Source organism: Faucicola sp. SE7633, from assembly GCF_059264685.1.
Map to the genome: position 1 here is coordinate 57672 of NZ_JCADBW010000006.1, position 57671 is coordinate 115342.

Annotated in this window: 48 protein-coding genes and 2 tRNA genes (2 of these 50 cut by a window edge); 35 read left to right on the top strand and 15 right to left on the bottom strand. The window is 50.1% G+C overall.

Annotation, left to right across the window (positions count from 1 at the left end):
• From queF to AC5L4R_RS03800, 4 genes are all read right to left on the bottom strand, one after another.
• On the bottom strand, positions 1–292 hold the beginning of the coding sequence (queF, locus tag AC5L4R_RS03785) for an NADPH-dependent 7-cyano-7-deazaguanine reductase QueF (RefSeq protein ID WP_494472744.1). Its footprint begins 611 nt before the window's first position; the window shows 292 of its 903 coding nt (coding positions 1–292); its start codon is at positions 290–292; its stop codon lies off the left edge, out of view.
• The gene (locus tag AC5L4R_RS03790) at positions 289–1062 is read right to left on the bottom strand and encodes an ABC transporter permease (protein WP_494472745.1); all 774 of its coding nucleotides are present in this window, start codon (positions 1060–1062) and stop codon (positions 289–291) included. The genes queF and AC5L4R_RS03790 overlap by 4 nt, the downstream gene beginning before the upstream one ends.
• 88 nt (positions 1063–1150) lie before the next feature.
• Positions 1151–2134, bottom strand: coding sequence for an ABC transporter ATP-binding protein (locus AC5L4R_RS03795; protein ID WP_494472746.1), 984 nt, complete (start codon positions 2132–2134; stop codon positions 1151–1153).
• 211 nt (positions 2135–2345) lie between these two features.
• Positions 2346–2909, bottom strand: coding sequence for a c-type cytochrome (locus AC5L4R_RS03800; RefSeq protein WP_494472747.1), 564 nt, complete (start codon positions 2907–2909; stop codon positions 2346–2348).
• Between the two features lie 305 nt (positions 2910–3214).
• On the opposite strand from AC5L4R_RS03800, the gene AC5L4R_RS03805 reads away from it, so the two are divergent.
• Positions 3215–3291 (top strand) — tRNA-Arg (locus AC5L4R_RS03805).
• A gap of 471 nt (positions 3292–3762) precedes the next feature.
• Here the strand turns inward: AC5L4R_RS03805 and nhaC are convergent.
• Entirely contained in the window at positions 3763–5265 is a 1503-nt protein-coding gene (nhaC, locus tag AC5L4R_RS03810; RefSeq protein ID WP_494472748.1) for a Na+/H+ antiporter NhaC, read from the bottom strand.
• Positions 5266–5607: 342 nt separating this feature from the next.
• Between nhaC and AC5L4R_RS03815 the strand changes: the two genes are divergently transcribed.
• From AC5L4R_RS03815 to gloA, 20 genes are all read left to right on the top strand, one after another.
• Positions 5608–6273: a phosphoribosylanthranilate isomerase gene (locus AC5L4R_RS03815; protein ID WP_494472749.1), complete on the top strand. Its 666-nt coding sequence runs from the start codon at positions 5608–5610 to the stop codon at positions 6271–6273.
• A gap of 21 nt (positions 6274–6294) precedes the next feature.
• Positions 6295–7047: an SDR family NAD(P)-dependent oxidoreductase gene (locus tag AC5L4R_RS03820; RefSeq protein ID WP_494472750.1), complete on the top strand. Its 753-nt coding sequence runs from the start codon at positions 6295–6297 to the stop codon at positions 7045–7047.
• A 317-nt stretch (positions 7048–7364) separates the two neighbouring features.
• Positions 7365–8591 carry a tryptophan synthase subunit beta gene (trpB, locus tag AC5L4R_RS03825; RefSeq protein ID WP_494472751.1) on the top strand — a complete coding sequence of 409 codons (1227 nt, stop codon included), beginning with the start codon at positions 7365–7367 and terminating at the stop codon, positions 8589–8591.
• Between the two features lie 230 nt (positions 8592–8821).
• Positions 8822–9649, top strand: coding sequence for a tryptophan synthase subunit alpha (gene trpA / locus AC5L4R_RS03830; protein WP_494472752.1), 828 nt, complete (start codon positions 8822–8824; stop codon positions 9647–9649).
• A 47-nt stretch (positions 9650–9696) separates the two neighbouring features.
• Positions 9697–10626, top strand: coding sequence for an acetyl-CoA carboxylase, carboxyltransferase subunit beta (accD, locus tag AC5L4R_RS03835; protein ID WP_494472753.1), 930 nt, complete (start codon positions 9697–9699; stop codon positions 10624–10626).
• Positions 10627–10670: 44 nt separating this feature from the next.
• Complete coding sequence (locus tag AC5L4R_RS03840; protein ID WP_494472754.1) at positions 10671–10820, top strand: hypothetical protein; 150 nt, start codon at positions 10671–10673, stop codon at positions 10818–10820.
• Between the two features lie 123 nt (positions 10821–10943).
• Positions 10944–12245, top strand: a complete 1302-nt coding sequence (locus AC5L4R_RS03845; protein WP_494472755.1) for a bifunctional folylpolyglutamate synthase/dihydrofolate synthase — start codon at positions 10944–10946, stop codon at positions 12243–12245.
• Between the two features lie 98 nt (positions 12246–12343).
• Positions 12344–13624 (top strand): SPOR and LysM peptidoglycan-binding domain-containing protein, encoded by a 1281-nt coding sequence (locus AC5L4R_RS03850; protein ID WP_494472756.1) that lies wholly within the window; start codon positions 12344–12346, stop codon positions 13622–13624.
• 142 nt (positions 13625–13766) lie between these two features.
• Positions 13767–14309, top strand: a complete 543-nt coding sequence (locus AC5L4R_RS03855) for a DUF2726 domain-containing protein (RefSeq protein WP_494472757.1) — start codon at positions 13767–13769, stop codon at positions 14307–14309.
• Positions 14310–14383: 74 nt separating this feature from the next.
• Positions 14384–14459: transfer RNA gene (locus AC5L4R_RS03860), tRNA-Trp, on the top strand.
• A gap of 315 nt (positions 14460–14774) precedes the next feature.
• Complete coding sequence (secE, locus tag AC5L4R_RS03865; RefSeq protein WP_494472758.1) at positions 14775–15248, top strand: preprotein translocase subunit SecE; 474 nt, start codon at positions 14775–14777, stop codon at positions 15246–15248.
• A 120-nt stretch (positions 15249–15368) separates the two neighbouring features.
• Positions 15369–15899, top strand: a complete 531-nt coding sequence (gene nusG, locus AC5L4R_RS03870) for a transcription termination/antitermination protein NusG (protein WP_494472759.1) — start codon at positions 15369–15371, stop codon at positions 15897–15899.
• A 210-nt stretch (positions 15900–16109) separates the two neighbouring features.
• Entirely contained in the window at positions 16110–16541 is a 432-nt protein-coding gene (gene rplK, locus AC5L4R_RS03875; RefSeq protein WP_067058503.1) for a 50S ribosomal protein L11, read from the top strand.
• Positions 16541–17239: a 50S ribosomal protein L1 gene (gene rplA, locus AC5L4R_RS03880; protein ID WP_494472760.1), complete on the top strand. Its 699-nt coding sequence runs from the start codon at positions 16541–16543 to the stop codon at positions 17237–17239. Before rplK ends, rplA begins: the two co-directional genes overlap by 1 nt.
• Positions 17240–17508: 269 nt before the next feature.
• Positions 17509–18018, top strand: a complete 510-nt coding sequence (gene rplJ, locus AC5L4R_RS03885) for a 50S ribosomal protein L10 (protein ID WP_494472761.1) — start codon at positions 17509–17511, stop codon at positions 18016–18018.
• Between the two features lie 63 nt (positions 18019–18081).
• The gene (rplL, locus tag AC5L4R_RS03890; protein WP_494472762.1) at positions 18082–18459 is read left to right on the top strand and encodes a 50S ribosomal protein L7/L12; all 378 of its coding nucleotides are present in this window, start codon (positions 18082–18084) and stop codon (positions 18457–18459) included.
• A gap of 493 nt (positions 18460–18952) precedes the next feature.
• On the top strand, positions 18953–23071 hold the full coding sequence (gene rpoB, locus AC5L4R_RS03895) for a DNA-directed RNA polymerase subunit beta (RefSeq protein ID WP_494472763.1): 4119 nt from the start codon (positions 18953–18955) through the stop codon (positions 23069–23071).
• A gap of 81 nt (positions 23072–23152) precedes the next feature.
• A complete protein-coding gene (gene rpoC / locus AC5L4R_RS03900) occupies positions 23153–27382 on the top strand; it encodes a DNA-directed RNA polymerase subunit beta' (protein WP_494472764.1) in 4230 nt (1409 codons plus the stop codon).
• 156 nt (positions 27383–27538) lie between these two features.
• The gene (locus AC5L4R_RS03905; protein WP_494472765.1) at positions 27539–28168 is read left to right on the top strand and encodes a carbonic anhydrase; all 630 of its coding nucleotides are present in this window, start codon (positions 27539–27541) and stop codon (positions 28166–28168) included.
• Between the two features lie 35 nt (positions 28169–28203).
• Positions 28204–28713: a lactoylglutathione lyase gene (gene gloA / locus AC5L4R_RS03910; RefSeq protein ID WP_494472766.1), complete on the top strand. Its 510-nt coding sequence runs from the start codon at positions 28204–28206 to the stop codon at positions 28711–28713.
• 67 nt (positions 28714–28780) lie between these two features.
• On the opposite strand, the gene hemF is transcribed toward gloA, so the two are convergent.
• From hemF to hemB, 5 genes are all read right to left on the bottom strand, one after another.
• Entirely contained in the window at positions 28781–29758 is a 978-nt protein-coding gene (hemF, locus tag AC5L4R_RS03915; RefSeq protein WP_494472767.1) for an oxygen-dependent coproporphyrinogen oxidase, read from the bottom strand.
• A 195-nt stretch (positions 29759–29953) separates the two neighbouring features.
• Positions 29954–30589 carry a porin family protein gene (locus AC5L4R_RS03920; protein ID WP_494472768.1) on the bottom strand — a complete coding sequence of 212 codons (636 nt, stop codon included), beginning with the start codon at positions 30587–30589 and terminating at the stop codon, positions 29954–29956.
• Between the two features lie 333 nt (positions 30590–30922).
• Positions 30923–32968: a UvrD-helicase domain-containing protein gene (locus tag AC5L4R_RS03925; protein ID WP_494472769.1), complete on the bottom strand. Its 2046-nt coding sequence runs from the start codon at positions 32966–32968 to the stop codon at positions 30923–30925.
• A 208-nt stretch (positions 32969–33176) separates the two neighbouring features.
• On the bottom strand, positions 33177–33380 hold the full coding sequence (locus AC5L4R_RS03930) for a hypothetical protein (protein ID WP_494472770.1): 204 nt from the start codon (positions 33378–33380) through the stop codon (positions 33177–33179).
• Between the two features lie 137 nt (positions 33381–33517).
• A complete protein-coding gene (gene hemB / locus AC5L4R_RS03935; RefSeq protein ID WP_494472771.1) occupies positions 33518–34528 on the bottom strand; it encodes a porphobilinogen synthase in 1011 nt (336 codons plus the stop codon).
• 201 nt (positions 34529–34729) lie between these two features.
• Between hemB and AC5L4R_RS03940 the strand changes: the two genes are divergently transcribed.
• Positions 34730–35260, top strand: a complete 531-nt coding sequence (locus tag AC5L4R_RS03940; protein WP_494472772.1) for a thioesterase family protein — start codon at positions 34730–34732, stop codon at positions 35258–35260.
• A 67-nt stretch (positions 35261–35327) separates the two neighbouring features.
• Here AC5L4R_RS03940 and AC5L4R_RS03945 read toward each other — a convergent pair whose 3' ends face one another.
• The 5 genes from AC5L4R_RS03945 to AC5L4R_RS03965 all read right to left on the bottom strand — a co-directional run bounded on the left by AC5L4R_RS03945 (position 35328) and on the right by AC5L4R_RS03965 (position 44273).
• On the bottom strand, positions 35328–36959 hold the full coding sequence (locus AC5L4R_RS03945; protein WP_494472773.1) for an efflux transporter outer membrane subunit: 1632 nt from the start codon (positions 36957–36959) through the stop codon (positions 35328–35330).
• Between the two features lie 98 nt (positions 36960–37057).
• Positions 37058–40321 (bottom strand): efflux RND transporter permease subunit, encoded by a 3264-nt coding sequence (locus AC5L4R_RS03950; protein WP_494472774.1) that lies wholly within the window; start codon positions 40319–40321, stop codon positions 37058–37060.
• Positions 40322–40362: 41 nt separating this feature from the next.
• The gene (locus AC5L4R_RS03955; protein ID WP_494472775.1) at positions 40363–41796 is read right to left on the bottom strand and encodes an efflux RND transporter periplasmic adaptor subunit; all 1434 of its coding nucleotides are present in this window, start codon (positions 41794–41796) and stop codon (positions 40363–40365) included.
• Positions 41797–42138: 342 nt separating this feature from the next.
• Positions 42139–43146 (bottom strand): alpha/beta fold hydrolase, encoded by a 1008-nt coding sequence (locus tag AC5L4R_RS03960; RefSeq protein WP_494472776.1) that lies wholly within the window; start codon positions 43144–43146, stop codon positions 42139–42141.
• Between the two features lie 206 nt (positions 43147–43352).
• Positions 43353–44273, bottom strand: a complete 921-nt coding sequence (locus tag AC5L4R_RS03965; protein ID WP_494472796.1) for a polyprenyl synthetase family protein — start codon at positions 44271–44273, stop codon at positions 43353–43355.
• Between the two features lie 639 nt (positions 44274–44912).
• Here AC5L4R_RS03965 and rplU point away from each other — a divergent pair.
• The 13 genes from rplU to nuoK all read left to right on the top strand — a co-directional run.
• Complete coding sequence (gene rplU, locus AC5L4R_RS03970) at positions 44913–45224, top strand: 50S ribosomal protein L21 (RefSeq protein WP_494472777.1); 312 nt, start codon at positions 44913–44915, stop codon at positions 45222–45224.
• A gap of 44 nt (positions 45225–45268) precedes the next feature.
• Positions 45269–45529, top strand: a complete 261-nt coding sequence (gene rpmA, locus AC5L4R_RS03975) for a 50S ribosomal protein L27 (protein ID WP_494472778.1) — start codon at positions 45269–45271, stop codon at positions 45527–45529.
• A 339-nt stretch (positions 45530–45868) separates the two neighbouring features.
• The gene (lolA, locus tag AC5L4R_RS03980; RefSeq protein ID WP_494472797.1) at positions 45869–46579 is read left to right on the top strand and encodes an outer membrane lipoprotein periplasmic chaperone LolA; all 711 of its coding nucleotides are present in this window, start codon (positions 45869–45871) and stop codon (positions 46577–46579) included.
• A gap of 447 nt (positions 46580–47026) precedes the next feature.
• Positions 47027–47566, top strand: a complete 540-nt coding sequence (ndhC, locus tag AC5L4R_RS03985) for an NADH-quinone oxidoreductase subunit A (protein ID WP_494472798.1) — start codon at positions 47027–47029, stop codon at positions 47564–47566.
• 141 nt (positions 47567–47707) lie between these two features.
• Entirely contained in the window at positions 47708–48358 is a 651-nt protein-coding gene (locus AC5L4R_RS03990) for a NuoB/complex I 20 kDa subunit family protein (RefSeq protein WP_494472779.1), read from the top strand.
• 122 nt (positions 48359–48480) lie between these two features.
• Entirely contained in the window at positions 48481–50250 is a 1770-nt protein-coding gene (gene nuoC, locus AC5L4R_RS03995) for an NADH-quinone oxidoreductase subunit C/D (RefSeq protein ID WP_494472780.1), read from the top strand.
• 60 nt (positions 50251–50310) lie between these two features.
• Complete coding sequence (gene nuoE, locus AC5L4R_RS04000; protein WP_494472781.1) at positions 50311–50820, top strand: NADH-quinone oxidoreductase subunit NuoE; 510 nt, start codon at positions 50311–50313, stop codon at positions 50818–50820.
• A gap of 50 nt (positions 50821–50870) precedes the next feature.
• Positions 50871–52268 carry an NADH-quinone oxidoreductase subunit NuoF gene (gene nuoF / locus AC5L4R_RS04005; RefSeq protein WP_494472799.1) on the top strand — a complete coding sequence of 466 codons (1398 nt, stop codon included), beginning with the start codon at positions 50871–50873 and terminating at the stop codon, positions 52266–52268.
• A gap of 9 nt (positions 52269–52277) precedes the next feature.
• Positions 52278–55301, top strand: a complete 3024-nt coding sequence (nuoG, locus tag AC5L4R_RS04010; protein WP_494472782.1) for an NADH-quinone oxidoreductase subunit NuoG — start codon at positions 52278–52280, stop codon at positions 55299–55301.
• A complete protein-coding gene (gene nuoH / locus AC5L4R_RS04015; protein ID WP_494472783.1) occupies positions 55301–56365 on the top strand; it encodes an NADH-quinone oxidoreductase subunit NuoH in 1065 nt (354 codons plus the stop codon). The genes nuoG and nuoH overlap by 1 nt, the downstream gene beginning before the upstream one ends.
• A gap of 18 nt (positions 56366–56383) precedes the next feature.
• Positions 56384–56935 carry an NADH-quinone oxidoreductase subunit NuoI gene (gene nuoI / locus AC5L4R_RS04020; protein ID WP_494472784.1) on the top strand — a complete coding sequence of 184 codons (552 nt, stop codon included), beginning with the start codon at positions 56384–56386 and terminating at the stop codon, positions 56933–56935.
• Positions 56935–57630 (top strand): NADH-quinone oxidoreductase subunit J, encoded by a 696-nt coding sequence (locus tag AC5L4R_RS04025; RefSeq protein ID WP_494472800.1) that lies wholly within the window; start codon positions 56935–56937, stop codon positions 57628–57630. Before nuoI ends, AC5L4R_RS04025 begins: the two co-directional genes overlap by 1 nt.
• Positions 57630–57671, top strand: partial view of an NADH-quinone oxidoreductase subunit NuoK gene (gene nuoK, locus AC5L4R_RS04030; protein WP_494472785.1) — the beginning only. 267 nt of this gene lie beyond the right edge of the window; only the first 42 of its 309 coding nucleotides appear in the window; the start codon lies at positions 57630–57632; its stop codon lies off the right edge, out of view. The genes AC5L4R_RS04025 and nuoK overlap by 1 nt, the downstream gene beginning before the upstream one ends.

Below are 57671 nucleotides of genomic sequence, written 5' to 3' on the forward strand. Positions count from 1 at the left end.
GCTTAAGCGACTTTGACTCGACCAAATACGGTGAATCGGCAGGCACGGTCAAACGCGCCATCGCCACTTGCGACACGCCTTGCGGATTGAGCCACGACACCTCATACGCTTGCCACCAATCCACGCCGACGCTTAGCTGCTCAACAGGCAATGTCAAGCCCGACCGACCCAACGCGCGCGGAATTGCGTACAACACCTCAGGCGCGTACGTCGTTGGGTACACCGTCGTTTGCCCCAACGCGCTATTAAGCGGTGAATGTTGTGGAGAATGGTTTTTATCAAAATCTGTCATAGCCGCACCCGTGAACCGTCTTTTAACAAATAATACGCCACGCCATACAACAGCGCGGTGAAGCCTGCAATCGCCACCAACGCACCCCACACATCGACATCCGAATGTCCCAAAATACCATAACGAAACGCATTGACCATATACACAATCGGATTCAGCAGCGACACCTTCTGCCAAAACGGCGGCAAATCCTGCATCGAATAAAACACACCGCCCAAATACGTCAGCGGCGTCAAAACAAAACTTGGCACAATCGAGATATCATCAAACGAACGCGCAAACACCGCGTTAATCATACCACCCAGCGAAAACAGCGCCGATGTCATCACCACCGTAAACACCGTAATAAACGCATGCACCAATGATAACTTGGTAAAAAACAGCGCAAGTAGTGTGACAATCAGCCCAATCGCCAACCCCCGAAACAACCCACCGACGATAAACCCTAGCAAAATCGCGTGTTTAGAAATTGGGCTAACCAACATCTCCTCAATGCTACCATGAAACTTGGTGCTAAAAAAACTCGACACCACATTAGAATAGCTGTTGGTGATCACCGCCATCATAATCAGGCCAGGCACAATAAACTGCATATACGACACGCCGCCCATCTCACCCACGCGTGCGCCAATCATTTTACCAAAAATAATAAAATACAGGCTCATGGTGATAGCAGGCGGTAGCAACGTCTGCGGCCAAATACGAAAAATCCGCCGCACTTCTTTGATGGCTAAGGTGCTAAACGCTACCCATTGTTTTTGAAAATCCATGCTAAACTCTAATGCAAAATTAAATTGATCATTCGTGATCAACGAATAAAAAACAACACTGGCTAAAACTGATAAACCCCACTCCGTTTTATGAATTGGTCAATTTTTCTGTCAAATTATGCTCAACCAAATTCAAAAACAACTCTTCTAAGCGGTTAGATTTGTTGCGCATACTGGCAACCTCAATGCCCAACGCCGACAGCTGCTGAAAGACCGCATTTAAGCTTTGGCCTTTTTTGAGCGTCACCGCAAGGCTGGTCGGGGCGGCTAGCTGCACATGGGCCACATCCATCAACGCAGGCACGCTGACCAATGGTGCGGACAAATCCAGCACAAACGTTTCCACATCAAGACTTGCCAATAGGCTACGCATATCGGTATTGACCACAATCTCACCATGATCAAGAATCGCGATATCGCGGCACAACTGCTCCGCTTCCTCCAAATAGTGGGTGGTCAAAATAATCGTCGTGCCTTCCTCTTCATTGATAGCCCGCATAAAATCCCACATCGAGCGGCGCAGCTCAATATCCACCCCTGCCGTCGGTTCATCCAAAATCAGCAGCTTGGGGCGGTGCATCAGCGCGCGCGCAATCATCAGCCGTCGTTTCATCCCACCCGACAGCATCCGCGCTTTATTGGCGCGTTTGTCCCAAAGCCCTAACGCCTTGAGCAGCTGCTCGGCACGCGGACGCGCTTGGCTGGCAGGGATACCAAAATACCCTGCCTGCGTCACCAAAATATCCTCAACACGCTCAAACTGGACAAAATTAAACTCCTGTGGCACTACGCCCAGATACTGCTTGGCAAGCTGCGGCTGACGCAGCAAATCCACCCCAAAAATCTTGATATCGCCTGTGGTTGGGGCAAATAGTGAGCTAATCATGCCGATGGTCGTCGATTTACCTGCGCCATTTGCGCCCAACAGCGCAAAAAAACCGCCCTGTGGCACGACCAAATCAATGCCTTTGAGCGCGGTGAACCCGTTGGGATAAGTCTTTGACAAACCCGTGAGCGCTAAAGCAGGCACAGCAGTCGGCACAGCGTTGGATATGGCAGATGGGATAGACATACAGCAATCGCTCCGATATGAAAATGTTAAAATAAACCCAGCAAAAAACAGCCGCCTAAAACAAAGCCTATTGATGGCGACAAAACCGACAAATTTAAAGCCGTGTTTGGGCGTATCTGGCGCTATATTGTGGCTTATAGCCACTTAGCACAAAAAAAGCCCAGCTAAACTGGACTTTTTGCGGCATAACTCGTATAAACAAATGCCGTGATTACTTGGAGTTTTCTACCATGTAGTCCACCGCATTGGTGACTTCAACGTCAAGCAAATCAGCGTTACCACCTTTGGCAGGCATGGCATTAAAGCCATGTAGCGCATGGTCATGTAGCGTATTGATGCCTTTAGCAATACGCGGTGCCCAGTCGGCTTTATCACCAAATTTTGGCGCGCCTAGCAGACCTGCCGCGTGACAGGTATGGCACACACCTTCAAAAATCGTCTTACCATCGCGTGGATTGTCTGCATCGGCAGCACCCAAAGCGGCAGTGATGCTGATGTCACATTCTTGCCCTTCAAAACACACTTTGCCTTGTGGGGCAATACGCGCAATGAGGTTTGGATAAAGTGCAATCAACTTTTGGACTTGGGGTGGGTCTTGTGGGATTTTAGGCTTATCGTCTTTATCAGCATCAGCGGCTGCCGTTGAGGCAGTGGCGCTTGCGGTATCGGCTGACGCGGCGGTGCTAGCCATATCAGCCGCTTGGCTGACAGTCATGCTGGCAAGCCCCAATAAACTTGCAGCAGATAATACGATGGCTTGATGGATTCGGTTCATACGACCATTCTCTTAATGTCACTAAGCTTGATGTCGCTAAACGCTTAACAGGCAGCTACAGCTGCAAGCATTTATGTCAGGTTGGTACATCTTGGTAAATAAACGTTACGCGGTCTTATTTTCCACACTATTATAAGGGAAAATCAAACAAAAAAGCTATCATTGAATCTGACGAAATGTGATTTATTGCACAATTTGCGCCTAAATTTGTGTGGTTGATTTTATCGGATAAGTTTTGTAAACTATGCCGTCTTATCTTAAGGCTTCTTCTATGCGTCTAAAAAACCTTTAGCCGCATTGTCTATGCGTTCGTAGCTCAGTTGGATAGAGTATTGGTTTCCGAAGCCAAGGGTCGTGGGTTCGATTCCCGCCGAGCGCACCATTTATCATTCGTTGCCGTAAACCTGCGACTTCAGGCGGTGGATATAAGGCAATTGTTAAATGCGATAAGTTTTGCTAGACTCATCTCACTATATTCAATGTCTTACATTCCACAGTTAAGTTAAGACTAAATTGCGAGTACGCAGTAACTTAACTGGTAAGACGTTTCCAAACACACACTTAAGCTAATTCGTGTCTATGACAATCCTAACGGTAGGATTAGCTTAAAATAAGAACCTAAGATGTACGGTGTGTCGTACGGGCGGTTGCCATTGTCTTAGGTTTGCGGTGGGGCTTCACCGTCTTGCAGAAGGAATCCCCGAACGATAGGGAGGGGAGGAAGTCAATGCTTATGATTGCTTTGCAAATCAACTAACACCAAGCCATCCCAAAATGGCTTGGTGTTAAACAGACAGCAGATGTGGTAAAACAGCCGCTTACCAAACACGTCGCATGCTATGCCTTAGGCGTACTAATCAATAATATGCACATTATCCACCTGCATGATTTTTTCGCCTTGCTCCTGCCACGCTTGCAGCTCCTCTGGCGTTGCCTTGGGTGAAAAAATACCCAAAAACGCATACGTAATACCCAAAATCGGCGCAATCCAGCAGCCAAACGCCAAGGGGATATACAGCAGATTTTCCATGTGTGTACCGTCAATAATCCCCAAACCCAGCGCAGTGATACAAAACGCGCCGCCTGCATTCCACGGAATTAAGGGGCTCATCAGCGTACCACCTTCCTCTAAGGCGCGTCCAAGGTTGAGCGTTGAGTAACCCAAACCACGATACAACGGTGAGTACATCCGACCTGGTAGGGCGATTGCAATGTAGGGATCGCCTGCAATGGCATTGGTCAAAAATGACGTACCAATTGCTGAAGTTTGTACCATGCCAAAGCTTTTGACCTTGCTAACAATGGCATAAACCACCGCCTCAAGACAGCCCGTTTTTTCTAACGCACCGCCAAACCCCAGCGCCAGCAGCATCAAAGAGATAGTCCACATCATGGATTGAATGCCGCCTTTATTAAGTAGCTTATCAATATCCTCAACACCCGTTGAGATACTAAAGCCATTTTGCGCGTATTCAAACAACCCACCGATACTGATGTGCGGCTGGGTCAATAACCCAACAATCCCCCCAATCAGCACACCAGCAAACAAAGACGGAATGGGCGGCTTTTTGGTAACGGCCAATCCAAGAACCACCAGCGGCGGCAACAGCAGCCATGGCGACAAATTAAAATTAGCCTGCAGCATCTGTGAAATTTGCTCAATTTGGGTCATAGAGACCGATTGGTCGCTGGCAAGCCGAAAGCCCATCACGGTATAAATCACCATCGCAATCACCATCGCAGGGATGGTCGTGGGCATCATATTTTTGATATGGTCAAACACGTTTGTCCCCGTGACCGCAGGCGCAAGATTGGTCGTATCAGATAAAGGCGAGACCTTATCACCAAAAAACGCCCCCGAAATCACCGCACCTGCCGTCCAATACATCGGCACATTAAACCCTGCACCAATACCCATCAAGGCAAGCCCAACCGTCCCCACAGCGCCCCAGCTAGTACCCAGTGACACCGACACCACCGCACACACCAGCATCGCGGTGAGCAAAAAATACTCAGGCTTAATCAAATTTAAACCATAATAAATCAACGACGGCACAGTACCCGACGCGATCCAAACGCCAATCAACATCCCAACAATAATCAACACCGAAAGCGACGGCATCGACACATGAATCACATGAAAAATGCCCTTGCGCGTGCGCAGCCACGGCACGCCTGTGAAATAACCCATAACCGCCGTAATCGCAATGCCAAACACCAACGGCACGTGTGGGGCAAAATGATTAAAGACAAATAACTGGGTCATTAAAATGGTTAAAGTTAGCAAAATAGGGGTCAATGCTAACCAAAGTGGTGGTAGTTGCGTCGGCGCACTCGCCGAATTTGAATCAGACATAACTCCCCATTGTTTAGAAAAAATGAATTATAATAATAACAAATCGAGCACAAAAAATCAAATAACAGCACGGATAAGCACAGAAATTTTCACAAACGTAAAGCCCATGTTGATTGTTAAAGCCAATCTAAAGTGGGCATATCAGTGGTAGATCAACGGCAAAATGTCTGATAGTATCGGCTTTACGGGCACAAATTCGTAACCCAAAACCAACGCGCAGCAGCAAGATTTGGGCAATATAAAAAAATTGTTGCACCCACCAATTTTGTGCTAGGTTTTTTGCCAAATTGTGCTAGGATAAACGTTTGCTGATTTTTTTAACAAGCGGATTATCTGCCCGTCATGCACCCAACCAACCGCCCTATCGCCGTGAAATTTTGTGGCTTGACCCAAGCCGATGACATCCAAGCTGCCGTTGCCCTAGGGGTGGATGCTGTTGGGTTGGTGTTTTATCCGCCAAGCCCGCGTGCAGTCACAGTAGAGCAGGGCGCGTCGCTTGCCCGTCTTGTGCCGCCGTTTGTCAGTGTGGTAGCGTTGGTTGTCAATCTGCCTGAGCAAGAGCTGGTGTATTTGGCGCATCACGTTGGGTTTGATATCGTGCAGTTTCATGGCGATGAGTCACCGCTGGCGTGCCAGCTGATGGCAAGCCGTGTGGGCAAGCGTTGGATTAAGGCATGGCGTGTGCGTGAGGATGATACGCCCGAGCGCATTGCCGCGCATATCGCTGAGTATCACGCGTATGGCGCGAGCGCGATTTTGCTAGATACCTACCATGCGCATCAATTTGGTGGGACAGGACAAATTTTCGACTGGACAAAATTGCCGCAAACGGTTGATATACCCATTATTTTGGCAGGGGGATTGACAGCGGATAACGTGGCAGCAGCGATTGGCCAAACGGGCGTATACGGTGTGGATGTGAGTGGTGGTATTGAACGCGCCAAAGGACAAAAAGACGCTGTCAAAATGCAAGCATTCATACAGGCGGTAAGGACAAAAGATTTTTAAACATCAACGCAAAGGGTTAAAATGAATATCTTAATCACAGGCGCGACAGCAGGTTTTGGTAAAGCGATTGCCGAATTACTGATTGCAAACGGGCATACGGTGATTGGCACAGGCAGACGGCACGCCAAATTGGATGAATTCGCCCAACAATTTGGTAGCCAGTTTATCCCACTTGCCTTTGATATCGCCGATTTGGCCGCGACCAAAGCCGCGTTAGCCAGCTTGCCAGCGGATTTACGGACGAATATTGACGTGCTGATCAACAACGCAGGGCTTGCCTTAGGGCTTGCACCTGCCGATGCCGCCGATTTTAATGACTGGCAACAGATGATCAACACCAACGTACTGGGCTTGACCCACCTGACCCATGAAATTTTGCCGTATATGACGGCTAAAAATTCGGGCTATGTCATCAATATCGGCTCAATCGCGGGCAATTACCCGTATTTTGGCTCAAACGTGTATGGCGCAACCAAAGCGTTTGTCAAACAATTTAGCCTAAACTTGCGTGCAGATTTGGTGGGTAAAAACGTGCGCGTGACCAACCTTGAGCCGGGGCTATGTGGTGGGACAGAATTTAGCCATGTGCGTTTTAAAGGTGATGATGCGCGCGCCGCGGCCGTGTATGAGGGTGTGGACTATGTCACGCCATCAGATATCGCCAACATCGTGGCTTGGCTGATTGAGCAGCCTGCCCATATCAATATCAATGCGCTAGAAGTCATGCCCACCGCGCAGACATTTGCAGGCTTACAGGTGGTCAAGGGTATGTAGGTATCACGCCATGCAGCCATGCCACAGGCGATTTGGTTAAAAAAGACGTGTCCGAATGGCACGAAAAACCAGTAGTACAGCACAGCACACTATCGCCGATGACGGATGTTTTGGTTAAATAAAAAGTGATTTGCCCATTATTTAAACGGCATTTGACATTATGGATATCACACCATGACGCAATCACAAAATGACCTGCGCGTCTAAGCGCTGGCGCTGATAAGCATCCACATCCGCCTTTTTTGACCCATGAGCCCGTAATTCAAGCCAGCCAATTTGTGCCTTGTCGTTCATATCAAACCACTGTAGGAAAACCCATGAACATACAAAACCCAACCGAAGTCAAAGACTTTGCCCAATTCCCCGATGCCAGCGGCCATTTTGGCATTCATGGCGGACGCTTTGTGTCTGAAACCTTAATGGCGGCTTTAGAATCGCTTGAGCGTATTTATCACACCGCCAAGGCCGACCCAAACTTTTGGCAGGCGTTTCAAGACGATTTGGTCAATTACGTCGGCAGACCCACGCCGCTGTATCACGCCAAACGCCTAAGCGATGAGATTGGCGGCGCGCAGATTTACTTAAAGCGTGAAGATTTGAACCACACGGGCGCGCACAAGGTCAATAACACCATCGGGCAGGCCTTGCTTGCCAAAATGGTCGGCAAAAAACGTATTATTGCCGAAACGGGCGCAGGTCAGCACGGTGTCGCCACGGCAACGATTGCGGCGCGATTGGGGCTAGAGTGTGTGGTGTACATGGGCGCGGACGATGTCGAACGCCAAGCGATGAACGTGTACCGTATGCGTCTATTGGGTGCGACAGTCGTGCCTGTCACATCGGGTTCACGCACGCTCAAAGATGCGATGAATGAAGCCATGCGCGACTGGGTGACCAACGTTGATACGACGTATTATGTCATCGGTACGGTGGCAGGCCCGCACCCATACCCATTGCTGGTGCGTGATTTTCAAGCGATTATCGGCAAAGAAGCCAAACGCCAACATTTACAAAAAACAGGCAAACTGCCCGACGCGCTGGTCGCGTGTGTGGGTGGCGGTAGCAATGCGATTGGGCTGTTTTATGATTTTCTCAACGATGAATCGGTGAAAATCTATGGCGTGGAGGCTACCGGCCATGGCTTGCAGACGGGTATGCACTCAGCACCATTGGCGGCAGGGCGCGTGGGCGTGTTGCACGGTAACCGCACGTATTTGATGGCGGATGATGACGGGCAAATTTTGGCGACGCATTCGATATCAGCAGGGCTAGACTATCCCGGTGTCGGGCCTGAGCATAGCTTTTTAAAAGATGTCAATCGCGTGCAGTATGTGGGTTGCACCGATGAACAGGCGTTGCATGGCTTTCGAGAATGTACGCGCAAAGAGGGTATTATCCCTGCGCTTGAAAGCTCACACGCGGTTGCTTACGCCTTAGAGCTTGCCAAAACCATGCAGCCGCACCAGTCGATCATCGTAAATTTGTCAGGGCGAGGGGATAAGGATTTGCACACCGTCATGCAGCATGAAGGCATCCAGATTTAAGCCGCTAATTTTTGGCAGCTTTCTTCCCTAAAAGGGGGCGGCCTTAGTTAGTGTGTGTTAGGCTTGTCTTAGCGTTGAGTGCTTGCGTACGCGCAAGTTGGTCTTAACGCAACGGTTTTGTCAGGCTTTAACGGACACAAAATAGCTGTAGAAACATTTAAATAAATCTAACAGATTACTTAAAATATACCCTAAAATTACAGGTTCACGGTAGATAAAACGAGTGTATTATGACCCGAATTGAAACCACCTTTAACACCTTAAAAACCCAACACAAAAAAGCCTTGATTCCCTACATCATGGCAGGCGACCCAAACCCAAGCGTTACCGTGACGCTACTGCATGACCTTGTGGCGCACGGTGCAGATGTCATCGAAGTCGGCTTGCCGTTTAGTGACCCGATGGCAGATGGCGAAACCATCGCGCTGGCAGGTGAGCGCGCGCTGACTGGCGGCACAAGCACGCGCCAAGCGTTGGATATCATCAAGCAGTTTCGCACCACCAACCAACACACGCCTGTTCTTGTGATGGGGTATTTAAATCCCGTTGAGATTTTGGGCTATGACAACTTTATTGCCTTGTGCCAAGAGGCAGGCGTGGATGGCGTATTGATGGTGGATTTGCCGCCACAAGAAGCAGGCAACTTTACCCAAAAACTTGCCAACGCCCAGATGAATGAAATCTTTTTGCTTGCGCCAACCACCTTGCCGCAGCGTCGTCAGCAAGTCTTGCAGCACGGCGGTGGCTTCATTTATTATGTATCCGTCAAAGGCGTGACCGGCTCGAAGGCATTGGACACCGCCGAGGTTGGCACACAGGTGCAGCAAATCAAAGCGCAAACCGCCTTGCCCGTGTGTGTGGGGTTTGGTATTCGTGACGGTGAGTCCGCTAAGGCGATTGGGCAATACGCCGATGGGGTGATTGTTGGTAGCGAGCTGGTGCGTCAATTTGCCGAGGTTGGTCATGATACCGATAAAATCGCAGCGGCAAAACAGCGCGTGTTGGCAAAAATGGATGAGTTGCGCCAAGCGTTGGACAGCCTCACGCCCAATTCATAAGCCTATTGTTTTTGTGTTGCCAATTTTTAGCCAAGTTTTCACCCGATATGAACCAAACCACCTCACCAACCACCGACACCTCTGCCCAATCCGATGATTTGGCAGGCACATGGCTGACCCGTCCATTACCCACCGTCAAGCCCAAAACCAAAGTCGTTTTGACCGCGGTTGAAACCGAACCATCAACCGAGTGCCCAAATTGTCATGCGGTCATCACCAACACCGCGCTGATTTTTAATGCGTATGTCTGCCCGCATTGCGATGAGCATTTGATGATGTCAGCACAAACACGGCTAAAATGGTTGTTTGATGATATCGGCGAAACGTTGGGCAGCGCATTGACAACAGGCGATCCGTTGGATTTTATTGATAGCAAGCCCTATCCGCAGCGGCTACATGAGGCACAAGCCAAAACTGGTGAAAGCGAGGCGCTGCTTGCTATGACAGGGCGTGTGCGCGATTTGGCGCTGGTGGCGTGTGCGTTTGATTTTGGATTTATGGGCGGCTCGATGGGTTCGGTGGTCGGAGACCGTTTTGTCTTGGCGGCCAAAACTGCGTTGGCGCGGCGCATACCACTGGTGTGTTTTGCTGCGTCGGGTGGGGCGCGGATGCAAGAGGGCTTGTTGTCCTTGATGCAGATGGCACGCACGGCGGCGGCGATTGAGCAGCTCAGACAAGCGCACGTGCCGTATTTGGTCGTGCTGACCAATCCTGTTTACGGTGGCGTGACGGCAAGTTTGGCCATGCTGGGTGATATCCAATTGGCAGAGCCCAAGGCGATGATTGGTTTTGCTGGCAAGCGCGTGATTGAGCAAACCGTGCGCGAGGTGCTTGACGAGCCGTTTCAACGTGCCGAATTTTTGGCCGAGCATGGCGTGATTGACCAAGTGGTGCATCGCCATCAGATGAAAGATACGATTTATCGTTTGCTGAGCAAGCTGACGTTTTACCAACAACCATTGAATCAGCCCAGCTGATTTTTAAAACAGGTGGCCACAAAAGAGGTTGGGATTACCAGCGTTTGCCAGCGCTTGAAAGATACGATTTATCGTTTGCTGAGCAAGCTGACGTTTTACCAACAACCATTGAATCAGCCCAGCTGATTTTTAAAACAGGTGGCCACAAAAGAGGTTGGGATTACCAGCGTTTGCCAGCGCTGGTGTTTTTTTGACCGTTGCTGTTGATTTGCTTTAGGCATTTTTTTAGCTTTTAGCATGAGTCAAAGATAACCATGATTCAAAGATAACTTAGTTTAATTTAGTTTAGTAAAGACAATTCAGCGAGCCTACCTACCATGCAAAATAGACCTTTAACCGCCCAAGACAGCCTTGACGACTGGCTCAATTATGTGTTTGGCATTCATGTATCAGCGATTGACCTAGGCTTGTCGCGCGTGTTGCCGGTGTTTGAGGCATTGAATATCGGGCAGCCAAGCGCGTATGTGTTTACTGTTGCTGGCACCAATGGCAAAGGCTCGACGACAGCAACACTGGCAGCGATTTGCCAACAGGCAGGCTACAAAACCGCGTTGTACCAGTCGCCGCATTTGTTGGTATTTAATGAGCGTATCAAAATCAATGGGCAAATGGTGAGTGATGCGGCATTGGTCGCAGCGTTGTATCGCGTGGAGCAAGCGCGGTTGGCGTGCGGTTTGACGTTGTCGTTTTTTGAGATGACGACGCTTGCCGCCATGCTGATTTTTGCCGAAGCAGAGTGCGATGTTTGGGTGCTAGAGATTGGCTTGGGTGGGCGGCTGGATGTGGTTAATATCATTGACCCCAATTTGGCGGTTATCACCAATATTGGCATTGACCATGTTGAGTGGTTGGGCGATACGCGTGAGCAAATTGGTGTAGAAAAAGCAGGGATTTTGCGCGATGACATCACGCTGGTGTATGGCGAGGCTGATATGCCGACGACCATACCAGCGCTTGTTGCCAAGCATCACGCGCGCGTGCTGCAATATGGACAGGACTATGACTACAGCAGCGAGCAGGGCGCGACAAGCTGGCACTACAGCCAAGCAGGCGTGACCTTGGCATTGCCGCTGCCCAATTTGTCGCAACACAATACCGCGACCGCCATCACTGCTGCGTTGGCAAGCGATTTGACCATCACGCGCACGCACATCGCGCATGCCTTGCCGCAGGTGCAGCTGGCAGGGCGTTTTGATCGTCGGCAACTAGACGGGCGACAATGGGTGTTTGACGTGGCGCACAACGTACACGGCATGACTTTTTTACTCAGCCAATTTGTGCCATACTGGCAAGCATATCGCACCGCCCATCCCAACGCGCAGCTATATCTAATCATTTCGATGTTGGTTGATAAAGACATCGACAGTGTGTTGCAGCATTTGCAAGCGTTGCCCTTTGTGCAGGTGTTTAGCGGTGTGATTGCCAACCCACGCGCGGCAGACAAACAATTATTACAAAATAAACTTGGTCACCATTTTACTGTACCTGCGACCGTGTTTGACGACTTAGCCGCTGCCACTTACGCCACTTTGGCAAACAGCCATACCGATGACCTCGTACTGGTCTGTGGCTCGTTTCATACCATCGGCGATGTGTTAAAAACGCTGGCGCACGTTTAAACGCGTGTGTGGTTGAGCTTAGTCAGGGCTTGTGTTTATAATTGCTTATTTTTTGGGCAAAAATTGCCGCGATGGTACAATGACAATAAGGTAGCGTGATGAAATTTTCTAAACAAATCTTGCTTAGCGCAGCCATGATGGTTGGCGGTAGTGTGCTGCTATACGCCACCGTGCATCAAATTTTGCAAAACGATGACACGCCCACCGCTGTACAAGCCCCCGATGTACCTGTGGTGAGCCAAACGGCCATCAATGCCAATCAGCCTTTGACCGTCGATGCGGCGACCGAACAACGCTTATTGGTTGAAAAACAGCGCCAACGCGAAGCCCAAGTTGCCGCGCAAGAACGTGCCGCTCAGCAGTACCTCAACGAGCAGCAGCGCATCGAAGCCGAAGCCCTGGCGCGTAGCCGTGCTGAAAACGAACGCTACCTTCAGCGCACCACCAACACCGCCGCGCCAGCTGCCAGCGCAGCCAGCGACCAACCTGCCCACACCACAAGCGCCAACCAAAACACCAACATCGCCGCCACCGTGACCCGTCCTGTCGTCACCCCACGGCGCGTTGAAGTGGTTGAGGTGATTGAGCCTGCTAACACTGCCAAATCCGAACCAACACCGCGCCCAAGCGTGCAGGCCAATCAGGTAAAGTCAAACCCAAAGACCGAACCGCCAAAGCCGCCGCAATCGCCCCCCAAACCGTCGGCTAATGCCGAACCTGCGCCCATCGTGGCAGCAGCAAGCCCCAAGCCATCAACCCAACAAACAGCGGATAAAGCCGCCAGCAAACCCAACCGTAAGCCAGAAACCCCCAAACAAACCGAGACCACCACCGCCAGTAATACCGCGCGCCCCGACCAGCACCAAGTCAAAACAGGTGAAGGCTTAATCAGCCTAGCCCGACGCTATGACATGCCAACATCCGTGCTTGCCGCTGCCAACGACTTGCCTGCCAACGGACAGCTACGCGCAGGACAAACGCTCAAAATCCCCTCACAAGCGCAAGTACAACGCCTCAAGCGTGAGGCCGAGCAAGAACAAGCACGCAAACAACGCGAAGCCGAACAAAAACAGCAACAGCGTGAGCAATTTACCGCCGCACAGCAAAAACTTCGCGAAGCACGGCGCAATGTCAAAGAAAACGATGCCAAAGGCAACTTTGGCGTGCAAGTCGCTTTAGCGGCCGATGATGACCGCGCCGAGGCCATCGTCAAAGAACTCAAAGCCGCAGGCTACAAGGTCAAAACCAGCCAAACCAGTCGCGGCGTGCGCGTTGTGGTTGGCCCTGAAACGGGCAAAGAAGCGGCCTTGGCACTCAAAGACAAAATCAACGCCGACCCGCGTGTGGATGCCAAAAATGGCTGGGTACTGTATTGGTAGCCCACGCTTAAGCGTGTGTTAAGCGTCATATTCTGTCGCATAAGTGCGCAGCATACTTGCACCCACCTGCCAGCCTCGCAATAATAACACCTCAATTCAGCCAATCCGTTCACCCTATGGGTGAGCCAAACAAGGTGTTACGATGAGTCAGACAGTTACCGCCATCATGATAGTGGCGTTTTTGGCCGTGGGGTGGTTGTTGTGGCTCAACCGCCCTGTATCGCCACGTCCTCGTACCAGCAACGCACATCCCAAACGACCTATCAAAGGCGATGAACTTGCCGTATGGCCATTTAAACCCATGCCACTGATGACCAACACCGAAGTGGCGTTTTTTGTTCAGCTCCAACAAGCCCTGCCCGAATACTTGATTTTTAGCCAAGTGCAACTGTCGCGTATTATCGCACCCATTGATGATGCCAGCGTCAATGCCGCATTTTGGTTTAATCGCATTTGTCGCATGAGTGTCGATTACGTCATTGTCGATACGGACGGCCAGCGCGTGCTGCTTGCCATCGAGCTTGATGACTGGACACACCACACGCCCAAACGCCAACAACAAGACCAAAAAAAAGACAAAGCCCTCACCAGCGCAGGCGTGCCGATTATACGCTTTGATTGCACCGCATTGCCAAGCACACCACTGCTGCGCCAAGCGTTGTATGATGCCATGCCAAGCGTGTAATGATTTAACAATAATTTGCAAAAACAGTTGCATTCAGTGTTAAAATCGCTATAATACGGATTCTCAACCACCAAAGGCGATTGGCTCAATTGGTAGAGCATCGGTCTCCAAAACCGAGGGTTGGGGGTTCGAGTCCCTCATCGCCTGCCACTCTTGGCATTATCAAGCTTATGCACTATCAAGCTTAATAGACGGGTCAATTATCATCGCCCGTTCATTAAATTGCTGATTTTGCCTATCTAAAACGTCTGTCTTAGTGTTTGTCACCTAAGGGTTGTAATCTGTGGCACAAATAGCCGATGTTGCCACCACCTGATGGGTCAATACAAACCAAATATAATAGCAGTAGATAACCAAATTATCACACAAACGTTTTAGGCATAAACATACCGTGAGTTGAGCCGCGTGGTAAATTGATAAAACCGTAAGATGGTAATAAGCGGCGTTCAAGTTAGAGATTGATTCATGAAAAAAATGCTAGAAAATAAACTCGCAGCCATGACGGGCGATCAGTTTTCTAGCCCAGCGGCAAAGCGTGCGCTGAGCCAGCCTGATGCTGCCATTACCCTGGCAAAACAATCATCGCCCAAAGATATCCTGCTTTGGGTGATAGCGATTGCAGCCTTGATTGCTGCGACCTTAACCAATGCGTATTTGCCACAATATTGGCAGCCTGCCAGCAGTGTGTGGACACGGGTGGCGGTCATTACTGGGCTGATTGTATTTGCCGTGCTGTGCCTTGCTTGGACCCAGCAGGGGCGTGCGTTTAAAACCTTGCTCGCGGATTCTCGTGTGGAGCTGCGCCGCGTTACTTGGCCGACCAAAGCTGAGGTGACCCATTACACGTGGCAAGTGGTGGTGATGACGGGCTTATTGGCACTGCTGGTGTGGCTGATGGATATGGCATTTAGCGCGATTATCCGTGCAATTATTGGCTAATTTACTTGCGATTGCTACGAAAAACCCGCCTCGGTGGGTTTTTGTTTATCCTGATTTTGCTCAGCATACAAAGCAGCGTGAGATTAAAAATTTTTTTTGGTAAAACATAGGACACAGGCTATGCGTTGGTATATCGTACAGGCGTTTTCAGGTTTTGAAAAACAAGTGCAGCGTTCATTGATTGAGCGTATCAAGCGCAGTGAGTATCAAGACGCGTTTGGGCAAGTCTTGGTACCAACCGAAGAAGTCATTGAAATGCGCGATGGCAAAAAACGCAAAAGTGAGCGTAAGTTTTTTCCAGGTTATGTGCTGATTGAAATGGATATGAACGACAACACATGGCACTTGGTCAAAGACTGCCCACGCGTGATGGGCTTTATCGGTGGCACGCCCGAAAATCCTGCGCCCATCACACCAAAAGAAGCCGAGACTATCTTAAACCGCCTGACCAGCAGCGAAAATCGCCCACGCCCCAAAACCTTGTTTGAGCCGGGTGAAGAGCTGTTGGTCATTGACGGGCCGTTTACCGAGTTTCGTGGTTTGGTTGAAAAAGTCGATTACGAAAAATCACGCTTGCAGCTGACCGTAAATGTGTTTAATCGTCCAACGCCTGTTGAGCTAGAATTTAACCAAGTAGAAAAACTCAGCTAATTTGCCATCAAGCCGATTTTGGGTGTGCCATGCCTGCGCGCATTGGGCAAATCGCTTGGGTGCATTTTTACTTGATTTTTTACTTGCGTTTTATGCAATTTTGGCTATAATATTTGCCTTTTAGTGCGCAGGCAGGCTATATAAGCCTTTAACTGGCGTACGCTAAACGGGGAGCCTAGCGGCGTTTGTACCCATCTATTGGAGTCTATCATGGCTAAGAAAATTGACGGCTATATCAAGCTGCAAGTGCCAGCAGGTAAAGCCAATCCATCACCACCCATCGGCCCTGCATTGGGTCAAAAGGGTGTGAACATCATGGCGTTCTGTAAAGAATTCAACGCTGCGACCTCAAGCATGGAACCTGGCTTGCCAATTCCTGTTGAAATTACCGTTTTCAACGACAAATCATTTACCTTCATCATGAAGTCGCCACCTGCGGCATTCTTGTTGCGTAAAGCAGCAGGCATCCAAAAAGGCTCTGGCGTACCAAACAAAAACAAAGTGGGTAAAGTCAATCGCGAGCAGCTAGAAGAAATCGTCAAAACCAAAGACGCAGATTTGACCGCAGCAGAAATCGAAGCCGCGGTGCGTACCATTGCAGGTACAGCGCGTTCAATGGGTATTGAAGTGGAGGGCGTGTAATGGCAAAACTTACCAAACGCCAAAAAGCAATCGCTGAGCGCTTTGACGAAACCAAGCAATACACCTTGGCAGAGGCTGTTGAGATTCTAAACAGCTTGCCACCTGCAAAATTCAAAGAATCGATTGATATTGCCGTAAACTTGGGTGTCGATCCGCGTAAATCTGACCAAGTGGTACGTGGTGCAACCAACTTACCAGCAGGTACGGGCAAAACCAAACGCGTTGCCGTATTCGCTCAAGGGGCTGCTGCGGACGCTGCCAAAGAGGCTGGTGCGGACGTTGTGGGGTTTGATGACCTCGCCGAGAGCATCAAAGCAGGTAACCTTGATTTTGACGTGGTGATTGCTTCACCTGACGCTATGCGTGTGGTGGGTCAATTGGGTACTATCTTAGGTCCACGTGGTTTGATGCCAAACCCAAAAGTGGGCACAGTGACCCCAAACGTTGCTGAAGCGGTGCGCAATACCAAAGCAGGTCAAGCACAATACCGTGTCGATAAAGCAGGTATTATCCACACCACTATCGGACAAGTGGGTTTTAGCGCTGATCAAATCGAACAAAACGCGCGTGCGCTAATCAACGATTTGAAACGTGCCAAACCTGCCACTTCAAAAGGCATTTATATCAAAAAAATCACCTTGACCAGCACCATGGGTCCGGGGATTGAAATCGACCCAATGCCTTATCGTCCAGCATAATTTGATGCAATGATTTTGCTGACTGCGATGTGTGCGGTTGGCAGTATTTAGCGCAGCACAACGGGTTGTGCTGTCTAAGACCGTAGGTTCAAGCTAGAGTGGGTTACACCCTGACTTGTTTAATTACCTCACAGGTAGCCTACGCAGACGGTTGGTTAAGCAATTAACGCCGTATTCCTGATAGTCCGTCGTCCAGCAGGGTGATGGGCTGTTTAACAAGGCTTATTATTGCTAAGTTTTTGCGAGCAATAATAAAATGGAGACAACCCATGGCATTAAATCTTCAAGACAAACAAGCGATTGTTGCTGAAGTAACTGAATCTGCCCAAGTTGCCTTGTCTGCTGTGGTGGCTGACGCACGTGGTGTGACAGTTGCCAAAATGACCCAACTACGTAAAGACGCGCGCGCAGCGGGTGTTGAAGTACGTATCGTGCGTAATACATTGTTGCGCCGTGCGTTGCAAGATACCGAATATGCCGTGTTAAATGACGTATTTGTCGGTCCTACGCTGATTGCATTCTCAAAAGAACATCCAGGTGCAGCCGCACGCTTGTTCAAAGAGTTTGCCAAAGCCAATGACAAATTTGAAGTCAAAGGCGCAGCGTTTGGTGGTGAATTTATCGCTGCCAACCAAATCGACCGCCTAGCGACGTTGCCAACTTACGAGGAAGCAATCGCACGCTTGATGGGTACGATGAAAGAAGCAGCCGCAGGCAAATTGGCACGTACCTTGGCAGCCTTGCGCGACCAAATGCAAGCAGGTGGCGAAGCCGCTTAAATCGTGGCTTATTGGGTACTACAAACTTTTTCAATTATTTGAGCATATTTTAGGATATTTATCATGGCATTGAGCAATCAAGAAATCCTTGACGCAATCGCAGAAAAAACGGTAATGGAAATTGTTGAGCTTATCTCAGCAATGGAAGAAAAATTCGGCGTATCTGCAGCGGCGGCTGCGGTTGCTGTGGCTGCACCTGGTGAAGGTGGTGGCGCAGCGGCTGAAGAAAAAGACGACTTCACCGTCATGCTAACTTCATTCGGCGATAAGAAAGTTGGTGTGATTAAAGCGGTTCGTGAAGCCACTGGCCTTGGCTTGAAAGAGGCCAAAGACTTGGTTGAAGGCGCACCATCAGCGGTTAAAGAAGGCGTTAGCAAAGCTGAAGCCGAAGAGCTTAAGAAAAAACTTGAAGACGCTGGTGCAACAGTCGAGCTTAAATAAGTTTAGACGAAATGCTGAGGGCGATGGGTTGCATCGCATCATCAGCAGGCAAAAGCAAAAACCAGTAGGGCTTGCCTTACTGGTTTTTTTTTGCTATACTGACAATCTTGACCTTGCGTGTTAGACCTGTGACTATTTTCTAGGCGCAATCTAGCAGCGTAAAAAAGGACATGATGGCTGTATGCACGCTAACGCATCTTGTAAGTAGCAGTACGCTGGGCTAAATACCTTGGCAGGTATTTGGCTTTTTGTCGTTTACACGTTTTTGTTACATACTGTGTTTATTTTTGTTGCGTTATTTTGCGTATCATACACCCAGCGGCATGATTCGACAAGGCTTTGACGCAAAATTACGCGCCTAGGACTAGGCAACCATCGTGATATTGGCGCAAGGCTGACCTACTTTTTATTCAATGCACAGCCGTCTGCAAGCAGTGATTAGCAGCATGGTACGCATTGAAATCTCTTGGCTTTAACTGTTTAAGGATTGTGAATGGCATACTCTTATACTGAAAAAAAACGCATCCGTAAAAGTTTTGCAAAATTGCCCACGGTTATGGACGTGCCTTATTTGTTGGCAATCCAGATGGACTCGTATGAGCAATTTTTGCAAGAAAACAAAAAGCCCAAAAGCCGTGAGAACGTCGGTCTACAAGCCGCGTTTACCTCAATTTTCCCGATTGAAAGCCACACGGGCAACGCTGAGCTACAATTTGTTGAGTATTACTTGGGCGCACCAGAATTTGATGTGCGTGAATGTATCACCCGCGGCTCTACGTATGCTGCGCCACTGCGTGTCAAAATCCGCTTGGTCATCAAAGACAAAGATGCCAAGGACAAAGACAGCAAGGCCGCAATTAAAGATATTCGCGAACAAAGCGTCTACATGGGCGAAATTCCGTTGATGACTGAGAACGGTACGTTTGTTATCAATGGTACTGAGCGCGTGATCGTGTCTCAGCTGCACCGCTCACCTGGTGTGTTCTTTGACCATGACAAGGGCAAGTCACATTCAAGCGGCAAGGTATTGTATAACGCGCGTATCATCCCTTACCGTGGCTCATGGTTAGACTTTGAGTTTGATGCCAAAGATTTGTTGTTCGCGCGTATTGACCGTCGTCGTAAGCTATTGGCCACGGTGATTTTACACGCCATCGGCATGACCAACCAAGAAATCTTGGATACCTTCTATGACAAAGTGCGCGTGTACAAAGGCGCTGAGCAATTTGAAATTGACTTAGTACCAGAACGTCTGCGCGGTGAAATGGCACAGTTTGATATCACTTCACCCGATGGGGAGGTGATTGTCGAGCAAGGTAAGCGCATCAATGCGCGCGCAATCCGCAAAATCGAGCAAGCAGGTATGACGCGCTTGCCTGTGCCCGATGAATACTTGTATGAACGCATTTTGGCGCAAGATGTCATCGTGGGGGATGATGTGGTGGCGCGTGCCAATCAGTTGATTGACCACGAAACTTTGGTCAAAATCAGCCAAGGCGATGTGGCAGAGTTTGATTTGTTGTTTACCAATGATATCGACCACGGTTCATACATCGCAGATACCTTGCGCGCGGATACCGCGACCACGCGTGAAGAAGCGCTGATTGAGATTTATAAAGTCATGCGCCCCGGTGAGCCACCAACATTAGAAACGGCTGAAAAACTGTTTGAGTCGTTGTTCTTCAACGCTGACCGCTATGACTTGTCAAATGTGGGTCGCATGAAGTTTAACCGCCGTTTGAACCGTGCGTTTGAGCCGTCTAACGATCCAGAGGTACAGCGCGAGCGCAGCGTTTTGACCAATCAAGATATCGTTGATGTGCTTAAAACCTTGATTGATATCCGTGACGGACGCGGTGTGGTGGATGATATCGACCATTTGGGTAACCGCCGTGTGCGTTCGGTCGGTGAGATGACTGAGAACCAATTCCGTGTAGGCCTCGTGCGTGTGGAGCGTGCGGTGAAAGAGCGGCTTAGCGCGGTAGAAACGGACAATTTGTCACCACAGGATTTGATTAATTCAAAACCTGTTGCCGCGGCGATTAAAGAATTCTTTGGTTCATCCCAGCTGTCACAGTTCATGGATCAAAACAACCCGTTGTCAGAGATCACCCACAAACGCCGTGTATCGGCGCTAGGTCCAGGTGGCTTGACGCGTGAGCGCGCAGGCTTTGAGGTGCGTGACGTCCACCAAACCCATTATGGCCGCGTGTGCCCGATTGAAACGCCTGAAGGTCCTAACATCGGTTTGATTAACTCGTTGGCGGTATTTGCCAAAACCAATGAATACGGTTTTTTAGAAACCCCATACCGTAAAGTGATTGACGGTAAAGTCACCGATGACATCGAGTACCTATCAGCGATTGAAGAAGTGGGCACGGTGATTGCACAAGCCGACTCTCCGATGGATAGCGATGGCAATTTGAGTGAAGCGTACGTCATGGTACGTAACTATGGTGAATTTGTGCGCATGCCTGCCGACAAGGTCACCCACATGGACGTATCACCGCGCCAAGTTGTGTCGGTTGCGGCAAGCTTGATTCCGTTTTTGGAGCATGATGACGCCAACCGCGCGTTGATGGGATCAAACATGCAACGTCAAGCCGTGCCTACCTTGCGCTCGGATAAACCGCTGGTGGGTACGGGCATGGAACGTCACGTGGCACGTGACTCTGGCGTGTGCGTGATTGCCAAGCGCGGCGGGGTGATTGCGGACGTTGATGCCAGCCGTATCGTCGTGCGCGTCAATGAAGATGAGATGACCGCAGGTGAAGCAGGTATTGATATTTATAACTTGGTCAAATACACACGCTCCAACCAAAACACCTGTATCAACCAGCGCATTATCGTCAATTTAGGCGACGTGATTGCGCGTGGTGACATCTTGGCGGATGGTCCTTCAACCGACTTGGGTGAGTTGGCGCTGGGTCAAAACATGCGCGTGGCATTCATGCCGTGGAATGGCTACAACTTTGAAGACTCGATTTTGCTATCTGAGCGTGTGGTGCGCGATGACCGTTTCACCACCATCCACATTCAAGAATTGACCTGTGTGGCGCGTGATACCAAATTGGGCACAGAAGAAATCACCGCCGATATTCCAAACGTGGGTGAGGCGGCACTGGCAAACCTTGATGAAGCAGGTATCGTGTATATCGGGGCAGAAGTCGAGGGCGGCGATATTTTGGTGGGTAAAGTAACGCCAAAAGGTGAGACCCAGCTGACACCAGAAGAAAAATTGCTGCGCGCAATTTTTGGTGAAAAAGCTGCTGACGTCAAAGACACCTCGCTACGCGTGCCATCGGGTACCAAAGGCACGGTGATTGACGTGCAGGTCTTTACCCGTGATGGGCTAGAAAAAGACAGCCGCGCCTTGGCGATTGAAAAAGCCCAGCTAGATAGCTACCGCAAAGACCTAAAAGAAGAGCTACGCATCTTTGAAAATGCCGCAAGAGGCCGCATTATTGGTCTATTGACAGGGCAAAGTGTGAGCGGTGGCGCTGGGCTGAAATCAGGCACTGAGCTGACCGAAGCCATGTTGCAGGACATGACGATGGACACCTTGCTGGATATTCAGCCAACGCAGGAGGACATCGCCGACCGTTTGAGCCAAATCGGTGAATTCTTGAGCGATAAGCAAAAAGAAATCGACGATAAATTTAGCGAGAAAAAACGCAAACTGACCACAGGCGATGATCTGACCCACGGTGTGCAAAAAATCGTCAAGGTCTATCTAGCCGTTAAACGTCGCATCCAACCGGGCGACAAAATGGCAGGCCGTCACGGTAACAAAGGTGTGGTTTCACGCATCATGCCGATTGAAGACATGCCATACGATGAAAACGGCAATCCTGTGGATGTGGTGCTAAACCCACTGGGCGTACCATCGCGGATGAACGTTGGTCAGATTTTGGAAACCCACTTGGGCGGAGCGGCCAAAGGCTTGGGTGAGAAAATCGACCGTATGCTCAAACAACAAGCCGCGGTGGCAGAATTGCGCGAGTTTTTGGACAAAATTTATAACCAAATCGGCGGTGAAACCGTGGACTTGGATAGCCTAAATGATGATGAAATCATCGGCTTGTCAAAAAACTTGACCGCAGGTGTGCCGATGGGTACGGCTGTGTTTGACGGCGCTAAAGAGAACCAAATCAAGGGCTTGCTTGAGCTTGCCGACATGCCAACCAGTGGGCAGCAGGTGTTGTTTGATGGCCGCACAGGTCAGCAGTTTGACCGCCCTGTCACCGTTGGCTACATGTATATGCTCAAGCTCAACCACTTGGTGGATGACAAAATGCACGCGCGCTCAACGGGCTCTTACTCGTTGGTGACCCAACAGCCACTGGGCGGTAAAGCGCAGTTTGGTGGTCAGCGCTTTGGTGAGATGGAAGTGTGGGCGCTTGAGGCGTATGGCGCGGCATATACCTTGCAAGAGATGCTTACCGTTAAATCTGACGACGTTGATGGTCGCACGCGTATGTACAAAAACATCGTTGATGGTGAGCAAAACATGGCACCGGGTATGCCTGAATCCTTCAACGTTTTGACCAAAGAAATCAAATCGTTGGGTATCAACATTGAGCTAAAAGACCACAGCAAAAATAAAGCCTAATTTAGTAGTGTGATGCGACAATCGTAACCCATGCAGGTTGGCAACATCGTGTTGCCGTCCTGCTTACCATGGAGAAGTCATTTGAAAGATTTATTAGGTAACATGAAAACGTCTATCGAATCTGGTAATCCAGAATTTGACAGCATTCAAATTTCTTTGGCATCACCCGATACCATCAAATCTTGGTCATATGGTGAGGTCAAAAAACCAGAAACCATCAACTACCGCACCTTCAAGCCTGAGCGTGACGGTCTGTTTTGTGCCAAAATCTTTGGCCCTGTCAAAGATTATGAGTGTCTATGTGGCAAATACAAACGCCGCAAATTCCAAGGCATCATCTGTGAAAAATGTGGTGTAGAAGTCACCACAGCTAAAGTGCGCCGCGAGCGTATGGGGCATATTGAGCTTGCCAGCCCCGTGGCACATATTTGGTTCTTAAAATCATTGCCAAGCCGTATTGGTTTGTTGCTTGATATGACATTGCGTGATATTGAGCGCGTGTTGTATTTTGAAAGCTACGTGGTTACCGACCCTGGTATGACCACGCTAGAAAAATACCAACTGCTTGATGATGAAGACTACTTTAAGGCATTGGAGCAATTTGGCGATGACTTTACCGCCAAAATGGGCGCAGAAGCCGTGCAAGATCTGCTGCGTGATATCGATATCGACCTAGAAATCGATCAATTGCGTGAAGAAATTCCCAACACAGGCTCAGAAACCAAACTCAAAAAAATGTCAAAACGTTTGAAATTGTTGGAATCCTTCCGCGATTCAAACAACAAGCCTGAGTGGATGGTCATGACGGTGTTGCCGGTGTTGCCACCTGATTTGCGTCCTTTAGTACCGCTTGAAGGCGGACGTTTTGCGACCTCGGATTTGAACGACTTATATCGTCGTGTCATCAACCGTAACAATCGTCTAAAACGCCTGCTTGAGCTCAACGCACCAGATATTATCGTGCGCAATGAAAAACGCATGTTGCAAGAATCTGTCGATGCACTGCTTGATAACGGTCGCCGTGGTCGCGCTATCACAGGTAGCAACAAACGCCCACTTAAATCACTTGCCGATATGATTAAAGGTAAGCAAGGGCGTTTTCGTCAAAACCTATTGGGTAAACGCGTGGATTACTCAGGGCGTTCGGTCATCACCGTAGGTCCATACCTGCGTTTGCACCAATGTGGTTTGCCAAAAAAAATGGCGCTGGAATTGTTCAAGCCATTTACTTACGCCAAACTGCTACAAAACGGCATCGCAACCACCATCAAAGCTGCCAAAAAAATGGTTGAGCGTGAAGAGCCTGCTGTGTGGGATATGCTAGCCAGCGTGATTCGCGAGCACCCTGTTTTGCTCAACCGCGCGCCAACACTGCACCGTTTGGGCTTGCAAGCGTTTGAGCCGGTATTGATTGAAGGTAAAGCCATTCAGCTACACCCGTTGGTATGTACCGCGTTCAACGCTGACTTTGACGGTGACCAAATGGCAGTGCACGTGCCTTTGACCCTAGAGGCGCAGCTTGAGGCACGCGCGTTGATGATGTCTACCAACAACATCCTATCGCCTGCCAACGGTGACCCCATCATCGTACCGTCGCAGGACGTGGTATTGGGCTTGTACTATATCAGCCGTTCACACATCAATGCCAAAGGCGAGGGCATGACTTTTGCCAACGTTGAGGAAGTGTACCGTGCGTTAGGCACAGGTGAATTGAGCGTCAATGCCAAAATCCGTGTGCGCGTGGCAGAAACCAGCTTTGATGACGAGGGCAATGCCAGCGTTAGCCATCGTATGATTGACACGGTAGCAGGCCGCTGCTTGATCTGGAACATCACGCCAAAAGGTATGAGCTTTGATGAAGTTAATAAAGAGATGAGCAAAAAGAACATCTCACGCTTGATTAACTCATGCTACCGTAAAATGGGTGTTAAGGACAGCGTCATGTTCGCTGACCAATTGATGTATCTTGGTTTTGCCCAAGCGACGCTATCGGGTGTATCGATTGGTATGGAAGACATGGTCATTCCACCCAATAAAGCCACGATTATCGAAGCTGCCGATGCTGAAGTGCGTGAAATTGAAAGCCAGTTTGAGCAAGGTTTTGTGACCTCAGGCGAGCGATATAACAAGGTAATTGATATTTGGTCACGTACCAACGACCAAATCGCCAAAGCGATGATGGAAAACTTGTCCCAAGACACCGTGATCAACCGTGATGGTGAAGAAGAGAAGGAAAAATCCTTTAACTCAATTTACATCATGTCGGATTCAGGTGCACGGGGTAGTGCAGCACAGATTCGTCAGTTGGCAGGTATGCGTGGTTTGATGGCAAAACCAGACGGCTCAATCATCGAAACCCCGATTAAAGCCAATTTCCGTGAAGGTTTGAGCGTATTGCAGTACTTTATCTCAACCCACGGTGCGCGTAAAGGCTTGGCAGATACCGCACTCAAAACCGCCAACTCAGGGTATTTGACCCGTCGCTTGGTTGACGTTGCACAAGATTTGGTGATCACTGAAACCGATTGTGGTACCGACAAAGGTGTGCTCATGAAACCACACATTGAAGGTGGTGAAATCATCGAGCAACTAGGCGACCGTGTGTTAGGTCGTGTGCTAGCACGTGATGTGGTATCAAACACCACACAAGAAGTCGTGATTCCAGAAGGTACTTTATTGGATGAACGTTGGGTGCGCGTGCTTGATGAGCACGGTATCGACGAAGTTTGGGTGCGCTCGGTCATCACCTGTGAAGTACCGTATGGCGTGTGTGCGCAGTGTTACGGCCGTGACTTGGCGCGTGGTCACCGTGTCAATATCGGTGAATCTGTGGGTGTTATGGCAGCGCAGTCAATCGGTGAACCAGGCACACAGCTGACCATGCGTACATTCCACGTGGGTGGTGCGGCAAGCTCGGCTTCGGTTGAGAACAGCATTCAGGTCAACAAAGGCGGTACGGTTCGTTTCCAAAACTTCAAAACTGTGCAGCACAGCGATGGCTATTTGGTTGTGGTATCACGTTCAGCAGAGCTTAGCATTACCGACGAGCTAGGACGTGAGCGCGAGCGTTATAAAGTACCTTACGGTTCATCGGTCAATATCAACGACGGCGACGCCGTTGAAGCGGGACAAGTGATTGCTAAATGGGATCCGCATACCCACCCAATCATCACCGAGGTGTCGGGTACCGCACGCTTCAACGACATCACTGATGGCATCACCGCTACGCTGAAAATTGATGAAGCCACGGGTATGAGCTCGTATGAGATTTTGGCAACCAAAGACCGCCCATCAAGTGGTAAGGACTTGCGCCCTGCAATCGTTTTAGACACTGCCGATGGCAAAGAAGTCGTCTATTTCTTGCCACCACAAACCATCTTACGCGTGCGTGAAGGTGAGCAGGTAGAAGTCGGTTCGGTACTTGGGCGTGTGCCACAAGCGTCGACCAGTACCAAAGACATCACGGGTGGTTTGCCACGCGTTGCTGACTTGTTCGAAGCGCGTCGCCCGAAAGACCATGCCATTATGGCAGAAATGAGCGGTGTGGTATCGTTTGGTAAAGACACCAAAGGCAAAAACCGTTTTGTCATCACCAACGATGATGGTGAAGTGCATGAGGAATTGATTCCAAAATGGCGTCAAATCAACGTCTTTGAAGGTGAACGTGTCGAGCGCGGTGAGGTGATTGCCGACGGTCCACAAAACCCACACGATATCTTGCGTTTAAAAGGCGAAACCGAATTGGCAAATTACATTGTCAATGAGGTGCAAGAGGTGTATCGCTTACAAGGGGTAAAAATCAACGACAAGCACATTGAGGTAATTATTCGCCAAATGCTGCGTAAAGTTGAAATCGTCGATGGTGGTGACTCAAGCTACTTCAAAGGCGACCAAGCCGAGTATGCAGACATTGTTGCTATGAATGCCAAACTCAACGCGGAAAACAAATTCCCAATCAAGTTTGAGCGTTTGCTATTGGGTATCACCAAAGCGTCATTGGCAACCGAAAGCTTTATCTCGGCGGCGTCGTTCCAAGAAACCACGCGTGTCTTGACAGCAGCGGCGGTAACGGGCAAAGTCGATGACCTACGCGGCTTGAAAGAAAACGTTGTGGTCGGACGTTTGGTGCCATCGGGCACAGGTCTGGCATACCACAACCAACGCCAGCACAGCGCAGACGTGGTGACCGAAAATGAGCAAGATGCTGCCATGATCGCGCTTGATCCAATCACCGCACAGGCAGACCCTGAACAAGCGTTTAGTGACTTTGATGACCGCTTTGCTGAAGAGTTTAATCAGTCGCAGCCATAAGATTGTTAGGTAACTAAAAAAAAGGTTGGCGTAATGCCAGCCTTTTTTGTGGCAAAAACTTTGCCGATGCCAAGTCATACGATGAAATACACCAATTTTTAGGGTAAAATGCGCTGATTGTTTCATCAATTTTCTTTTAACTTGCGAGTAAAATTCATGCCAAATCGTCCCGATAGTCCCCAAGCTGCCCTGCAACTACTCAAAGATGGCAACGCCCGTTTTGTCGAAAGTCTCAAAGACCCCAATGCTGTCTTACTTGCCAGCAATGCTTTGACGCAAGAACATGCACCATTTGCCATTATTTTGGGCTGCTCGGACGCGCGCGTGCCTGCCGAATTGGTATTTGACCAAGGTTTGGGAGATTTATTTGTCATTCGTGTGGCAGGCAATATCGTTGCACCATCGCAAATTGGTTCGGTTGAGTTTGCCGCTGAAAAATTTGGTACCAGCCTTGTGGTTGTGCTTGGGCATTCACATTGCGGTGCGGTGACCGCGTGTGTCGAAAGCGTCATGAACCCCGACCAATACGTGACGCCAAATCTGCGCGCCATCGTGGATCGCATTCGCCCAAGTGTCTATAACCTGCATGAAATCTACACCGCGAGTGGACAAGCGGTTGATGAAAATGAGCTGATTGAACGCGGTGTCAAAGCCAATGTGCGTATGTCGGTCAGTCAGCTAAAACACGGCTCACGTATTTTAGAAGACGCGGTTGAAAGTGGTAAGCTATTGATTGTCGGAGCAAACTACGACCTAGAAACAGGGCAAGTACACTTTTTTGAATAACAAATTTGCACTACAACATCAAACAGGAGCATTAAATGACTGACCATAACACCAACACCCAAAACAACACCCAAGGCTATGTGTTTAACCACACCATGCTGCGCGTCAAAGATCCACAGGTCTCACTGGATTTTTACCAAAACGTGTTGGGCATGACACTGTTGCACCGCAGTGCATTTCCCGATGCTCAGTTTGATTTGTATTTTTTGGCAAAACTGACCGATGAAGAGCTGGCAAATTTGCCCACCGATGATGCCGCGCGCGCTGAATACACCTTTCGCCAACGTGGCATTTTGGAGCTAACCCACAACTACGGCACAGAAAACGACCCCAATTTTAGCTACCACAGCGGCAACAGCGAGCCAAAAGGCTTTGGGCATATTTGTTTTAGCGTACCTGACTTGCACGCCGCGGTGGCATGGTTTGACCAAAACAACGTAACCTTTCAAAAACGCCCCGAGCAAGGCGGCATGAAAAACATCGCGTTTATCAAAGACCCTGATGGCTATTGGATTGAAATCGTTCAAGCGGACTTGATGCGCTAATACGATACACAAACAAACAGGCCAAAACGGACGCAGCGTTTTGGCCTGTTTGTTGAGCTTGTTGGTATCAGCCGAGTCGGGCGTGTTGCTCACCAAGTGCCAGCCAATCTTGCGGCTTTAGATAAAAGTCGGTGAGTTCAAACTCAGGCGTATTCGGTCGCGGTTCATAACGGTACTGCCAACCCGTCAAAGGCGGCAGGCTGACCAAAATCGACTCGGTGCGCCCATGGCTTTGCAGCCCAAATAACGTGCCTCGGTCATACACCAAGTTGTATTCAACATAACGCCCACGGCGGTAGAGCTGAAAATCGCGCTGGGCGGTGGTGTAGGGCGTGTGCTTGCGTTGTTCAAAAATCGGCAAAATCGCGTTTAAATAACCGTTGCCCACCGCCTGCATAAAAGCAAAACAGGTGGCAAAATCCCAGCCCATGCTCTGTGTATTGACATCATCATAAAACAGACCACCAATACCGCGCTGCTCACCGCGATGCGCCAAATAAAAATATTCATCACACCAGCGCTTAAACTGTGGATACACCGCCTCGCCAAATGGCTGGCATAGGTCGTGGCATACTTTGTGCCAATGCACGCAATCTGCTAACACGGGATAAAACGGTGTTAAATCAAACCCACCACCAAACCACCAAATCGGCTCAGCATCGTCTTTTTCGGCGATAAATAAACGCACGTTGGCGTGACTGGTGGGCACGTGCGGATTTTTGGGATGCACCACCAAAGACACGCCCAACGCTTGCGCCTGTCTGCCTGCCAGCTCAGGATGACGTGCTGTAGCGGTTGGTGGTAGCTGCTTGATGTTGATATGGCTGAACATCACCCCTGCTTTTTCGATGACTTGACCGCCTTGCAGCACGCATGAGCGCCCACCACCACCGCCTTGCTCAATCGGGCGTTGCCATTCATCAACCAAAAACTTGGCATCTGTAGCACCATCTACACCACCTTGCTGTTCTTGGGCGGTCAGCGCCTCGCAAATGCGCTGTTGTAAATCCAGCAAAAAAGCGCGCACATCGGCAATGGTCGTCATAATCATCCTTTTCAGTGTAAAAGATATCGTTAGTTTAACACAAACTTGCGTGCTATACGCTTGCCCACGCTGTACCGCAAATCTGCGGTATAAACTCCAGCGTTATGGGAATCGTCAAAAAATTAACCGCTTGATAAGCATAAAAAAACGATGCCCGATTGAGCACCGTTTTTGTTAGGTAGTCAGTAAAACTGATTAGAATTTTACTTTTGCACCGATGGTCCATAGGTCGGCATCAGAGCTGGCATAGTCATACGAGGCTTCTAAGTCAACGTTCGATGCTGCATGGTAGCCAAGACCTAGACCACCTGCCAAGCTGGTATCTTTAGATTCTGATTTGTACTTAGCTTTCACCAAGTTGGTATCAACAATATCAGCATCACCTTTAACTTCGGTGCGAGCGATACCTAGACGACCTTTGGCATATACGGGGGTATTCTCAAAGTTGTAGGTGTAAGTACCATACAAGCCATAAGTTTTGGCATCGTAATCGCCTTTCACATCACCGACATTGGTTTTAAAGGTCGCGTCCGCATCATCAGTGCCCACGTATTCAATTTCAGCACCCCAGTTAGGGTCAAATTGATAGCCCAGTACCACGCCATAAGCGGTTGCTTTGTCAGTATCGGCGTTATCTACGTCACCGTCTAATTGACCGATTTTAACCCCTGCATACGCTTGACCATTGTAACCCCAAGCGTTGGTATTGTTGGTGTTGTAAGTGGTGGTGTTGTAAGCAGGTGCATTGTTGTATGCAGTCGCTGCATGAGCACCTGTGGTGATTGCTGCGCTGGCAAGCAATAGTGCTAGTGTTTTATTGATTGTTTTCATGGATTGCTCCTCCTCGATAACTATCACGCCAAAGCCTAGCAAGATATCAGTTCAGATATTCGTGCGTTGGCGTGTTGATGAGGCTATATTAGCAATCGGCTGCACCCTATGTGTCAGTGTTTGACGGCAAACGGGTAAGTAATTGCAAGTAAGGTAACGATTTTACGCCAAAAGCCGCTATTTTGAAATTTTTTGTTACCTTTATTGCAATACTTTGTTACATGTTGGGCGGTTAAATTGTAATAAAATTTGTGCAGCAGCGGTTTAAGAGGCGACTTTGTCCATCCATCACGCATAGCACAAGCGGCTGTCCTGACCCATTGCCCCGCGCTATTAGGTCGCCTTGTTGCCTAGCAAGGCGCGTAAATTGGCTAGATAATCGTCAGCGGTTTTGGGCTTGCCATCGCTTGCCGCGCTGCCGACAGGCTTTTTGAGCATGGGCGCGTCTAGGTGGTCATGCGGCAGTTCATCCAAAAAGCGGCTGGGCGTGGTGGTGCGCATTTGTCCGCCGCCGCGTCGCTGGCTGGCGTGCAACAAGGTTAGCTCTTTTTTGGCACGGGTGATGCCCACATACATCAAACGGCGCTCTTCTTCGATACTGTCGGCGACGATGGAGTTTTTGTGCGGCAACAGCTCTTCTTCTAGCCCCATGATATACACATAGTCAAATTCTAGCCCTTTGGCGGCGTGTAGGGTCATCAGATTGACTTTGTTGGTGTTCTCCTCTTCTTGTTGCTGCTCAAGCATATCAAGCAGTACCAATTTACGAATGACCGCGTCAATCGTGCGCTCGTCGTCACTTTCTGCGCGGTTAATGAGATTTTGAATACTGCTGTATAGGGTGTCGATGTTGTCGATACGCACTTTTTCTTGCTGGGGGGTTTTGGCTTCGGCTTTGACCAAGTCGATATAGCCTGTTTCATCAATCATCTGGCGCACCAGCGGCACAGGGTCGGGGTGTTGGTCAAGCTCGCGCGTGTAATGTTCGATAAAGTCGGCAAAGGTTTTAAGTTCATTGGCGGCCTTTTTGGGCAGGGCGTGGCTAAGCCCTGCGTGGCTGCTGGCTGCCAACAACGAGATCTGCTGTTCTTGCGCAAATAGTCCCAATTTCTCAAGGCTGGCAGGTCCAAGCCCACGCTTGGGCGTGTTGATGATACGCAAAAATGCGCTGTCATCCTCGGGGTTTAAAATCAAGCGCAAATAGCCCATGATGTCTTTGATTTCGCTGCGCGCAAAAAACGACGTACCGCCCGATAGTTTATAAGGCACTTGCATTTGGCGTAGCTGTGCCTCTAGCATCCGCGCTTGAAAGTTGCTGCGATACAATACGGCATAGTCTTGCCATTCGTTGCCGTGGCGCAATCGGTGGGTGACGATTTCTTTTGCCACGCGCTCGGCTTCATCGTCGTCATTGCGGCAGTTGATAACGCGAATAAGCTCGCCATGTCCTTTGTCTGACCACAGTTTTTTTTCAAACAAATGCTCATTGTTGGTGATGACTGCGTTGGCGGCGTGCAAAATGCGGTTGGTTGAGCGGTAGTTTTGCTCAAGTTTAACCACTTTGAGTTTGGGAAAATCCTGCTGCAACAGCGCCATATTCTCAGGCTTCGCGCCGCGCCACGCGTAAATCGACTGGTCATCATCGCCGACCACGGTAAAGCGCGCCTGCACACCAACCAACAGCTTAATCAGCTCATACTGTGCGGTGTTGGTGTCTTGGTATTCATCAACCAACAGATAACGAATGCGGTTTTGCCACTTGTCACGCACCTGCGGCTGCGCCTGCAAAATCTGCGTCGGTAGCACAATCAAATCATCAAAATCCACCGCGTTGTACGCGCGCAAGTTGCGTTCATACAGCTCGTATAAGGTGGCAAACAGCATATCCTCGGGGTCAGACAGCGTGGCTGCTGCCTGCTCGGGGCGTATCAAGTCGTTTTTCCAGTCGGATATCATCTTGATGGCTTTGCCGACCAGTTCACGGCTTTCAGCACCGCTCATGTTGTCGCGTACCATCAAATCCATCAGCAGCCGCTTGCTGTCCTCACTGTCCATGATGGAAAAATTGCCTTTAAGCGGTGTGTGCAGCAGCTCATAGCGCAAAAACTGCAAGCCAAATTGGTGAAACGTCGAGACCGTCAAGCCGCGCGTTTTGTCACTGGGCAATAGCTTTTGCACACGCGCCTTCATCTCACGCGCCGCTTTGTTGGTAAAGGTCACTGCCGTGATACGTTCGGCAGGCATTTGGCATTGCTCAATCAAGTAGGCGATTTTGCGCGTGATGACTGAGGTTTTGCCCGACCCTGCGCCCGCCAGCACCAATAGCGGGCCTGAAACGTATTGCATGGCTTCTTGTTGGCGGGGGTTAAGTTGGCTCATAAGACATCTCAAAATTTAGGCAAAAAGTTTTTGGCAAAATCAGCGCGTATTATAAGCCGTTTGGGCAAAAACTGGCAAAGCAATCAGCCAAAAATAGACAAAAATCAACGCCAAATCATGGCGTTAAACGGTGTTTATGACCAACAGGACAAAAAAAACCAAGCGCTGGGGCTTGGTTTTGCTAAAATTTTGGGCGGCAGGACAACGGCTAAGGGCGTGTAGTCGAACGCGCCTCAGGTTGGTTTAGCGTGCTAATCACGCTGTCGGTTTGGCTGATGATGCTAGCACCGTCTGCGCTGGCGGTTGGTACAGGGTCACCTGCCAGCCGAAAGCCAATCATCAAAAACACCAATAATGCGATGGCAAAGCCAATACTTTTGCCGATGGGTAAACGCTCTTCCGATTCTGACACGCTTAACTCCCTAAGCCTGATAAAACAGCGCCAATCACTTGGCAATCATAGCCTAGCTTAGCACCAAATCTGCGTTTACCCAGTAGCATTATGTGAACGCGGCTTATCCGTTTGTAGCCATTGCGAACGGTTGTATTCTAGCGCGCGCTTTGCAACTGTTTTGCCGCCTCTAGGGCAAAATAGGTTAAAATCCCATCCGCGCCAGCACGGCGAAAACCCAGCAGACTCTCTAAAATCACCGTGTCGCTAAGCCAGCCATTTTGGATCGCTGCCATGTGCATGGCGTACTCGCCCGAAACTTGATAGGCATACGTGGGTACGCCAAAGGTTGATTTGACCTCACGCACCAAGTCCAAATACGGTTGCCCAGGTTTAATCATCACCATATCCGCGCCTTCTTGGATATCAAGCGCGACCTCATGCAGTGCTTCGGCACGGTTGCCAAAGTCCATTTGGTATTGTTTTTTGTGTCCGCTTTTAAGGTTGCCTGCGCTACCGACCGCGTCGCGAAATGGCCCATAATAGGCTGATGCGTATTTGGCTGAATACGCCATGATGGCGGTATTGACAAAGCCTGCTGCGTCCAATGCTTGGCGCAATGCCCCAATACGCCCGTCCATCATATCTGACGGTGAGATGATGTCCACGCCTGCGCGGGCATGGTTTAAGGTCTGTTTGACCAAAATCTCGACGGTTGGGTCATTGACCACATAGCCGCTGTCATCCAAAATACCGTCTTGCCCGTGGGTGGTGTAGGGGTCAAGCGCGACATCGGTCATGACGACCATGTCAGGCACGTCGCGTTTGAGAGCCTCAATCGTGCGGCTAACCAGGTTGCCATCGGCATACGCGGCTTCTGCCAGTGGCGATTTGTCCGCCATTTCAACCACGGGGAATAGGTCAATCGTGGTCACGCCAACATCCAACAGTTGCTTGGCATAATCAACGATTAAATCAATACTCAAACGCTCAACACCTGGCATACTGGGGATAGCTTGGCGTTGGTGGTTGCCCTCCATGACAAACACAGGCGCGATTAAATGCTTGGGCGCAAGCGACACCTCTTGCACCATCGCGCGGATGTTGTCGTTGTAGCGCAAACGGCGCAAACGTGTTTGTGGGAAGCTGCGGTTGAATACATAGCTCATGGTGTTATCCTTATTTTAGTTGATGGGGGATGATACTGTCAGGTGGTTGGCGCTTGCGCGCGCCATGTGGCTATTGTAGCATAGCTGGGCAAATTACATTTTGCACGGTCTGTAACCGTTGGTGTATGCCCAATGACAAACCTAACACGGGTTTTGCCCATACTTTGACCCTCAATTTTTTTATGCACAAGGAAGTGAATTATGCCAACCAATCAATCATGTCATCGCCAACATGACGATGTGGACGTATCGGATTTTAATGCCGAATCCGCGCCATCGCTTGCCAAGCCACCGCTGACCACACTGGGGGATGAAATCGCACAGGTTATGACCGCGATGCCGTTTGCTCAGTTATGCCAAATGCGTTTTGCGTTAGAAGATGGGCAGATGGTTGGGCGTATTGACAACCATGCAGGCTTAATCGGCAATCCGCATTTTAAGATTTTGCACGGTGGGGTGGCGGCAACGCTGCTTGATACCATTGGCGGTGTGGCATCAATGTTTGAGATTTATCGGCGCGATATCGGCACGTTTGACGAGCAGCGTCAGCGTGTCCAGCGCATCGCAACCACAGATTTGCGCATTGATTATCTTGCCCCAGGGCGTGGTACGGCGTTTGTTGCCACCGCAGAAATCATCCGCATGGGGCGTAAAGGCTGTACCACACGCATGTTATTGGTCAATCAAGACGGCACGCTGATTGCGCACGGTATGGCAAGTTATACTTACTAAAGACTATGAACAAACAACGCGCTGCCAATTTGACGGCGCGTTTTTAGCGTTTGTTCAAAGCAAAGGTTTATTGATTTGTCAGCTGTGTGGTTGTGGTATTGGTGATTGCCACTGCACGGTCGCCTTGGATGTTTTGTACGTTGGTTGGCAGCACACGGCGTGTAACGTTGGTTACCACGGTGCTGGCATTTTGGTAGCGCGGGCTGGGCGCATCTAATGGCACGTCAAGATTGACACCACCACCTAGTACTTGATACAGCTGAATTTGGCTGACCAATTGCGCTTGTCGGGTATTTAAAATGCTTTGTTGGGTGCTATAAATTGAGCGTTGCGCGTCAAGCACGTTGAGGTAGTTATCCAATCCTGCTTTAAAACGCGCGTCGGCGATTTGGCGGTTTTTTTGGTTGGCCGTTAGCATACGGTCATACGCGGCAAGCTGGTCTTTGAGCGTGGCACGCGTGGCAAACACGTCATTGACTTCTTTAAACGCGGTTTGGATGGATTTTTCATAGTTGTTCAGCGCTTGTTGCTCGGTGATTTCGGCAAGCTCATAGTTAATCCGTCGTCTGCCTGCATCAAAAATCGGTAGGCTCACCGTGGGGGTGATGCCCCAATTAAATGTGCCGCTTTTAAACAAATCCGACAGCTCAAGGCTTGCCGTGCCGACACTGCCCGATAAACCAATCGATGGGAAAAACGCTGCGCGTGCCGCCTCAATGTTCGCGCCTGCACCTTTGAGCGTGTGCTCAGCTTGGCGGATGTCGGGGCGGTACAGCAGCAAGTCACTGGGTAGGCCTGCATTAAATACGCGGTTGTTGGTAATGCTGTTGATGGCAGGCGGTGGCAGTAAGCTGTTGTCAATCGGTGTCCCGACCAAATAGCGCAAGGCGTTGCGGTTTTTTAGTAAGTTGGTTTCAGCATTGGCGATGGATACGCGTGCGGATTCGACCAACGACTGCGCTTGTACGGTGGTAAGTTGCGAGTCTAGCCCTGCTTCATAGCGTTTGCGGTTGATGCGCAGCGAATCCTCACGGGTTTTGAGGGTTTGGCGGGCAAGCTCAAGCTGTGCTAGGTTGTAGCTATAGGCCACATAGCTTTGCGCGATGTTGCTAATCAAGCTGATTTGCACCGCATCTTTTGCCGCTGCGGTGGCCAAAAAATCTTGCAGCGCGGCTTCTTTTAGGCTGGCGATACGCCCCCAAAAGTCAAACTCATAGCTTGCCAGCGCCAAGCCGACGTTGTAGCGCGTGTTTGCCGTGCCGTCAAAATCGCCTGTACGCGCCGCACTAGCCGAGCCATTGAACGTTGGCAAATCATTGATATCAGTGATTTGGTATTGCGCGCGCGATTTTTGAATGGCCAACACGGCGGCGTTGATGTCTTTGTTGTTTTCAAGCCCCAGCTCAATCAACCGACGCAGGCGCGCGTCGCTATAAAAGTCTTGCCAACGCTGGGCGGCGACGCTTGGCTCATCGGCGCGGCTGACGGTTTCGCTGTCGTGAATTTCGTAGGGCTGCGTGGTGGGGATTTGTGGCTGAGCGACCACGGCTTCGGTTTTGCGTGCAGGGGCGGTTTGGCACGCGCTCAAGGCCAACATTGCACCCACACTTGCCCACAGCGTCGTTTGGCGTGCGACACGCTGTAGCGCGTGGCGCGGTGGGTGGGCAGGTAGGGCGTGGTTGATTACTGGATTTTGCATAAGACCTTCTTATGACCACTGTCACGGTTCATCAGATGAATAATAAAAGGCGGCGTAAAAACTGGCAAGTCATCCAACTTGCCAGCGTACGCAACCGTTTAATCGTCTTTTTTTAGCACCAACGGCGTTTGGCGGTCGCTAGGTGCGTACACTGCACCATTTGGCGTGACTAGCTGCTCGTGGTGGTCATCTGTTGGCAGATGATCCGCAGCGTGTGTGTCGTCAGACGCATCAGGATTGCGCGGTGGTTTTTTGCCTTTGATAATCGAGCGCACCCACACATAAAACATTGGGATAAAGAAAACCCCCAACAGCGTCGCGCTCACCACACCACCCAACACACTGGTACCAATCGCGTTTTGACTGCCCGAACCTGCGCCTGTCGCGCGGAATAACGGCACTACACCAATACCAAACGCCAAGGATGTCATGATAATCGGACGCAGCCGCTGGCGTGCCGCCACAGTGACCGCGTTAAACAAATCATGCCCAGCGTCTTGCCGCTCTTTGGCAAATTCGATAATCAAAATCGCGTTTTTGGCCGACAGTCCGACAACGGTCAGCAAACCCACTTGCAAATACACATCATTGGTCAAGCCGCGCAGCGCGGTGAATAGCACCGCACCCAATACACCAAGCGGCACAACCAACAGCACAGCAAACGGAATCGACCAGCTTTCATACAACGCCGCCAAACACAAGAACACGACCAAAATCGACACCGCATACAACATCGGTGCTTGGTTACCTGACTTGCGCTCCTCAAGTGACAAGCCTGTCCACTCATAGCTAATGCCTTGTGGTAGTTTGGCAATCATGTTTTCCATGGCTGTCATGGCCTCACCCGAGCTTCTGCCCGGTGCCGCGCTGCCTTGGATGTTCATCGATGGCAAGCTATTATAGCGGTTAAGGTTGGGTGAACCAAACTGCCAACGCGTCGTTGCCAACGCGGTAAACGGCACCATATCGCCATGGACATTGCGCACATACCACTTGTTTAAATCCTCAGGTGTGGTACGACTGCTGGCCTCGCCTTGCACATACACGCGTTTGACACGTCCACGGTCAAGGAAGTTATTGACATAGGTACTGCCCCAAGCGGTTGAAAGCAAGCTGTTGATGCTACCAGGATTGACCCCCATGGTGCTGGCTGCGTCGTAATCGATATCGACCTTTAATTGTGGCGAATCCTCTTGCCCATTGGGGCGTACGCCTGCCACGGTGTCGTTTTGCGCTGCCATACCCAATAGCATGTTGCGTGCCTCAAGCAGTTTTTCATGCCCAAGGTTGCCTGCGTCTTGTAGCTGTAAATCAAAACCGTTTGCCGTACCCAAGCCCTGAATCGATGGCGGCGTGATGGCATATACCGACGCTTCATTGACCTGTGTCATGAAATAGCCCATCGCACGACCTGCCACCGCTTGCGCGGTACGCTCAGCGCCGGGGCGGTTTTCCCAATCGATCAAGCGCACAAAGCCCAAACCAACGTTTTGCCCTTGCCCCGTAAAACTAAAGCCGTTTACGGTAAAAATCGACTTAACATTGTCTTTTTCTTGCGTCAAAAAGTAGCGATTAACTTTATCAAGCACCGCTTGCGTGTCTGACTGTGTCGAACCTGCAGGCAGCTGTATCAAGGTGAACAAAGTCCCTTGGTCTTCTTCAGGCAAAAACGCACTGGGAATTTTTTTAAACAAATAGCCTGCGCCAGCGATGATGGCAATAAATGGGATTAAAAATAGCCACTTAAAACGAATACTGCGCCCGATAAAACGCTCATAGCCACGCGATAGCCGATCAAACGTGCGGTTAAACCAACCAAAAAAGCCGCCTTTTTGTGCGTTTTTATCGTGTGACTTGCTGCGTTTTAAAATCGTGGCACACAAAGCAGGCGTGAAGATCAATGCCACCACCGCCGATAGCACCATACTGGTAATCAAGGTGATAGAGAACTGGCGATAAATCACACCCGTTGAACCACCAAAGAATGTCATTGGCAAGAATACCGCCGACAAAATCAGCGCAATACCAATAACGACCTTGCTGATTTCTTGCATGGATTGGCTGGTTGCCTCAACCACCGTCATCTCGGGGTTTTCTTCTAGTAGCCGCTCGACGTTCTCAACCACCACAATCGCATCATCGACCAACAGACCAATCGCCAGCACCAAGGCAAACATCGTCAAAACGTTGATGGTCAGCCCAAACGTGCTGAGCACGGCAAACGTACCCAACAAAACGACAGGCACCGCAAGCGTTGGAATGATGGTGGCGCGGATGTTTTGCAAAAACAGATACATCACCAAGAACACCAACACAATCGCTTCGATCAGCGTGCGCACAACTTGGCTAATTGACAGGCGCACAAATGGGGTGGTGTCATACGCCACATCCACGCCCATACCAGCAGGGAAGTTGGCTTTGAGTTGCTCAATTCGCGCAACCACTGCCGCTTGCGTGTCAAGCGCGTTGGCCCCCGATGCCAGCGATATCCCCATACCTGCCGCGTCTTTGCCGTTGTATTGTGACAAGACGCTGTAGTTTTCGCTACCGATTTCAACTTCGGCAACATCACCTAAACGCACAAACGCGCCGTTGTTATCGGATTTTAGCAAGATATTGCGAAATTGCTCAGGCGTCTGCAAAAAGCTTTGGACGGTGACGGTAGCGTTGATGACCTCGCGACTATCTTGGGCAGGCTGTTGGGCAAGCTGACCTGCCGACACCTGCGCGTTTTGCGCTTGGATCGCTGAGACCACATCCGATGGCATGAGGTTATAGGTTTGTAGCTTAGCAGGGTCAAGCCACACACGCATGGCGTATGCCGATCCAAACACATTGACCGTACCTACGCCCTCAACACGGCTGATCGGATCAACGATGTTGGAGTTGATATAGTCGGCGATATCGGCGGGGTTCATGCTGCCGTCTTCTGAGGTGAATGCCAATACCATCAAAAAGCCGCTGGATGATTTGTTGACCGTCACGCCCATGCGCTGCACCATCTCAGGCAGCGCACTGACGGCAGATTGCAGCTTGTTTTGTACCTGTACTTGTGCGGTGTCAGGGTCTACCGCGTTGTCAAACGTCAAGGTAATCGTTGCCGCGCCTGCGCTTGATGAGCTTGATGACATATACATCAAGCCGTCCAAGCCCTTCATCTGTTGTTCGATGATTTGGGTGACGGTATCTTCAATCGTCTGTGCCGATGCACCAGGGTAAGTCGCGCTAACCGTAATCGTCGGTGGCGCAATGCGCGGATATTGCTCAATCGGTAGGTTAAAAATCGACAGCACCCCGACAAGCATAATCAGCAGCGCAATCACCCAAGCAAAAATCGGGCGTTTGATAAAATATTCTGACATGGTTGCTCCCAATCCCTAATAAGGTGACATCAATACAACCATCAACGCGCTGCTGACGCGTTGGTGCGTCCTGCAGCCGTTGGCGGATTGGTTGATGGTGCGGTTGGTTGAGCAGACGGGCTGCTGGCGTTAGCGGCAGTCACTGCATTGGCGCGCGCTGCCATCGGTGCATTGGCTACTTGGCCTTCGCTATCGGGTACGTAAGGTTTAACTTCTACCTGTTGGTCGGGTTTGACCTTCATTCCACCAATGACGACCACATTTTCACCTTGCTGTAAGCCATCGGTGACAATCCAATTGCCTTGGTAAGTCCCTTGGGTCTGAATGGGGCGCACCTGAATTTTTTTGTTGGCATCGACGATGTACACCGTGGCATCACCTTTGGCGGTGCGAGTGACCGCACTTTGTGGCAGCAGCACCGCATTGGGGATGACCCCTTGAATCAAGCGCGCATTGACCGCCATACCTGGTAGCAGCACGCCGTTGTCATTTGGGAATACCGCGCGCAGATTGACCGCACCTGTATTTGAGTCCACGCGCGCCTCTTCAAAGCGCAACTGCCCGGTAACAGGATACGTTGAGCCATCGGGCAAAATCAGCTGCACCTGCGCGGTGTTGGCGGCATTGACATCGCCTTGCATCATGGACTGGCGCAGTGCCAGTAGCTCAGCAGAGGATTGGCTGATATCAACATATATCGGATTAAGCTGTGATATCGTCACCATTTTGGTTTGCCCAGCGGTTGCCAGTGCACCGACATTAACTGCTGAACGTCCTGTAACGCCGCTCATTGGTGCGACAACGCGTGTACGGTCATAGTTGATTTTGTTGGTATTGATGACTTGTTGCACGCCTTGGGCAGCCGCTTGGGCAGCTTCGATATTGGCCTTGGCAACACCGACTTGCGCCTGTGCGTTACGTACCGCGGCTTCAGCGGTATCAACGGTGGTTGCGCCAACATCGACTTCTTGCGCCGAAATCGCATCCGTACCCTTGAGCGAGTTTAAGCGTTTTTGGTTGGCGCGCGCCAGTGCCAGCTCCGCTTGACGGCTCTCAAGGCTGGCAAGCGCGTTGTTGTAGTTGGCTTTGGCGGTGTTGATACTTGCCAACGCTTGTGCCAAATCTGCCTCACTGCCTGCCAATGTGTTGGCATAAGTATCGGCGTTGATTTGGTAGAGTGGCTGACCTTGCTTGACAAAACGCCCATCTTGAAACAGTTGTTTTTCTACAATGCCTGTGACCTGCGGGGTGACGATGGCTTCTTGATAAGCCACCACCTTGCCCGACAGCTCCTTGCTCAGCGGCACGGTCTGGTACTGCACGGGCATGACATTGACCACCGCAGGCGGCATTTGCATGGCAGCGGCTTGGGCTTGCGCCGCGTCTGCATCCTTAGACTTAGACTTGTCACAGCCAACCGTCGCCAACGCGGCAATCACCGACATTGCCACCATCGATAAAACAGGGTAACGCATACCAACCTCGATTTATCAAATTAAAAACTGGTTAGAAATCAATCATTTAAAGCATAAACTGGCATTTGCTGATAGCAAGCTGGCAGGTGACTACCTTGCTCAATCAGCAAACAAAAGGCGTACACACGCTAAAATCATTAAAAATTTGGACGGTATTATAATGCAATAAGCAACATTTGTGTTGCAAAAATTTGTTAATGTAGACTTACACCTGTCACACAGTGTGACAAAAAAGACGAATCTAACGCGTTTTGGTCACAATTTTAGACTATAAAAAATCGTAAATCTGTGAACAGTCCAATTTTTAATAAGAAAAAATAAACAATACGATTTATTATAAAATTAAGCTTTAAAATGCTCAATAAACGCCCTCGCCAGAGGCGCAACCAAAGGCAAGGGCAGGTCATGACCAAGCTCGTCAAACACCACCAACCGCGCTTGGCGAATATGTTTTGACAGTGTTTTGGCGTGTGACACGGGAATCAAGCGGTCTTGCTTGCCGTGAACAATCAGCGTTGGTTGCTCAATTTGGCGATTGATACGCACCAATGAACCCGTCGCCAAAATCGCCAGCAGCTGCCGCCGCGTACCTTTGGGATAAAACCGCCGCTCAAATAGCGATTTAACACGCGCATGGGCATGGGCTTCATCAAAAAAACGTGGACTGGCAACGGTTTTAAAGCTCTTGACAAAATGGGTGGTGATATCGTCGATGTTTGCTTTATCAGGTGGCGTTTGGGTGAATGCGCGAATTGACTTAAGGGTCGGTGGGCGTGACAGCGGTCGGTTGTTACTGGTCGATAGCAAGCCGATTTTTTGCACCTGCTCTGGGTAACGTGCCGCCATGATTTGGGTGATCATGCCGCCCATCGACTGGCCAAGTACATGATAACGCGTGATGCCAAGCACCTTGAGTAGCTGGTGAACATCCTCTGCCATGTCGTACAAATCATACGGCGCGTTGAGGTTTTTTAGCGGCAAACCCAAGCTAAAACGGCTTAATAATTTGGCTTTGTATAGCGTGGATTGGTGCACGGCGGTGAGCTTTTTGTGTTTTAGCTTGCTGGATTTGCCGATATCGCGATTATCAAAGCGCACCACACGAAAGCCTGCTTCAATCAGCGCTTGGCAAAACTCATTGGGCCAAGCCAAACTTTGCGCGCCCAAGCCCATGATGAGCACAATCACAGGCGCATCTGCCGCCCCACCGATTTCCACATAAAACTTGTACTTGGGCGTGCGCACCTTGGCCGCCTGCATAAAATCGGCATATTTGGATGGGCGAAAACGGATCAACGCCGCATGGGCGCTGGGCTCAGAAAGTGGGGCGTGGATGACAGAATCGGTCATAAAGCTTGCGATACAATCGGGCAATCAAAGACAAACACAGCGGTTTTAATAAACTGCTGTCCTAATAAATAGGACGGCGACAAGATTTTTCAATGGCGCAAGTTTGGTCAAATCTGACATACAACGGCAAACAAAAAGCGGTGGGCGGCGCTGGCAGCCATCAATCCACCCATCGCCATTGTGTACCGCTTGCTAAAAATCAGCCTTTAATACAAACGTTGTTGCGCCAATGCCAACAAATCAAGCAAACCTTGACGATACGGTGATGGCGGCAACGTCAGCACCGACGCGCGGGCAAGCTGGCTTTCATGTTCGGCTTTGTCACGGCAATATTCCAACGCGCCGCTGGCTTGCACGATATTGATAATCGCACCTGCGTCGGCGACTTTACCTGTTTGAATAGCCAAGCGTAGCGTGTCGTGGGTGTCGCCTTTGGTGAACTCAAGCGCTTTAATCAATGGTAATGTCGGCTTGCCTTCTGCGATATCATCGCCAACGTTTTTGCCCAACACCGCGCTATCGCCCGTGAAGTCCAAAATATCATCGATAATCTGAAACGCATTGCCAAAATGCTGCCCAAAGGTGACAAACGCCGCTTCATACTCAGGGCGGTTGTGCAAAATCGACACGCCTTGCGCTGCCAGCATGAACAGCCGCGAGGTTTTGCCATCAATGATGCGCATATAATCGCTCTCTGTGGCCTCTGGGTCGTGTTGGTGTTGCAACTGCAGCACCTCACCTTCGGCGATATCGCACGTACCATCCGAAAACAGCTTAAGCAGCGGCAATGAGCCAAACTCAACCAACAAATTAAACGCGCGCGCAATTAGATAATCACCCACCAACACCGCGGTTGGGTTATCCCACGTCGCATTCGCAGTCGGCTTACCACGGCGCATCCCTGACGCGTCGATGACATCGTCGTGCACCAACGTGGCAGTGTGCAGCATTTCGGTAATCGCGCCCAAGCGCATCGCTTTGGCTGACGGGCGATCATCGCAAATCCGTGAGCACAGCAGCGAAATCAACGGACGCATACGTTTACCGCCTGCGTCAATGACATGTTGGCTGACTGCCATAACCAGCTTGACGCGAGAATTAAGCGTACCAAACACCTGCTGATCCATCGTGGCAAAGTCCTGTGCCACCACCGCTTGAATCTGCTGATACGTCACAGGGTTGCTGTTGCTTGCCTGAATAGCGTCAGCGTATGGCGCACTATCGCCACGCGCCACCAACAAATCTTGTAGCTGATGGTCAAGCGTTGCCCTATCATCGACAGGTTGTAAACGCGGATCGGCCGCGGCATCGGGATGAGAGGGGGATTTTGAATCGGTTGAATGCATTGTCATGATGTACCGTTAAACCAATAAAACATATAGTGTATAAAACATATAGTGTATAAAGATACATGCCGTTATTGTTAAAATGCCCGTCAAAAGACGATCAAAAAGTTACCGCCAAATGTTTGCCCACACTATACCACAGCGCGCGATTTTGCCACAGAGGGCGAATGTAATTTGCGCCAAAATTTCACCGTGGCACCGTGTTTTGCCACACCGAACTAACCAACCGCTTGTGCCGATTTATTCATAAAAATCACTTGCTTTTGGCGCAATTTTTCTATAAAATCTTGCGCCTAATTTGTCTAAAAAATACCACATGTTGGTACAACGACAAACAAACCGTATGAAATCTCTGGTCAATCGTTCACAAGCGCCGTTGTGGTAACGGTCACGATATCCGAGTAATTTGGAGTAGCCCAAATGTACGCAGTCATCAAAAGCGGCGGTAAGCAGCACCGCGTCACCCCCGACGAACTATTGAAAGTTGAATTGCTCAAAGCCGAACAAGGCGACACCATCACCATCGAAGACGTATTGATGGTTGTGGATGGCAACGACATCAAAATCGGTCAGCCGTTGGTGGCTGGCGCGCGCGTCGAAGCTGAGGTGGTTGAGCATGGTCGTGGCGAAAAAGTGCGCATCGTTAAGCACCGCCGCCGCAAGCACTACCACAAAGAGCAAGGTCATCGCCAATGGTACACCTTGCTAAAAATCAAATCTATCAACGCGTAATTTTGCAGCGATTGATTCAAACAGATTGATATTGGGAGCAAGACATGGCACATAAAAAAGCAGCAGGTTCGACCCGTAACGGACGTGATTCTAACCCAAAAATGTTGGGCGTGAAAATCTTTGGCGGTCAAAAAGTCAGCGCAGGTAACATCATCGTGCGTCAGCGCGGCACTGAATTTCACGCAGGCGAAGGCGTGGGCATGGGACGTGACCACACCCTATTTGCCTTGACCGATGGTGTGGTGAAATTTGCCGTAAAAGGTGAATTCAATCGCCGCTATGTAACGGTTGAAAACGAAGGCTAAGCCGACGCTGCCGACACACGTTGTGTTTGATACAAAAGCCCAGTCAAGTCAGTTGATTGGGTTTTTTATTGGCGGTTATTTTGGGCGCAAAATACCTGACTGATAACGAGCAAACGGAAATATTGTGTTACATGTTAAACAAATGCACCGCAAAAAGTTGCAGCCAACGGCTAGCGGAGCAAGAAAAGAAAACGCACAATAAGGCCATCACAACAGCCAAACCGATTTTGCCAGTTTAGCTGGCTGAGATTGGCTAATCAAAGTGGCTATTCAAAGTTTAGCGATTTTATAGGAAACCACTTTTGTGCAATTTTTGTGTCATTACTTGATGGGGCATTTATGAACTTGACCACACCAACCAAAACCACCTTGCGCCAACGTCTTGCCGCGCACAGCCTAGGCGTTGCCTTGCTAAGTATCGCCGCACCCGTGGTGTTATTCGCACCAACGGCCGTCTATGCCGCACCTGCGTCAGAAGCTGCCGCCGCCAAAAGCCTCAGCCAGCAGCTAAGCGGCATCAAAAGCATGTCGGCAAACTTTGTCCAGACCACAACCAGCGCAACCAGCGCGCAAAAAAACGCGCTTAACGGCAGCAAACGCTTTACAGGCACTATGCAGGTGCAGCGTCCAAATAAATTTCGCTGGCACACCCAAGGCAATGCCGAGCAGCTTATTGTCGCCAATGGCAACACCTTGTGGATTTATGACAAAGACTTGAGCCAAGCCACGCGCCAAAGCGTCAATAACCAAGTTGGCGACACACCTGCCTTGCTGCTGTCAGGCGACCCAAGTCGCATTGGCGCAAGCTTTCGTGTGACCCAGCCTGACGCGCGTAAAGCGTATTATGTGTTGTATCCCAAAACCGCAAATGCCAATTTTCGTAGCCTAGCACTGGCGTTTAATGGCGGTATGCCGACCACGATGGTGCTAAACGACAACTTAGGGCAGCTCACCCGTATTGATTTTAGCGCTATCAAGCGCAACCCTGCGATTGCTGCCAGTCAGTTTGTCTTTACACCGCCCAAAGGCGTGGATGTCATTGCCCAATAAGCCATACATTTGTTGATGGTTGGCCATAAAAAAAGCGCGGACGGGGGTTCGCGTTTTTTTTGTGTGATGTGCCGCAAATCCTTTGGCGCGGTATAAAAGCGATTAAAAAACAACCAGATGGCTACGATTGCTGGCTACTTTCTAGCAAGGAATCCTACGAAAGCCTGCGCACAACACTAGCATTTTTGCCATAAACTGGTTAAACTATGCGATATTTTGTTGTGCGTTATTTTATGTAGCCAGTGAGCCACGATGTTGCGCGTGTTTGTCTGTTTATGACAGTTGTCTAAATTTATAACCGCTGTCTAAACAGGATAATTTAGCCCAAATGCGGCAACGTGTTGTCTACCCGCCATTGATAATTGGGCTAATACTTTATCGTTGGTAGCGTTCATTTGATCATCGCTGGTGATTTCTGCGTTGCGCCGTGATAGGAGCTTGTCGATGTTGTCCGCATTGGATTGGTCAGCGATTGTCTATATTTTGGCGGCTGTCGGGCTGTGTATCTTTATGCTGGTCGTGCCAAGACTGATGGGCGGCACGTCCAAAGGCTTTCAAAAAGAAGAAAACTTTGAGGCAGGTGTCGTCAGTGTCGGTTCGGCGCGTATTCGGCTGTCGGCCAAGTTCTATGTGGTGGCGATTTTCTTTGTGATTTTTGACCTTGAGGCCTTGTATCTGTACACCTATGCGGTGTCGGTGCGTGAAGCAGGCTGGTTGGGTTTTTTCACAGTGCTGGTCTTTATCGCTGAATTGCTGGCAGGCTTGTATTATTTGGTGCGTTTGGGCGCGCTAAGCTGGTCACCAAGCGATAAAAAAGCGCATCGTCCGCGCCTGTCTGCCGCGCCTGCCAATTTTAATTTGGCCGATATCACGCGCTTTGATGGCGTGACCGAATTACAAACCGACCCAACAGGCAAAGTACCTGCCCAATCTGCCCCTGTGCCAACGGCGCAAGCAAAGTTGGTCAAAACACCCCTACAATCCTAAGTGACTTGCAAGGATGACCACGCGCTTGTTAGTTGTTGGTTATCTGTGAAAACCGTTAGTCAATCGCCCAGTGATTCACGACGGCGATGCTAAATGCAATGACGCTTCATAAAGCCCTTTTAGGTAAGACAAGGTTTTGTTATGAAATACACCTTAACCAAAGCCAATTTGGACAATGACCGCTTCCCGATGCAGTCGCGCCAAATCATCGATGAAGAAGAAATTAACCGCAACATCGTGATGACGCGCCTTGATAGTTTGGTAAACTGGGGACGCAAGCATTCATTGTGGCCGTTTAACTTTGGCACATCCTGCTGCTATGTGGAGTACGCAACGACCTTGACAGGCGTGCATGATTTGTCACGTTTTGGGGCGGAAGTTATTCGTGCATCGCCGCGTCAAGCCGATGTCATGATTATGGCAGGCACGTGCTTTATGAAAATGGCACCCGTGGTGCAGCGTTTGTATGAGCAAATGCTTGAGCCCAAGTGGGTGATTTCGATGGGGGCGTGTGCCAACTCAGGCGGTATGTATGACGTGTATTCTGTCGTGCAAGGTGTGGATAAGATTTTGCCTGTGGATGTCTATATCCCCGGCTGCCCACCACGCCCAGAGGCATTGATTCAGGCAATTTTGGTGTTGCAAGAGTCTATCAGCAAAGAGCGTCGTCCGCTGGGTATTCATGTCAATGACCAAGGTATTTATCAACCCGTCATGCAGTCTGAGCGCGACCGCAAACAGGCGGATCGCATTGCGGTCAAAAACTTGCGCAGCCCCGATAATATAGAATAAGCCTGTGTAAACATTTGTGAATTTAAACCTGCTGTCTTTTGCCTTGCCAAAAGATAGCAGCCCAGCAACCACCCAGCTATATCCAAAAGCTATGTCTAGATATGTAAGGTAAGGTACGACGCATGGTAACGGTAACCGACAATCGACCAACCGCTGATGAGCCCATCGTCATTACAGAATTGAACCAAAAATTTGCTGGTCAATTTGTGGTGCAGCCCACCTGTGATGATTTCCCAACGGTGTGGGTGAGCCGCGAGCAACTGTTAGATGTGTTGCTGTATTTGCGCACCTTGCCCAAGCCATACGTCATGCTGCTTGATTTGTCCGCGATGGATGAACGCCTGCGCCAACACCGTCAAGGCTTACCTGACAGCGATTTTACTGTGTTTTATCATTTGTTGTCGCTTGAGCGCAACAGCGATATTCGGGTAAAAGTGGCGTTGTCAGAAAATGATTTGAATCTACCCACCGCAACACGCATTTGGCCAAACGCCAACTGGTATGAGCGAGAAGTGTGGGATATGTTTGGTATTCGCTTTGAGGGGCATCCGCATTTGACGCGGATTTTGTTACCCAAATACTGGGAGGGACATCCGCTACGCAAAGAATATGCCTCACGCGCCACCGAAGTGCCACCGTATTATCTTGATTTGGGTAAGCAGCTATTTGAGCAAGAAAACTTACGCTTTGTGCCTGAAGATTGGGGTATGAAGCGTAGCGGGCGTGATGAAGATTTCATGTTCCTAAACTTAGGTCCAAACCATCCATCGGCGCACGGTGCGTTTCGTGTGGTATTGCAGCTAGATGGGGAAGAAGTTATCGATTGTATTCCCGATATTGGCTATCATCATCGCGGTGCAGAAAAAATCGCCGAGCGACAAACGTGGCACTCCTTCATCCCTTATACTGACCGTATTGACTACCTAGGTGGGGTGATGAATGAATTGCCGTACGTCATGGCGGTGGAAAAACTGGCAGGCATTACCGTACCTGAGCGCGCGCAAACCATTCGCATCATGATGAGTGAGTTTTTCCGCATTACCAACAACCTGCTGTACTGGGGAACGTTTATCCAAGACGCAGGCGGTATGACACCGATTTTTTATATGTTTGCCGACCGTCAAAAAGCGTACGACGTGATTGAGGCGGTGACAGGCTATCGGATGCACCCTGCGTGGTTTCGTATCGGCGGCACGGCATTGGACTTGCCAAACGGCTGGCAGCGTTTGGTGCGTGAGTTCTTGGACTGGATGCCGTCGCGCATTGATGAATATGTCAAAGCGACCATGCAGAATAAAATCTTAAAACTGCGTACCCAAAACGTTGCCCAATACGATGCCAAACAAGCCTTGGCATGGGGTGTGACGGGGGCAGGTCTACGCGCAACGGGTATCGGCTATGACTTGCGTAAAGCGCGCCCGTACATGGGTTATGAAAATTTTGATTTTGAAGTGCCGATCGCGTTCAATGGTGATGCCTATGATCGCTGTTTGGTTAAAATCGAAGAGATTCGCCAATCGCTGCGTATCATTGAGCAGTGTCTGAACAATATGCCATCAGGCCCGTACAAAGCTGACCACCCCTTGGCAGTACCACCGCCCAAAGACCGTACGCTCAACGACATCGAAACCTTGATTAACCACTTCTTGTCGGTATCATGGGGGCCGGTCATGCCAGCAGGCGAGTCGTTAATGATGGTTGAGGCGGTTAAAGGGATTAACAGCTACTATATTACCTCGGATCGCTCAACCATGAGCTACCGCACGCGTATTCGCACGCCAACATTTGCCCATTTGCAACAAATGCCATCGGTGATTAACGGTAGTTTGGTGTCGGATTTGATTATTTATTTGGCGTCGATTGACGTGGTAATGGCAGACGTGGATCGCTAATAGCCGATACGGTAAGCGCACACGGTTTATTATCCATCGCCAATAATTAGAGCAGCACGCATGAAAATTGTTACTGATAAAACCCCCAAAGTCGATATTGCCAGCATTTTGACCGCCAGCGAGATTGACGAGATTCATGAATACATGCATCACTATCCGCAGCCACGCGCCGCGCTATTGGACGCACTAAAAATCGTCCAGCGTCGCAACGGCTGGGTGGACGACGCACAGGTCAGCGCGATTGCCAATTTATTGCAAATCGCTGTGACCGATGTGGAAGGTGTGGCGACGTTTTATAACCGTATTTATCGCTCACCTGTGGGTCGGCATGTGATTTTGGTGTGTGACTCAATCGCGTGTTATTTGGTCGGCGCAGAGAGCCTAGCGGCAGCATTTGAGCGTCATTTGGGCATCAGTTTTGGACAAACTACGCCCGATAATCGCTTTACACTCTTGCCGATTTGCTGCTTGGGCAACTGCGACAAAGGGCCTGCGGTGCTGATTGATGAAGACACCTACGGTCCTGTGCTGCCTGAAGAAATTGGCGAACTGTTGGAGCAATACGCATGAATATCACCCAACAATTAGAACAACGCAAGCACGGTAAATCACCGAGCCAGCTGGGTCAGCAAAGTATCCCGATTTATGGCGACAAGGCGACAGCTACCAGTGAAACCCGTCCTTTGACATGGCGTTTGGCACACCATGAGTCAGTGCTGGATTTGGCGACTTATGAGAGCCTTAAAGGCTATCAAGGCTTAAAAAATGCCTTAGAAAAATCGCCCAAAGAGGTCACCACGATGATTAAAGATGCCAATGTGCGTGGGCGCGGTGGTGCAGGTTTTAATGCAGGGCTAAAATGGACGTTTATGACCCCACCCGATGGTGGGCCACGCTACTTGGTGTGTAATGCCGATGAGATGGAGCCGGGGACGTTCAAAGATCGCTTGTTGATGGAACGCGTACCGTTTCAGCTGATTGAAGGTATGACCATCGCCGCGTATGCCATTGGCGCAACAGCAGGCTATATCTTTATTCGTGGGGAATACATTGAAGCTGCTGCGCGGCTAAACGCAGCACTGGTTGAAGCGCGTGCCAAAGGCTACTTGGGCGACAATATTTTAGGCACAGGCTATAGCTTTGATATCCATGTGCATACAGGTGCAGGGCGTTATATCTGTGGTGAAGAGACGGCACTGATTAATTCGTTAGAAGGTCGCCGCGCCAATCCGCGTACCAAGCCGCCGTTTCCGCAGGTGTCGGGCGCGTGGGGTCGTCCTACAGTCGTCAATAACGTTGAGTCATTGAGCAATATGTCAGCGATTTTGCTACATGGCGTGGACTGGTACAAGGGTATTTCTGGCGGCAAATCTGAAGTGCCAGGTACCAAAATCTTTGGCTGTTCAGGGTTGGTCAATGAGCCTGGTTTGTGGGAGCTACCATTTGGTGTGACCGCGCGTGAGCTGATTTACGATTATGCCAAAGGCATGAAAGATGGGCGCGTGCTCAAAGCTTGGCTACCAGGGGGCGCATCAACAGACTTTTTGACGCCTGAGCACTTAGATTTGCCGATGGAATTTGACACCATCATGAAGGCTGGTAGCCGTATGGGTACGGGGCTGATTATGGTGGTGGATGAAAACCAAGACATGGTCGCGCTGTCGCTCAACTTACAAAAATTCTTCGCGCGTGAGTCGTGCGGTTGGTGCGCGCCGTGCCGTGACGGCTTGCCATGGGGTGTCAAAACCTTGACGGCATTGGATGCAGGGCAAGGGCAACCTGTTGATATCGACGTATTACAACAGCTCACCAAAGACCTATGGCTGGGTCGGACGTTCTGTGCGCACGCCCCAGGGGCGGTCGAGCCGCTACAAAGTGCGCTCAAATACTTCCGCCATGAATTTGATGCCAAAATTTTGCCAGCGTCTGACACCCCAGAGGCGACAGGCGATGCAACAAGCAGCGTGACCACGTACGTACCAACGGGTACAACGGGTGCGCCCAAACAGGCTGTGTAAGGAATATCTATGGCAACCATTCATATCGATGGACGAACTGTCGAGGTAGACGGCGCGGACAATCTGCTACAAGCGTGTTTATCGCTGGGCATTGATGTGCCGTATTTTTGCTACCACCCTGCGCTTGGGTCAGTGGGCTCATGCCGTCAGTGCGCTGTCAAACAGTTTAACAACCAAGAAGACTTTGAGGCAGGCAAAGGGCGGCTGGTCATGTCCTGCATGATTAACCCCACTGAAGATATGTATATTTCGGTGACGGATGCCGAAGTTAAGGCATTTCGCAAAAGTCTGATTGAGTTTTTGATGACCAACCATCCGCACGATTGTCCAACGTGTGAGGAAGGTGGGCACTGCCATTTACAAGACATGACCTATATGTCAGGGCACAACCGTCGTCGTTATCGCTTTACCAAGCGCACGCACCAAAACCAAGATCTAGGGCCGTTCATCAACCATGAAATGAACCGCTGTATCGCCTGCTACCGCTGTGTGCGCTACTACAAAGATTATGCAGGCGGTGATGATTTGGGCGTGTATGCCTCAGCAAGCCGCGTATATTTTGGGCGTGAGCAAGACGGACAATTTGAAAGCGAATTTTCGGGCAACTTGACCGAAGTTTGCCCAACGGGTGTATTTACCGATAAAACCCACTCTGACCGCTACAACCGCAAATGGGATATGCAGTACGCGCCAAGCGTGTGCCACGAGTGCTCAGCAGGCTGTAATATTTCGGCAGGTGAGCGTTATGGCGAATTACGCCGTATCGAAAACCGCTACCATGGCGAGGTCAATGGTTACTTCTTGTGTGACCGTGGGCGTTTTGGCTATGGTTATGTCAATCGCGCTGACCGCCCATTGCAAGCATTAGAACGCATTGGCGAGCGTATGGCAGCTATCAGCGTTGATTACGCGCTAGATGCCGTCAAAAGCCGCCTACAAGGTAAAACCGTGTTGGGGATTGGTTCACCTGTTGCCAGCTTAGAGTCCAACTACGCGCTCAAGCGGCTGGTGGGGGCAGAAAACTATAGCATTGGTGTAAGCGCGTTTGAGCAAGACTTGGTACAAACGTGTATCGACGTTTTGACCACCCAAGATATGCATAATGTCAGTATGCGCGAGATTGAAGAACACGATGCGGTGCTGATTTTGGGTGAAGATATTACCCAAACCAATCCGCGTATCGCGCTTGCTGTGCGCCAAGCTGCCAAAAACAAAGCCGAGCAGATGACGGCCGCGCTACGCACGCCAACATGGCTGGCAGAGCCTGTCCGCCGTATTGGGCAAAACGAATACAGCCCGATTTTTATCATCGATGTCACCGCAACCAAGCTTGATGACATCGCCGAGCTTAGCTGCGTGGCCACACCCAGTGATATCGCGGCGTTTGGTTTTCAAATCGCTGACGCGCTGGCAGGGCTACAAACCGACGTGTTACCAAAAGACTTGCAAGTCGATGAAGTGGGGCAAGACACAGGCGCGGCAGATAGCGATGCCATGCAGCAAATGGCAAAACGTATCGCGCAGACCTTGCTACAAGCCAAAAAGCCGTTGATTATTGCAGGCACTTCATTGGGAGAAACGGCAATTATCCAAGCGGCAGCACAAATTGCCAAATTGGCAGGCAAACAGCGCGGTTCGGTCATTGCCCATGAAAAAACCGTCGTTGATGCGCACAATGTGGCGGTTGATGAAGAAATTGCCAAAATCAACGCCGAACAAGCGGCCATCAAACAACAAGCGGACGCAGCACAAAAACAGCAAATCGATGAAGCACAGGGTGACGGCAACAAAGCCGACAAGCCAGAGGTTAAATTGCCTGAACACATGAAGATGACCGCGGATTATCACAACACCGCCAACATCTATTTGTGTGTGCCACATGCCAACAGTATTGGCGTGAATTTACTCGGTGGGCAGCCACTTGACGCGCTGTTGGATAAAGCGGCCGATGTCGTGGTGGTCATGGAAAACGACCTTGCCAAACACCTAAGTGAAGCCGATGGTGAGCGTTTGTTGGCAGGCAAATCTGTGATAGTGCTTGATCACGAAGCTTATGCGTGGCATAGCCGTGCTGATGTTGTGCTACCTGCGGCAACGTTTGCCGAAGCCGATGGCACATTGGTCTCGGCTGAAGGCCGCGCGCAGCGGTTCTTCCAAGTCTATGAGCCATCGTACTATCGCCCACAAACCCACGTCAAAGAAAGCTGGCGCTGGCTACATGCTATTGAATCGGAGCTACAAGGGCGTGCAATTGACTGGACGCAGCTTGATGATGTCGTACAAGCCGTTGCCCACGCCAATCCAAACCTAGCAGGTATCGTGGATGCCGCACCGTCGGCAACGTATCGCATTACAGGGCTAAAAATTGCCCGCGAACCACGCCGCTATTCGGGACGTACCGCGATGCGCGCGCCGATTTCGGTGCATGAGCCTGAGCAGCCCAAAGACATCGACACCAGCTTAACATTCTCACAAGAAGGCTATGTCGGTACACAAACTGATTCGGCCTTGATTCCGTTTGCATGGGCAGCAGGTTGGAACTCGCCACAAGCGTGGAACAAATACCAAGATAAAGTGGGCGGACACCTTAAACACGGTGATCCAGGCGTGCGGCTGTTTGACACAGCTACCAAGCTACCTGCGCGTGATTATCAAATGCATGAGCAGCCACAAGCCCGTAACCAACTGGTGCCGATTTTTAATATCTTTGCCAGCAGCGAGCTTGCCGCGCGTAGCCCTGTGGTAGCAGAGCAGTTGGTCGCACCTGTGTTTTGCGTTGGGCGTGATGACGCGGCAGCGTGGCAGCTACAAGACGGTGATGTCATCACAGTATCAGCAGGGCAAGCACAAGCCACCTTGCCTATACAAGTGGTGGATTATCTGGCAGACGGCTGCATTGGCTACCCTGCTGGGCAAGTACCTGCGCTGCATATTGCGCTATCAAGCCGGGCTAAGCCAGAGGTGCAGGTGGCTAAAGCCGCCGATGCCGTTTCTTCAACCGACAGCGGTCTGACCGTAGGGGAGAGTGTCTAATGCCATATGCAATCAGAGAATTGCCCCATGTGCCTGCGTGGCTTAGCGGTATGCTAAGCCCTGAAGGCTGGTCAATCCTGTTTTTGGTGGTACAATCGCTGGTGATTTTTTTGGCGGTGGTCATTGCCGCGGCGTTGATGATTCCGTATGAACGCCGTATGCTGGGTTTGTGGCAAGACCGCTATGGCCCAAACCGTGTCGGCTGGCAGGGCTCACTGCAAGTGGTTGCCGATATGCTCAAAATCTTCTTTAAAGAAGACTGGACACCGCGATTTGCTGACAAGTTTATTTTTGTGCTAGCGCCTGCAATTGCCATGTTTACTGCGCTGGCAGCATATATCATCGTACCTATCACGCCGTCTTTGGGCGGTGCTGATTGGAGCATTGGTATTTTGTTCTTTTTTGCCATGGCAGGTTTGGCGGTGTATGCGGTGATGTTTGGCGGCTGGGCATCGGCCAACAAATTTGCGCTTTTGGGCGGCCTGCGCTCAGCGGCGCAGACCATCAGCTATGAGGTGTTTTTAGGCTTATCCTTGATGGGTGTCGTGGCTTTGGCAGGTTCATTTAACTTGCGTGATATCGTTGCTTCACAAGCTGGCGGCTTTTGGCATTGGAACGTGTTTGGGCAGATTTTGGGCTTTTTGACGTTTTTGGTGGCAGGTGTTGCCGTGACTCACCGTTTTCCATTTGACCAACCTGAAGCCGAGCAAGAACTTGCCGAAGGTTATCATGTGGAATATTCAGGCATGAAGTTTGGTATGTTCTTTGTCGGTGAATATGTCAATATCGTGTTGATTTCATCATTGATTACGGTGCTATTTTTTGGTGGTTGGCAGCCGCTTGCGGATATTGCGATTTTTACTTGGATTCCACCGATTGTTTGGTTTATGCTCAAAACATTGTTTTTTATGACGTTTTTTGTCTTGCTGCGGGGTTCGTTGATGCGCCCACGCTATGACCAAGTGATGAATTTTGGTTGGAAAATTTGCTTGCCAATTACGCTGGTAAATTTATTATTGACCGCCGCTTATGTGTTGTGGCGCTCGCCGCAAGTGATTGGTTAAACGGGGGAGGAGTGCCGTATGTATTGGACGATGTTAAAAAACACCCTCACGGGCTTTGGGACTGTGCTGCGCACCATGCTGATGGTAGCGAGCCATGCCACACGCCCGCGTGATACAATTATGTATCCTGAGCAGCCTGTACCCGTGCCGCCGCGTTTTCGTGGGCGTATCGTTTTGACGCGTGACCCCGATGGCGATGAGCGCTGTGTGGCGTGTAACTTGTGCGCGGTGGCGTGCCCTGTGAGCTGTATTTCATTGCAAAAAGCAGAGCGTGAAGACGGGCGCTGGTATCCTGAGTTTTTTCGTATCAATTTTTCGCGCTGTATTTTTTGTGGTATGTGCGAAGAAGCCTGCCCAACCACGGCGATTCAGATGACACCAGATTTTGAGCTGGCAGAATACAACCGCCAAGATTTGGTTTATGAAAAAGAAAATTTGCTGATTTCAGGTCCTGGTAAATACCCCGATTACAACTATTATCGGGTGACAGGTATGGCGATTAAAGAAAAACCCAAAGGCGCGGCACAAAACGAATCTGCGCCGATTGACTTACGGAGCTTATTGCCATGATGTGGACAGGAGCGACGATCGGGTTTTATATTTTGGCGTTGGTGGCATTGATTGCCAGCCTACGGGTGATAACACGGGTCAATCCTGTGCATGCGCTACTTAATATGATTGTGTCATTGATGGCGATATCGGGTGTGTTTTTTGCCATAGGCGCACCGTTTGCTGGCGCACTAGAGATTATTGTCTATGCAGGCGCGATTATGGTGCTGTTTGTATTCGTCGTGATGATGCTAAATTTAGGCAGCCAAAACGCTGAGCAAGAACGCAGCTGGCTGACATCATCGGCGTGGGCTGTGCCAACGGGGCTGGCGTTTATCATCGGTGTGGTGTTGGTTAGCTTTGTGGGCTTGCAGTACGGTGATACGGCGGTGGTACAAGCAGTTGGTGTGGATGCCAATGGTATGCCAGTGGCGGTAGAGCACGCGCAAGTCGGCTTGGGTATGGTTGGTGGGCAAGTGGTGGATGCCAAGATGATTGGCGCACGCTTGTTTACAGAGTATTTATTGTTGGTTGAGGTGGCAGGCTTTTTGTTGCTTGCAGCATTGGTGGCGGCGTATCACTTGGCACGACGCGCGCTGGATGATGAAAACCTGACCCATGATAGCTTGCGGGCAGATGTGCCAAACCTGCCTGTCGCACCTACCAATAGTGTGCAGCAAGATGCGGTGATGGGCTTGAGCAAGGAGCGAGCATAATGGGGCAGATTCCGTTAAGTCATGGCTTGATGCTGGCAGCG

Excerpts from the sequence above, each read along its gene's own strand:
- AC5L4R_RS03790 (WP_494472745.1), bottom strand. The coding sequence starts at position 1,062 with ATGGATTTTCAAAAACAATGGGTAGCGTTTAGCACCTTAGCCATCAAA.
- AC5L4R_RS03795 (WP_494472746.1), bottom strand. The coding sequence starts at position 2,134 with ATGTCTATCCCATCTGCCATATCCAACGCTGTGCCGACTGCTGTGCCT.
- AC5L4R_RS03800 (WP_494472747.1), bottom strand. The coding sequence starts at position 2,909 with ATGAACCGAATCCATCAAGCCATCGTATTATCTGCTGCAAGTTTATTG.
- nhaC (WP_494472748.1), bottom strand. The coding sequence starts at position 5,265 with ATGTCTGATTCAAATTCGGCGAGTGCGCCGACGCAACTACCACCACTT.
- AC5L4R_RS03815 (WP_494472749.1), top strand. The coding sequence starts at position 5,608 with ATGCACCCAACCAACCGCCCTATCGCCGTGAAATTTTGTGGCTTGACC.
- AC5L4R_RS03820 (WP_494472750.1), top strand. The coding sequence starts at position 6,295 with ATGAATATCTTAATCACAGGCGCGACAGCAGGTTTTGGTAAAGCGATT.
- trpB (WP_494472751.1), top strand. The coding sequence starts at position 7,365 with ATGAACATACAAAACCCAACCGAAGTCAAAGACTTTGCCCAATTCCCC.
- trpA (WP_494472752.1), top strand. The coding sequence starts at position 8,822 with ATGACCCGAATTGAAACCACCTTTAACACCTTAAAAACCCAACACAAA.
- accD (WP_494472753.1), top strand. The coding sequence starts at position 9,697 with ATGAACCAAACCACCTCACCAACCACCGACACCTCTGCCCAATCCGAT.
- AC5L4R_RS03845 (WP_494472755.1), top strand. The coding sequence starts at position 10,944 with ATGCAAAATAGACCTTTAACCGCCCAAGACAGCCTTGACGACTGGCTC.
- AC5L4R_RS03850 (WP_494472756.1), top strand. The coding sequence starts at position 12,344 with ATGAAATTTTCTAAACAAATCTTGCTTAGCGCAGCCATGATGGTTGGC.
- AC5L4R_RS03855 (WP_494472757.1), top strand. The coding sequence starts at position 13,767 with ATGAGTCAGACAGTTACCGCCATCATGATAGTGGCGTTTTTGGCCGTG.
- secE (WP_494472758.1), top strand. The coding sequence starts at position 14,775 with ATGAAAAAAATGCTAGAAAATAAACTCGCAGCCATGACGGGCGATCAG.
- nusG (WP_494472759.1), top strand. The coding sequence starts at position 15,369 with ATGCGTTGGTATATCGTACAGGCGTTTTCAGGTTTTGAAAAACAAGTG.
- rplK (WP_067058503.1), top strand. The coding sequence starts at position 16,110 with ATGGCTAAGAAAATTGACGGCTATATCAAGCTGCAAGTGCCAGCAGGT.
- rplA (WP_494472760.1), top strand. The coding sequence starts at position 16,541 with ATGGCAAAACTTACCAAACGCCAAAAAGCAATCGCTGAGCGCTTTGAC.
- rplJ (WP_494472761.1), top strand. The coding sequence starts at position 17,509 with ATGGCATTAAATCTTCAAGACAAACAAGCGATTGTTGCTGAAGTAACT.
- rplL (WP_494472762.1), top strand. The coding sequence starts at position 18,082 with ATGGCATTGAGCAATCAAGAAATCCTTGACGCAATCGCAGAAAAAACG.
- rpoB (WP_494472763.1), top strand. The coding sequence starts at position 18,953 with ATGGCATACTCTTATACTGAAAAAAAACGCATCCGTAAAAGTTTTGCA.
- AC5L4R_RS03905 (WP_494472765.1), top strand. The coding sequence starts at position 27,539 with ATGCCAAATCGTCCCGATAGTCCCCAAGCTGCCCTGCAACTACTCAAA.
- gloA (WP_494472766.1), top strand. The coding sequence starts at position 28,204 with ATGACTGACCATAACACCAACACCCAAAACAACACCCAAGGCTATGTG.
- hemF (WP_494472767.1), bottom strand. The coding sequence starts at position 29,758 with ATGACGACCATTGCCGATGTGCGCGCTTTTTTGCTGGATTTACAACAG.
- AC5L4R_RS03920 (WP_494472768.1), bottom strand. The coding sequence starts at position 30,589 with ATGAAAACAATCAATAAAACACTAGCACTATTGCTTGCCAGCGCAGCA.
- AC5L4R_RS03925 (WP_494472769.1), bottom strand. The coding sequence starts at position 32,968 with ATGAGCCAACTTAACCCCCGCCAACAAGAAGCCATGCAATACGTTTCA.
- hemB (WP_494472771.1), bottom strand. The coding sequence starts at position 34,528 with ATGAGCTATGTATTCAACCGCAGCTTCCCACAAACACGTTTGCGCCGT.
- AC5L4R_RS03940 (WP_494472772.1), top strand. The coding sequence starts at position 34,730 with ATGCCAACCAATCAATCATGTCATCGCCAACATGACGATGTGGACGTA.
- AC5L4R_RS03945 (WP_494472773.1), bottom strand. The coding sequence starts at position 36,959 with ATGCAAAATCCAGTAATCAACCACGCCCTACCTGCCCACCCACCGCGC.
- AC5L4R_RS03950 (WP_494472774.1), bottom strand. The coding sequence starts at position 40,321 with ATGTCAGAATATTTTATCAAACGCCCGATTTTTGCTTGGGTGATTGCG.
- AC5L4R_RS03955 (WP_494472775.1), bottom strand. The coding sequence starts at position 41,796 with ATGCGTTACCCTGTTTTATCGATGGTGGCAATGTCGGTGATTGCCGCG.
- AC5L4R_RS03960 (WP_494472776.1), bottom strand. The coding sequence starts at position 43,146 with ATGACCGATTCTGTCATCCACGCCCCACTTTCTGAGCCCAGCGCCCAT.
- AC5L4R_RS03965 (WP_494472796.1), bottom strand. The coding sequence starts at position 44,273 with ATGGATCAGCAGGTGTTTGGTACGCTTAATTCTCGCGTCAAGCTGGTT.
- rplU (WP_494472777.1), top strand. The coding sequence starts at position 44,913 with ATGTACGCAGTCATCAAAAGCGGCGGTAAGCAGCACCGCGTCACCCCC.
- rpmA (WP_494472778.1), top strand. The coding sequence starts at position 45,269 with ATGGCACATAAAAAAGCAGCAGGTTCGACCCGTAACGGACGTGATTCT.
- lolA (WP_494472797.1), top strand. The coding sequence starts at position 45,869 with ATGAACTTGACCACACCAACCAAAACCACCTTGCGCCAACGTCTTGCC.
- AC5L4R_RS03990 (WP_494472779.1), top strand. The coding sequence starts at position 47,708 with ATGAAATACACCTTAACCAAAGCCAATTTGGACAATGACCGCTTCCCG.
- nuoC (WP_494472780.1), top strand. The coding sequence starts at position 48,481 with ATGGTAACGGTAACCGACAATCGACCAACCGCTGATGAGCCCATCGTC.
- nuoE (WP_494472781.1), top strand. The coding sequence starts at position 50,311 with ATGAAAATTGTTACTGATAAAACCCCCAAAGTCGATATTGCCAGCATT.
- nuoG (WP_494472782.1), top strand. The coding sequence starts at position 52,278 with ATGGCAACCATTCATATCGATGGACGAACTGTCGAGGTAGACGGCGCG.
- nuoH (WP_494472783.1), top strand. The coding sequence starts at position 55,301 with ATGCCATATGCAATCAGAGAATTGCCCCATGTGCCTGCGTGGCTTAGC.
- nuoI (WP_494472784.1), top strand. The coding sequence starts at position 56,384 with ATGTATTGGACGATGTTAAAAAACACCCTCACGGGCTTTGGGACTGTG.
- AC5L4R_RS04025 (WP_494472800.1), top strand. The coding sequence starts at position 56,935 with ATGTGGACAGGAGCGACGATCGGGTTTTATATTTTGGCGTTGGTGGCA.